Consider the following 57,540-nt stretch of genomic DNA (forward strand, 5'->3'; position numbering starts at 1 on the left):
GTCACCTCATCCGGTGGTAGCTGAAGTGTCAGCCAGGCCCACCGTCTCCCACCCGATACGGTAGGCGCGGAGGTGCTGAATCGTGGGATATCTGGTGTATGACGGGACATCACGCATCCAACTCGAAGACCGGGTGCTGGCGCATGTCGAGATGGTTATCATCCTAAAGTTTCGCCGTCGCGAAGGATTCGCGATGCGATGGCGGGATAGCTCCGCATCTGGAGACGGGCGAAGTGTGATCTGGCTGGATCCATCGATGCCGTTGCGCCTTCACTATGAGGGTTCGAGGCCGATCGCGATCAACAAGGAGTGGCTTGAAGCTCTAGCCTCCGCGGCCGCAACTACCAGTGGATTGGAACTTGTCGATGAGGAAGGTGAGGCTATCACCGGCACCCTCGTCTCGTAGGCTGCCAAGGATGAAGCCCCTAGGCTGGCTTTGGGTTGTGGCGCACGCCTTCACCCAATCGGGCCCCGGCTCCTCCCCTCCCCCTATGGCCCGGGAGCCGGGGCCCAATTCTTTCGTGGCAAACTAACGCCCACTGCACACCTTCGCCCCTCCGCCAACCCCTACCACTGCACGTGTTCCGGCGTGAGGGTGGTTCGACACGATGAGTTGGAGGGAAGCCGACCATGTTTTCAAAAGCAAAAGACCCGGTGCAGCACTCGGAAAGTTACATGTTCGGGCAGCGCAAGATCGAGGTGAAATGCACCTGTCCCATTGGGCACGATCATTCGCACGAAGAATGGCTGCAGAAATTTGCGGCCCTCGCCCTGTAGGTGTCCTAGGTACACGCGACAGAGCTGTTGAAATGGATTCGCAGAGCGTCCACGTCCTATGGAAGTACGAGGGCGACATGCAGATCAGTTTCGGTGTCTACTTGAGTGTCCCTCAGGCTATGGTCCGATGGGAAACGATACGGAGATCGGGCGCTTTCATCGCGGCAGACGGTGAGATTGCCACGTTCGTGGATGCAGACTTCGAAGCCGGGAACTGGTTTGTAGAGTCGTATCAACCAGGGTTGGAGCCCCGCGAGACGCCTCTCGGGTAGCCGGCTCGTCCGACCGCTCCTAACGATGACGCGGTGTCGGCGTCGTAATATCGCAGATGGCTGGCTCTGCGTGGTGGCAGCCCGGGACCCCGGCGTCCGCTACCAGCATTCATCCCTCCTTCACACCCCTGCTCCCAGGCCTCTCCCGGCGTAGGGTGCCTTCATGGCCAGGAATCGCCCGCTCCAGCGGTCGCCGCGCATCGTCGCCGTCGCCGTCGGATCGTGTGTAGCGGTGGCGGCGTTGTCGGGTTGTTCGAGCAGTGTCTCCGATCTGCGGCAGTCGGCGACCGACGCGCGGTCGGCCGTCAGTTCTGCCGCGCTGGCAATGTCCCAGCAGGCGCGCGACCGGACATTCCTTCCGACGACGCAGACCGCTCTCAGTGACGCCATGACGCAGCTTGGTTCTGCGGAGGAATCCGCCGGTGCGGTGCAGCCGAGCGGAGGGGAAGAAGTCGCCGAGCAGCAGCGGACGCTCGCGGCGATCCGCCGTGCGACCGACGCCGTTCTGGCCGCGCAGCGGACGGTGGCGACGGATGCGGCCTCCGGGGTTCCCGCGTTGCGCGTCTCGACGAAACAGCTCACCGCGCTCGCCGATCGTCTCCTGAAGGCGGAGGGGAGCGGATGAAGCGCCTTCTCGGGGTGATGCTCGGCGTCCTGACCGCCATCGGCGGGTTCCTCGATATCGGAGACCTCGTCACTAACGCCGTCGTCGGCTCGCGGTTCGGGATGTCGCTGGCCTGGGTGGTGGTCGTCGGCGTCGTCGGCATCTGCCTCTTCGCCCAGATGTCCGGCAGGGTCGCCGCCGTCAGCGGACGCGCGACCTTCGAGATCATCCGTGAACGACTCGGGCCCCGGACGGGGCTCGCGAACCTCACCGCGTCGTTCCTGATCAATCTGCTCACCCTGACCGCCGAGGTCGGAGGCATCGCGCTCGCGTTGCAGCTGGCGAGCAGCATCGAACCGACGCTCTGGATCCCGGTCGCGGCGTTCGCGGTCTGGCTGGTGGTGTGGCGGGCGAAGTTCTCTCTGCTCGAGAACGTGACCGGGCTCCTCGGGCTCACACTGATCGTCTTCGCCGTCGCGGTGTTCCTGCTGCATCCGAACTGGGCCGACCTCGTCGGGCAAGCCATCGCCCCGCAGGTCCCGTCGAGTGAGCACGGCGCCACCTACTGGTATTACGCGATCGCACTCTTCGGTGCGGCGATGACGCCGTATGAGGTGTTCTTCTTCTCATCGGGCGCGGTTGAGGAGAAATGGAAGAAGAAGGACATCGCACAGTCGCGCATCAACGTGATGGTCGGCTTCCCTCTCGGCGGGGTGCTCTCGCTCGCGATCGCGGCCTGTGCGACCATCGTCCTCCTCCCGCGCGGGATCGACGTGACCTCGCTCGCCCAGGTGGCGCTTCCCGTCGCTGAGGCGGGAGGCAAGCTCGCCCTGGCCTTCGTGATCGTGGGGATGGTCGCGGCGACGTTCGGGGCCGCGCTGGAGACCACCCTTTCCAGCGGGTACACCCTCGCTCAGTTCTTCGGCTGGTCGTGGGGCAAATTCCGTCGGCCCGCGCAAGCGGCCCGCTTCCACATCACGATGATCGTCGCGCTGCTGATCGGAGTCGGGGTGCTCGCTACGGGGGTCGATCCCGTAGCGGTCACCGAGTTCTCCGTGGTGTTCTCGGCCATCGCCCTGCCGCTGACCTACCTGCCGATCCTGATCGTGGCCAACGACAAGCAGTACATGGGTGAGGCGGTCAACGGGAGGGTGACGAACGCGTTCGCGATGGTCTACCTGGCGATCATCCTGATCGCGTCGATCGCCGCGATCCCGCTGATGATCGTGACGGGGATGGGAGCATGAACATGGCGGACGAGCCGCTCCAACGGCCGGACGGCTACGCCGGCCAGGTGATCGATGCCGAGCTGCACCTGCTCGACCGGCAGATCCTCGACCGCGACGACGTTCCCGTCGTGACGGTCGACGATCTCGAACTCAGCGACATCCCCCTCGACCAGCTCATCGAGCCGGGCACCCCGGCGCCGGTGATCGAGAACCTGCTCAGCGGATCCGCGCTGTGGACCCGGATGTTCGGAGGCCGTCCGCCGCGCTCCCGCCTGCACCGCATCCCGTGGTCGGATGTCGCCCGCGTGGACATCGTCGTCTCGCTGGGCGTCTCCGGCGAGCGCCTCGATGTCACCTGGGTGGAGCGGTGGGCACGCGACCACATCGTCGGGCGTATCCCCGGAGGCCGTCATGGTCCTGAGTGACCTGCTGCAGACACCCGTCTACGACCCGGACGGCACCCGCCTCGGAAAGGTGATCGACGCACGTTTCGTCGTCGACGGGGCGCCGGGACAACTGCTCGCGCAGGCGCGGCTGGACGGCTTCGTGGTGAGCGCCCATTCGGGCTCGTCGTTCCTCGGGTACGAGCGCACGGACGAGTCGTCGCCGTGGTTGATCGCCCGGTTCCTGCGCTGGCGGCACCGCGGCGCGTTCCTCGTCCGCTGGGGCGACATCGAGCGCGTCACGGGTGACGCGATCCGGCTGAGGTCCGGCTACCGCCGGTACGACGCACGACTCGACACCTCCTCCCGCGCTGACTGAGCAGGCGGCTCGTCAGACGACCAGCCGACCGACGAGGGGCTCGCCCTCCTCGTCGATCGCGATCAGCCCGGTGTTGCTGGCGGCGGACTCCATGAGCCTCTCGACCCAGTCGCGGTCGACCTGGGGCGCCTTCGATCCGTCGAAGTGGAAGCGCAGGGGGAGGGATGCGTCGAGCCAGATGCAGTTGCGTCCGCCTCCGGTGGAGGCATCCTCCTTCCACGACATCGTGAATGCTTCGCGGCGGCGGAGCTTGTCGACGATGACGACCTGCAGGTGGGCGAGGGCTCGATCCTCGAACTCGATCCGCGACGTTCCGTCGTACACCAGGTAACCCATTTCGGCGCGTCCTCCCGCGGCCCACCACTCTCGTCGAGAAGCGTGTGCCGATCCAATCCCATCCCGCTATACTTAGGCAAATGCCAAAGTATCGTGACGAGGTCGACGCCGTGCTCCGCGCGCTCGCGGATCCCACGCGCCGAGCCGTCGTGGAGCGTCTCGCCCTGTCGCCGGCGGTGGTGTCCGAACTCGCCGAGCCGTTCCCGATGACTCTGCCGTCGTTCGTGCAGCACCTCGGGATCCTCGAGGACGCGGGGGTGATCGTGTCGGAGAAGCAGGGCCGCGTCCGCACGGTGAGCCTGCGTCCCGGCGCTCTCGACGTGCTGCAGCTGTGGCTCGGTGAGCAGCGGACCCCCGCGGAGCACCAGGCCGACCGGCTCGGCATCCATCTCGCCCGCGCGACCCAGAAGGAGAACTGACATGTCCCGTGTCCGCATGGATCTCTTCACATCTCTCGACGGCTACACGCCGTCCGACCAGACGCCCGACAACCCGATGGGCGAGGACTGGAACCGCCTCACCGCCGCGTACACCGCGACTCGCACCTTCCGCGAGAAGACCTTCGGCGACACCAGCGGGCGGGGTACCACCGGTGTCGACGACCGTTACGGCGCCGCGTTCTTCGAGGGCGTGGGAGCCGAGATCATGGGCGCCGGGATGTTCGGCCTCCACGCCCATCCCACGGATGCGGAATGGACGGGCTGGTGGGGTCCGAACCCGCCGTTCCACACCCCCGTCTACGTGCTGACCCACTCCGCACCCCGCCCCTCGATCGCGATGGAGGGCGGCACGACATTCCACTTCCGCGACGCCGCCATCGACGACGTTCTCCGCGAGGCGCGCGAGGCGGCCGGAGGCCAGGATGTGCGGATCGGAGGCGGCTACGGCACCGCGCGCGCAGCACTGGACGCCGGCCTCGTCGACGACCTGCACCTCATGGTCGCCCCCATCTTCCTCGGTCGCGGTCATCGGCTCTGGGACGACCTCGGCGGCTTCGACGCCACACACTCGGTGACGTCGGAGGTCGCCGAGAGCGGCGTGATCCACGTCACCCTGACCCGATAGGACATCGAGATGACACACGAACGCAGGCTCGCACACTCCGGCTTCACCCTCACCCGCGACTATCCCGCACCGGTCGAGAAGGTGTGGGGAGCGTTCGCCGACGAACAGCAGAAGCGGAGCTGGTGGGGAGCGGGCGACGAGGCGGAGGCCCGTGCGTGGGCCTTCGATTTCCGCGTCGGCGGTCGCGACATCGATGAGGGCCAGTTCCACAACGGGCCGCTGTCGCGATACGAGGCGACCTACACCGACATCGTCGAGCACTCCCGCATCGTCACCACGTACGACATGTGGCTCGACGGGGAGCACATGTCCACGTCGCTCGCCTCCCTCGAGTTCGAGCCCATCGCCGATGGCACCCGCTTCACGCACACCGAGCACGGCATCTTCTTCGACCGCTTCTGGGCGGACGGCCAGGGGCGCGAGGACGGCACGCGCGGACTCCTCGACGCGTTGGAGAGGTACCTCGCGCGGTAGGGGAGCGACCGCGGTGACCCATGAGCCGTGGCGGACTTGCGCCGCCCGGCCTTCGAATATGGAGCGCGGGGTAACGGGGCCTCGAGCCAGATGCAGATGCGTCCGCCTCCGGTGCAGGCATCTTCCTTCCACGACACGCAAATGCTTTGCGGCGGTGGAGCTTGTCGACGCTGACGACCTGCAGATAGGCGAAGACTCGGCCGTCGGGGTCGATCAGCGACGTTCCGTCGTACACCGGGTAACCCGTTCCCACATTCTCCTTCGGCACGCCGTTGTGGCGGAGAAGGGCTAGGACGTCGAACCGCTCCCTGGCTGGCTCCGCTCCACAAGCGCGTCCTCTCTTTTGGCGAGCGCGTCAATCCGCTGGCGCATTCTGTTCATGCGTGTTGAGTTCCCCTCACATCCTCGTTTGAGGCATGCCGCGCAAAGGAGAGCAGAATGTCCGACACCACCACGCCGTACGGCGGCCCGGGAGATCAGCAAAGCAAGGCTGACCTTGCTCGCGACCAGGCCGCGCATGTCGCAGATACCGCGACTGACGAAGGCCAACACGTCGTTGAAGTCGCCAAACAGGAAGCCGGAGACGTCGTCGATGAGGCCAAATCTCAGGCGAGAGACCTATATCAGCAGGCGCAAAGCGAGCTGAGAGACCAGGCGGCCGTCCAGCAGGAGCGCGTCGCATCGGGGCTGCGTGCGATCAGCGACGAACTTTCGCAAATGGCGGAAGCCTCAGAGTCTCGTGGCGTCGCGAGTGAGTTGGTCCAGCAAGCCGCCGAACGTGCAGGCGGCGTCGCGTCGTGGATCGGTCAACGTGATCCAGGCTCCCTGCTAGGTGAGGTCAAGGCGTATGCCCGGCGCAACCCCGGCACGTTCATCGCTGCCGCCGCCGTAGCGGGCGTCCTCGCTGGGCGCCTGACGCGCTCGCTGACCAGCGGGCCACCGAAGGCAGGCGCGGGAACTTCCGATGACCGGACCGAACAACGCGATCAAGAGTCGACCACCCCGCGCACGCCGAAGCGTCCACCCACCGCCACCATCATCCCTGCCGACGCCGTCGAAGCCGGGTACGACCCGAACGCCGGTGAACAGTCGTGACAGACGAGCCGACACCCTCCGAAGAGAAAGCAGCCACCACTTCCCTCGGTGACCTGCTCGGAGAAGTGACACGGGATCTGTCGACACTGATGCGTCAAGAACTGGAGCTGGCTAAAGCAGAGTTGCGTCAATCCGCGACGCGCGCTGGAAAAGGTGCGGGCCTGCTCGGCGGCGCCGGTTACGCCGGCCTCGTGGTCCTGTTCTTTCTTTCGGTGGCGCTGTGGTGGGGGCTGGGATACCTGATCGGCAACGCCTGGTCGGCCGTCATCGTGGCGGCCGTGTGGGGTGTTGTCGGGCTCGTACTGTTCCTGGTCGGACGGCGCCAGCTGGCATCCATCAAAGGTGTTCCGCAAACCGTCGAGACCATCAAAGAAATGCCAGAGGCACTGAAACGAAATGGAGAAAACCGATGAGCGACGACCCGGACGCGATCCGCGCCAACATTGAAAGCACCCGCCGCGAACTGAGCGGCAACGTGGACGCACTAGCCGACAAAGTGACGCCGTCCAAGATCGCTCACCGCCAGGCCGAGAAGGTGAAGTCCGCTTTCCGATCTGTCACCGAACGCGTCATGGGCTCTGCGGACTCGCCCACGCACTCCGCCCAGACGCCCGGCACATCGGTCGGCGACGGCGTCGCCGACGCCGGTAAAGCAATCATCGACAAGGCAGAAGGAAACCCTCTCGCGGTCGGCCTGATCGCATTCGGAGTCGGCTGGCTCGCTGCGTCTCTCATCCCGGCGAGTAACAAGGAGCGGGCGATCGCGGCGGACGTGAAGGAAGCCGCCCAGCCGCTCCTGAAGGAGGCGGGCGAGGCGGCCAAGCAGGTCGCGAACGATCTCAAAGAACCGGCGCAAGACGCGGTGAGCGCGGTCGCCGACACCGCAAAGGATGCCGTTGGCACCGTCAAAGACGAGGCGACAGATTCGGCTCACACGGTCGCAGACGAAGCGAACGAAGCCCGCCACGTCCTCGGCGAGAACACCTGAGGACGAGGCACGCAGTTCGGAGGGGGCGTGGACGTGGGCTACATCCCGGCCACGCCCCCGAACCACACCAGGAGGCTAAAATGTCCGACATCGGTGCTAGCGAAGAGCGCAGCAACGCGCCCGCTCCGGACGACCCGCGCAAGCCGGCCCAGCCCGCCAAGCTGGAAAAGCAGACGTGGATGTTCGTCGTTCGCAAGGCTTTCCGCGAGTTCATCACCGACCAGTGCACGGATATCGCCGCTGCGTTGACCTACTACGCGGTCCTCAGCCTCTTCCCTGCCCTGATTGCTCTGGTCTCGCTCCTCGGAGTGTTCGGCCAGGGCAAAAAGGGGGTAGAGGCGCTGCTGGGGATCATCCAGGACGTCGCCCCGGGTTCGACGGTCGACGTGATCCGCGGTCCGGTGGAGAACTTCGCCAAGTCGCCCGCCGCGGGAGTCGCCCTCGTGCTCGGCATCGTCATAGCGATCTGGTCCGCATCGGGATACGTCGGCGCATTCGCACGCGGAATGAATCGAATCTACGAGATCGACGAGGGACGTCCGTTCTGGAAGCTTAAACCCCAACAGCTGCTCGTCACGATCATCGCAATCGTGCTGATGCTGGTGGTGGCCCTGATCCTTGTAGTATCCGGGCCAGTCACCAAGTCGCTCGGGAGCGCCCTCGGCATCGGCGAAGTGCCGCAGGTCGTCTGGTCGATCATCAAATGGCCGATTCTGCTCCTTGTGGTCATATTGATCCTCGCGATCCTGTACTACGCCGCTCCCAACGCGAAGCAGCCCAAATTCCGATGGATGAGTATGGGCGCGCTGATCGCCATCATCGTGCTCGCTATCGCAACCCTCCTTTTCGGCTTCTACGTCGCGAACTTCTCGAACTACGACAAAACCTACGGCTCGCTCGCCGGCGTCATCGTCTTCCTGCTGTGGCTGTGGATAGCCAACCTCGCCCTCCTATTCGGAGCGGAATTTGACGCCGAAGTAGAGCGCGGCCGCGAGCTCCAGGCCGGAATCGAGGCCGAAGAGCAGATCCAGCTTCCACCACGTGACACCCGTCAGAGCGAGAAGGCGGCGAAGAGGGAGCGGGACTCCATCGCTGACGCAAGCAAACTCCGGGAATAGCTGACGCAAGCAAACTCCGGGAATAAGGGAATCGAACCATTTCGTTGCAAAATGGCTGATCTACCGGGTCGTCCGCTCGAGCTCTTCTGCGTCCCTCAATGACAGCATCCGCGCCCAGCAGCACCTCGGCGTCCAGTTTCACCCAATTTGTCGAAGATCGCCGCCGGGCGTGGTCGCACGTGTAGGTGCGCGCTGTCAGTGGAAGGGGCAACCGGACCGCCCGGCGGTCCCTCGCACGCGTCCGCCGGAAGCCGGCTTGGTGGGAAGGCGGCGCCGGTTTACGCGGAGCCCGCCGTCGAGGATCGTCAGTCGGGGATCGCTGAGCGCGGTGACGGCGGCAGCGAGCCCCGTGATCGCGAGCTTTTCGCCCGGGCAGCGGTGGCCGGTGGTGACGTCGGCTCCGCCGTGGGGGATGAACGCGGGGAGTGCCTCGTAGTCGTCGACTCCGGCGAAACGCTCCGGGCGGAAGCACTCGGCCTCGTCCCATGAACGCTCGTCGGTGTTCGTTCCGAGGATGTCGAGCACCAGTCGGCCGCCAGCCCCGAGCCGCTTGCCGTCGAATTCGACGTCCGTGATCGCCCATCCGGGCAGCATCGGCACGAACGGCGCCGTGCGACGGATCTCCTGCGCGAACGCGGTCGCGAGGGGGCCGCCTGTCAGGGCGTCGCGCTCTGCCGACTCGGCGGCGATGCGCTCGCGCCACGCCGGCCGGTCGTGCAGTTCTTTCGTGGCGAAGGCCACGAATCGTGCGACGGCGATCATCGGCCGGACGCTGTTCTGGAGTTCGATCCCGGCCAGACGGGCGGGCAGAAGACCGCCGTCCGGGCCTCGATGTTCGGCCCATTCGCGCAGGGCGGTGTCGTCCGCTGCCGGGAGGGTCCCGGCTCTGACGGCCTCGATCAGGTGCTGGGCATGTGTATCCGACCAGCGCCTGTTGGCTACGGCGAGCAGGTACTCCGGCGAATAGGGGACGCCGAAGCCGTCGACGATCTGGGCGAGCCGGGTGGCCCACCTGGTCTGCGCTCGCCGGGTCCCGGGCAGTCCCGCCCAGCGCATGCTCGCACGACCGAATGCGCCCACCGCCGCGTCGTAGGCCGTGTGTCGTCCGCCGTCGATCCACACGTCCAGCTCGCGCTTCCACTCCTGTTCCAGCAGAGGCGTCATCCGCTCCACCTGTGCGTCTTCGTACGCCACTCGGACGAATGTCGCCTTGCGGTGACGGTGCTCGGGCCCGTCGAGGCTGTGAACCGACCCGCTCCCGAATAACGTCCTCTGCACGAGATCGGGCATCGCTCCGTGCCTCGCCACGACCCGCTCGTCATAGAACAAGCGGACGGCGTCGGTGCCGCGGATGAACAGGGCCTCGTCACCGAGCAGCCGCATCGGGGCCGATCGAGCGCCGTCACGCGCCCGTCTCCAGATGCGCCCACCGAAGCCGTAACCGCGGGTCAGCAACGAGACCGAGTCGTCGACGCGCCGGCGGACGATGCCTGCGGGAACGTCGGTCATCCCTCTGCACCGCCCTGGGCGTCGACGATCGTCTTGATCCAGCCGTCCTCGCGGCGGTCGAAGCTCCGGTACGCGGCGATGATGTCGGGGACGTCGACCTGCTGCGTGATGAAGGGGACGGGATCGAACAGCCCGGCGGCGACGAGATCCACGAGCTGCGGCGTGACGGCACGGTGGTTGCAGTTGCCCATGCGGATGGTGAGGTTCTTGTTCATCGCCTCGCCGATGGGGTAGCTGGTGAGCTGCGGCGGGTACACGCCGATGATGCCGATCCGTCCGGCTTTGGCCACGCTCTCGACTCCCCAGCGGGCGGCCTGGGTCGGGGCGTCGCCCGGCACCCATTGATCGCCCTGCGGGTCCGCGTCCGGTGCGACCTGCTGCACCTCGGCGGCGAACTCATCGGCGAGCTCGTCGGCTGCAGGCGCGGCGGGACCTCGCTGCGGTCGCTGGGCATCCACGCCGACCGCGTCGATGACGGCGTCCACCCCGGCGCCGCGGGTCAGGTCGAGGAGCGTGTTCACCGGGTCCTCGGCGTTGAAATCGATGACCTCGGCGTTCTGAGCGAGCGATTGCGCGAGACGCGTATCGATCCCGTCGACCGAGAACACCCTGCCGGCTCCCTGCCGGAACGCGGATGCGATCGCGAGCTGTCCGACGATCCCAGCGCCGAAGACCGGGACGGTGTCCCCGCGTCGCACCCCGGCGAGTTCTGCACCGAACCAGGCCGTCGGAAAGATGTCCGAGAGCAGGATCGCCTGCTCATCACTGACGGCGTCGGGGACCGGGATCAGAGTGTGCGACGCCCACGGGGATTCGCGCGTACTCGGCCTGCAGACCGTGGACCGGACCTGTGCTCTCCGGGCCGCCGAAGAACGCCGTGCCTGCCGTGGGCCCGTTGGCGTTGGCGACGTCGCACTGGGCGGGGTTTCCTCTGCGGCACTGCGCACACACGCCGCACGAGATGGTGGAGCAGACGATGACGCGGTCGCCCGGAGAGAACCCCCGCACCTCGTCGCCGACCTCCGTCACCACGCCGATTGCTTCGTGGCCGAGGACGGTCCCGGGAACCATGCCGGCCATCGTCCCGCGGACCATGTGCAGATCTGTGCCGCAGATCGCGCTGGTCGTGATACGCACGATCGCGTCCGTGGGCTCAGGGATTCCCGGGTCCGGGACCGTGTCCAGCCGGATATCACCGACACCATGCCATATGACTGCTTTCACGAGTGCGCTCCTCCATGTCCTGCTGTCGTCGTCGACTCCGTTTGTACGCCGAAGTCGAGACCTCGGCTACCGCGCATCCAAGCCGCGGCCGAGTCCACGGTGTCTTTCCGGCATCGTGCCGACGGATTGTACGGTTGTGCGGGCCGGAGTACGGTCCGCTGCATGAGCGATGAGAACGAGCGCCCGCCATCGGATTCCCTGACGACAATGCCTGGGGAAGAGGAGCACGAGAGCGTCGGCGGAGCAGCGCCGGGAGGGGCGCCGGTGGAGCGGACGGAGGATGCCGTGACGAACGATGGAGCCCAGGGTGGAGACTTTAGTGTCAGCGTCGCCGATGACGAGCTGACCCCGAGCAACCCGCCGTCAACAGGAGACGACACCTCCGCGTTGACAGACGATGAACTCACGCGCAAAGATCGCGCGTATAGTCCCGGGAGCGACCGTGAGACCGAGCAGAAGCAGCACGTTGACTCGGACGTCGAGGGGGTCAAGCAGCTGCCCGGAACGGGAGGCCCCGACGATGCCGGTGATGTCGACGTCCCCGGCGATCACCTCGATCCGGCCGTCATCGCTGCGCGTTCCTCTGTCAAACATCGACAGGAGGATGCGTAAGCTTGCGTGATCCGGGCCGATCAACGGATGGGATCATCTCCGTAGCCCCTGCCATCGGCGGCGGCAGCGGAGCAGGACGTCTCGGACGCTTGACGAGAACTCGACTTCGCTGTCGAGACCATCCTGCGCGGCGCGCAGTGACTGCGGACCCCAAACAGCGGTGTGGATTAAGAGGCGCATGCCTCATCGATGATTGTCATCTTGGTCACGTGGCTGATGCGTCACCGATCCACATGCGGATCTGTGACGGCGATCCATCCTGTTCGAGTGCCGTACCTGATCAGGCGCGCTTCGTCGGATCTGGCGAACAATCGTGCTGGTCTTTTGCGTCCAAACTGCACCCGGTCGAAACGGCTCTATCGAACACCGCACGTCGCCCCGCCTTCGGCGAAATCACCCTGAGCAGCGCGATCACGTCGCAACGAGACTTTGGCGCGAGGTCTGGATGGTCCTGATCGTTGAGTCCGCGCACCGTGTCACTGTCCGGTCGATGATGTCGATGACGTTCCGACCTCCCAACTCGGTAACGTCCCCCAGCACCGCCCCAACCGCTCTTCCGACGCCCCTTCGGCCGCAGTACGCTGCCTAAGTCAGGCAAACCCAACGTATTCGAACGCATACGACGTCATCTGGCGTGACCGTCGCTATCAACGCCTGTAGTGGCGCTCGCTCCGGCATGCATATCCCGGTTCGTCGTTGGAGCAGTTCAGACAGTTGAGCCGTCCCGTTCACCTGTCCCGGCTACGGTTCACGAACGTGCAGCAGACCGACGCGCCACTCTCCCGAGAGGCTCCCGAATCGAAACCGTCTCGACCCGTCGTGGTTGCGGACGCCTTCTCCTACGTCGTCGGTGTGGACACTCATGCGGAGTCTCATGTCTACGCAGTGCTGGTTGCGCGGACGGGCGAAGTGGGCGAGACCCAAGCCTTTAGGGCCGACCCAGAAGGTGTCGCGTCCGCGTTGCGTTGGATGATGGCAACTCTCACCGGTGATGTTCTCCTCTCGATCGAGGGAGCTAACTCCTACGGGTCCCTACTGGCGCAGAAGGCGATCGACATCGGTTTCACCGTCTGTAATGCCCGCCCGCCCCGACGTGTTCGAACCAGTCCGAAGAGCGATCAGTCGGATGCTGCGATGGCCGCTTGGTCCGTCCTCGGCACACCGGTGGCGAAGCTCTCCCAGCCACGCGCGAGAGGGGCGCGGCGGACACTGGCGATGCTGATCAGTGGCAGACGGGAGATGGAAGTCCGGTCTGTAGCAATCCGCAACCGACTGAACGGCCTAGTGCGGACGACGGACTTCGGCCTCGACACAACCATCAAGCTGGATATCGCGTCTATCCGCCTCTTCACGACCCCGGAGTGGGTTGTCGGGGACCGATATGAGGTGATGGCGCGACAGGAGGTCGCGCGTCTAGCTGAGGAGTATCTGCGGTTGCGCGACCAGCTCATTGACAACAAGTCCAAGCTTGAACAACTAGTCCAAGAGATCGCACCGGGGTTGCTCGACCTCTTCGCAGTGGGCCCCGTGACCGGTGCCATCATCCTCGCCGCCTACTCGCATCCGGGCCGAGTGCGATCCGAGTCTGCGTTCGCTTCGCTGGCTGGCATCGCACCGATCGACGTGTCGTCCGGGAAGACGGTTCGTCACCGGTTGAACGTGGGCGGTGACCGGCAGCTGAATCGCGCGGTCCACACCATCGCGTTGGTGCGCCTGATCAGGGATCCGCGGTCCCGCGCCTACCTCGAGCGTCGCCTTGCCGAAGGGGCCACACGACGGCAGGTGCTGCGGTCATTGAAGCGGTACGTCATCCGGGAAGTGTTCCGCAAGCTTGACCGGATCATGCGCGAACAACACGGTCTCGCGGTGAGCGGAGCCGAAGTTGGGGTGCTGGAGGGCAATGCCAGAGTCGGGCACAGCTGAGAGACGGCCAGGTAATGTTCAAGCCACTCCATCACGTTGGAATCGTAGCCCAACGCGACTTGGTGGAAGCGGGCACTGCAAGGACAGACGCTCGTTCAAGTGAGGTCCAAAGGTCAGCCCTGCGAGCTGGGACGGTCAGACCGGCGGCGAAGCGGGCAACGCAGAGTGTAGGCACATGTTGGCCGGCGGCGGCGAGAGCCACGCTCCTGATCCAAAGGCTAGCGCTCGGTCGACTCCGAAGTTGGCTCAGTTTCTCGGGCAAACACGTGGCGACGCCGATCAATCATGTTGAAGACTCAAGCAGTCTCTGTGCCGTGGAGGCGTCTGTCACTAACGAATTCACCATCCCCGTGTTTAGTGCAGCGCGGATAGCACGGGTCTTCGCTCGGCCTCCAGCGACGGCGATGACCTCCGGTATCTGCCGGAGCTGCTCACCGGTGATGGCGATGGACCGGTCGTCGATGGTGTCGATCGTGGTGCCGTCGGCAGTGAACAGCGTCGCGCCGACCTCGCCGACGACCCCCTGATCGAGCAGTTGCTCGGCGATACCGGCCTCGCTCGCTGCGTCGTAGAGCTGCGAGTCTGGGGGCGCCCAACTTCCGACCGCGACCATTCCGATGTCGACACGGGGGAATTTCGCGTACGCCTGGGCGATCCCGCGGTCGACTCGTAAGGCGTTGGCCACCGGGGCGCTGGCGACGAACAACGGCGCGAAGATCGGAAAGGTTGGACCGCCGGTGACTTCGCCGACTCGGCGGATCACCTCGACGCCATGCTCTTTCACCGGTCCGGCGACGCCCCCCAGTGCGACGACCTCGCAGTAGGGAAGGCGAGTGAGGTGAAGGGTCGTTGCGTTCAATGTGCGGCCGGCCGTGAACCCGAGGACGGCTCCTTCAAACGCGATCTCCTCCAGGAGCTGGGCGGCCACAGAACCGAGCTGGTCTTGGACAACCGCGGGATCCTCGTTCGGGGTGGGCACCGCCAGTGCGCGCGACAAGCCGAATGCATTCCGCAATCCGATGGAGAGGTCCAAGTCGATGCTCGGCGGGCTCTGGATCGTGATGGTCACAACCCCATCCTTGACCGCCTTCTCTAACAAACGAGCGACCTTGAAGCGGGAGATGCCCAGCTCGTCGGCTATCGCGACCTGGCTCGCATTCTCCAAATAGAAACGCCTGGCCACGTGGCTTATCTGGACAAGCTCGTCGGGTCCCATCATCACGTTCGCCACCCTCCACCCGTCAGTGTACAGCCATGACAATACCGCTCAATTGAGCGCGTGGCCCACTCGATAGTGCAATTGTGGCAGGGTCATATCCGCAGCTGCGCAAGGGCGCCCGCTGCAGAAGGTGAGACCATGACCGACCAACCGGCAGCGCTGGAGTGCCGCGACATCGAGATGGCTTTCGGCGGGATCCCCGTTCTCCGGGGCGTTTCCCTCAGCCTCCGTCCCGGCACGATCACGGCCCTCGCGGGCGAGAACGGCGCGGGCAAATCCACGCTGATGAAGATCGCCTCAGGCCAGTACAAGGCTGACGCAGGCCAGGTGTTCGTTCGCGGCGAGCAACTTTCCGCGGGTGACGCGCATGAGGCGGCGCGACTTGGCGTCGCGATCGTTCCTCAGGAACTCGCATCCCTTCCCGAAATGAGCATCTACGAGAACATCTTCATCGGACGGGAACTGCGCGGCCCATTCGGGCTCAAGCGTCAGGAGATGATCCGGGAGGCTCGGCGCAATCTGGCTGAGTTCGACATCGACATCGACCCGACTCGACGGATGGGGACGCTCCCTCTCGGACTCCGCCAGATCGTCGAGATCGTGAAGGCAACCAATACCGGAGCCCGGTCGATCCTGCTCGACGAGCCGTCGAGCGCTATCGCCGCACGCGAGGTCGAGCACCTCGTGTCCGTGATGCGGAAGTTGCGAGACACCGGTGTCGCCCTTCTCTTCACGACGCACAAGATGGAGGAGATCCGCCAGCTGGCCGATCAGGTGGTGGTGCTCCGCGACGGGAACCTCGTTCTGGAACAGCCGATGTCCGCCGTGAGCGACGACGACATCGTGACGGCGATGATCGGCCGCGAGCTCGAGGATCTCTTCCCCGACCGTCCGGGGGATCCAGGAGATATCGCGCTCGACGTGCGTGCGCTCGACGTCGAAGGAGCCGCCGAGCCGGTCGACCTGACCGTCCGTCGCGGCGAGATCGTCGGACTCGCCGGTCTCGTCGGCGCGGGGCGCACCGAACTCATCGAGGGCATCTTCGGGATGCGACGCACGGTCGGCGGCTCAATCTCGGTCGCGGGCCAGCCGATCAAGCGCAACGATCCTGCCGCGTCCATTGCTGCGAACGTTGCGCTCGTCCCGGAGGACCGCAAGGGCGCAGGCGGGGTGCTCTCGATGGACATCCTCGACAACGGCAGCCTGCCGCGGCTCGCCTCCCTCTCGGTTGCGGGATGGCTTCGCCAGCGCGCGCGTCGTGCGGCAGTCACAACGGCTACGCAGTCGGTGCGTCTGCGTAGCCGCGGCCTCAAGCAGAGCATGGAGACGCTGTCCGGCGGCAATCAGCAGAAAGTCGTGTTCGCGCGCTGGCTGGTCGGGAATGTCGACGTGCTCCTCCTCGACGAGCCGACCCGAGGGGTCGACGTCGGCGCCCGCAGCGAGATCTACCGCATCATCGTGGAACTCGCCAAGCAGGGTATGGCGGTCGTGATGGCCTCCAGCGATATGCCGGAGATACTCAGCCTCTCCCATCGAGCCCTCATCATGAACGGTGGCCGGGTGGTCGGCGAGCTCGACCGCGCGGCGCTCGACCAGCCGGACGTCCAGGACACCATCTTCCGGCTCGCAAGCGGTCTCTCTAGTCAAGACGCCCTCGCTGACAGCCCGGTCACCGTTCCGCAGACCCTGGCGGAGACCTCCGCCCCCACTATTAATAAGGAGATCAGCCGATGACGAGCGACACCGCTGTCACCACACGCAAGCGTCGGTTCGACGCCAAGGTCCTGCAGAACCTCGCCATCCGATATGCGATGGTCATCGTGCTGCTGCTGGTCATTGCGTTCTTCATGTACAGAAGCGCGCGCTTCGGCACCGTGGACAATGTCGTGACGATCCTGGTCGCCGCCGCACCGTTCGCACTCATCGCGCTGGGCCAAACCCTGGTGATCCTCACCGGCGGCATCGATCTGTCGGTCGGAAGCGTGATCGCCCTCAGCTCCATGACCGCCGCGCTGACCGCGAAGTCCGTTCCTGGCAACCTAATCCTGCCCGTCCTCGTCGCGATCGTCGTCGGACTGGCGGCCGGTAGCATCAACGGTTTCGTGGTCTCGGTCATCAAAGTGCCGCCATTTATCGCAACACTGGGAATGCTGACACTCGCCTCCGGACTCGCGTTCGTGGTCGGCAACGGCGCGCCGATCAACGGCCTCGCGGCCGATTTCGGTGCCATCGCCAACACCCAGATCTTCGGCCTCACCATCCCGGTGTTGCTGATGATCGTCGGGATCGTGGGCTTCGGCATCGCCATGCGCCGCACAGCCTGGGGCATGCGGGTCTACGCGGTCGGCGGCAACCCGATCGCTGCCCGGATCGCCGGCGTCAAGACCGGACGGGTCCTGTTCAGCGTGTATGCAATCTCCGGCGCCCTGGCCGGCCTTTCCGGCGTGATGCTCGCCTCCCGGGTCATCACCGGCTCTCCCACCCTCGGACAAGGCTACGAGCTCGATGCCATCGCCGCCGTCGTCATCGGCGGTGCCAGCCTGCTCGGCGGTCGCGGAACCGTCTGGGGGACCGCCCTAGGCCTGCTCCTGATCCAGACCCTCAACAACGGCCTCGACATCTTGACCGTTCCCGCCTATTGGCAGGACGTCATCAAGGGCATCCTGATCGTCGCGGCGGTGGCCGTCGACGTCTGGGCTGCGAAACGCCGGGTCTGACCCGGCACAACACTGCACCGCACTGCACATCACCCATCGGAGGAAATCAATGAAGATCAATCGGATCATGCGTCGTGCCGCCGTCGTCGGCGTCGCGACCGCCACGCTCGTCGGGCTCACCGCCTGCGGCGCGGGTGACCCATCGGCCAACACGTCCAATTCGTCGGGCCAGAAGCACATCACCGTCGGCATCTCGGTCTACGACATGTCTTCGTTCATCACCGAAGGCAAGGAGGGAATCGACACCTACGCCAAGGAGAACAACATCGAGGTCCTGTGGAACTCGGCGAACAACGATGTGAGTACTCAGGCCAGCCAGGTTGACCAGTACATCAACGCCAAGGTCGACGCGATCATCGTCGTCCCCGTCCAGGCAGACACCCTCCAGCCGCAGGTGAGTCAGGCCAAGGCGGCGAAGATCCCCCTGCTGGACGTCAACGCGACCCTCAACAACAAGGACATCAGCGCAAGCGTGCAGCCCGACGACGTCGCAGCCGGGGCGCAGGAGGCGCAGATGATGATGGACAAGCTCGACGGAAAGGGCAACGTCGTCATCCTGCAGGGGCCGCTCGGCGGCTCCGGAGAGATCAACCGCGGCAAGGGCATCGACCAGGTCCTCGCCAAGTACCCGAACGTCAAGGTGCTCGCGAAGGACACCGCCAACTGGAAGCGCGACGAAGCCGTCAACAAGGTCAAGAACTGGATCTCCGCGTTCGGTGACCAGATCGACGGTGTCATCTCGCAGAACGACGACATGGGACTTGGCGCCCTGCAGGCACTCAAGGAAGCCGGAAAGTCGGTTCCGATCGTCGGGATCGACGGCATCCAGGACGGCCTGAGCGCAGTCAAGGACGGCACCTTCATCGGCACGTCGCTGCAGAACGGCACGGTCGAACTCGCCACGGGACTGGCCGTCGCGGCCCAGGTCGCTCGTGGCGAGGCCAAGGACGCCAATCCCGTCTATGTGATGCCGGCCATCACCAAGGACAACGTCGACGCGGCTATCGAGCACGTCGTCACCGATCGCAAGAAGTTCCTGTCCGGTCTCACCGATCTCATCAACGGAAACCTCAAGACGGGGAACATCTCGTACGAGGGCTTGCCCGGGCAGAAGCAGTAGCAGCACCCTGCATCGACGGCGCGGTCAGCCCCTGGCCCCGCCGTCACCATCTCAGAGAAGGAACGTCACGTGACAGCAACGCCTCCCGAGTCGGCCCTCGACGAGCGCATCCTCGCCGCCGCCCGCGGCAGCGTAGAGCGCGAAGCCCAGGCAGTCGCCAGGCTCGCACCGCAGCTTGACGCCACGTTCACCGCGATCGTCCATGCCGTCCTCGCCGCGCCGGGCAAGATCATCACCACAGGCGCCGGCACATCAGGAATCATCGCCGAGCGGCTTTCCCACCTCCTCGCGGTGTCGGGCACGCCATCCTTCTACCTCCCCTGCTTGGATGCCCTCCACGGGGGTCTCGGTTCGATCACGGACGGCGACTATGTCATCGCCATCTCGAAAGGCGGACACTCGAGCGAGCTCGTCGAGCTGACCCGGAAGCTGGTGGAACGCGGGATCCCCGTGGTGGCACTCACCGAGAATCCCGACTCGCCCTTCGCCCGCTCTGCCACGATCGTCGCGCACGTGACGACCAACCCATCGGACGCGGACCCGGGCGGATTGATCGCAATGGGCTCAACGCTCGTCTCCGGCGCTTGGGGCGACGCCCTCGCCTCTACTCTGATGCGGCTGCGTGACCACAGCTGGAAGGATGTCGTAGACATCCACCCCGGCGGGATCGTCGGGCTGCAAACCGAGCTCCCCGACGACCTCACCTTGGAATCGGAGGATCAGCCATGACGGCACGACGCATCGTCGCCGGAGTCGATTCGTCCACGCAGTCTTGCAAGGTCGAGCTCTTCGATGCCGAGAGCGGTGTCCGCCAGGGTGGGGGGAGCGCTCCGCACCCCCCGGTGTTCCCACCGGTGAGCGAGCAGCGCCCAGAGGACTGGTGGACCGCCTTCGTCACCGCTTTCCACCTTGCGGTGGAGGACGCGGATGTCGACCCCGCGGATGTCATCGCGATCTCCGTCGCCGCTCAATGCCACGGTCTCGTCCCTCTGGACTCCGAGAATCGCGTCATCCGACCGGCCAAGCTGTGGAACGACACAACGTCGACGCTCGAGCTCGCTCGTCTGCGGGGCATCGTCGGGGACGACGAACTCGTGCATCGGGTCGGTACCGTGCCGACTGCCGCGTTCACCATCGGCAAGGTCGCCTGGCTCGCAGAGCATGAGCCGACTTCGTTCGAGCGGCTGGACCGCATCCTGCTGCCGCACGACTACCTGACCTTCCGTCTCACCGGCCGCGCCGTCACCGACCGCTCGGAAGCCTCAGGCACCGGTTACTACGACGCGGATGCCCGCGAGTATCTACCCGACCTGTTGCGCCTGATCGACCCCCACCGCGACTGGCTGCGCATGCTGCCGGAGGTGCTTGCGCCATCGGAGAGTGCCGGGGAAGTCATCGGTCAGGCGCGCGAAGAACTCGAACTCCCTCCGGGGGTGCTGGTCGGGGCGGGTGGCGGTGACCAGCACGCGGCAGCGCTCGGTCTGGGCATCGTCGACGGCGACGTCGTCTATTCCTTCGGCACCAGCGGTGTCGTGTCCGCACTCAGCCCCACCCCGATCCGAGATGTCTCGGGTCATGTCGATGGTGTCGCCGACATGACCGGCGGATACATGCCACTGGTCAGCACCTTGAACGCGGCCCGGACGACGGACACGTTCGCCCGCATCCTGAACGTCGACCACCATGAGCTCTCCCGGCTGGCTCTCGGCGCGCAGCCCGGGCCCGTTCTGGCTCCCTACCTCGACGGGGAACGCACGCCAGATCTGCCCGGTGCCGTCGGTATTCTCGGCGGCATCACCACCTCGACCTCACGCGAACAGGTCGCGCGAGCGGCATACGAGGGCGTCGTCCTTGGCCTGGTGTCGGGACAGAACCATCTCGAGCGGATGGGCGTTCGGACGCACGGACGCGTTCTCGCCGTCGGCGGCGGCGCGAAGTCGCCGGCGTACCAGCAGCTGCTCGCGGACGCTGTCGGACGGACGATTCACACCGCCGATGTCCAGGAGGCAACCGCTCGCGGAGCGGCCGTCCAAGCGGCGGCGATTGCACACACGACTGACGTGGCCACGATCCGCGACCGCTGGGCGCCCCGATTGACTTCTGTTGCACAACCCCGGGGCTTCGACGAAAGCAGGTGGGAGGCATATCGCGCCGTCACCTCGATCCGAGAGCTGGATCGGCCATGAGCCTCACCGTGCAGCGCGCCCCAGCGATCGCAGCGTGGCACGACACGATCGACGCGACGCTTGCGGGCAGCCTATACGCCGTCGAGTCGCAGCTGCGGCTGGATTGCGCCCGCGTCCTGGTCGACGCGGGATGCGCTGTTCACGTCGACGTGATCGTCGCTGCGGACGGCACTCATATTGGTGTACTTCCCACCGAGCTGACCCGCGTTCTCGCGACCGTGAACCCAGCGAGCGTCGATGTCCACATCATGCTGTCGCCCGGGGCGATCGCAGAACCGGCCGTCCGTGCAGAAGTCGAGCGGATACTCGATGATCTAGCTGGAACCGGGGTGCACCACGTCACGGTCGGTCGCGAACTGCTCGCCTGCGCGCACGACGCACTCACCGCCGTGCGCGCCTCCGGCGCCCACGTCTGGGTCGAGCTGCAACCGGACGACGACGGCCACGACATCCCGGATGTCGATGGTGTTCTCGTCATGTTCATCCCTTCCGGCACTGCAGGGCACGCCGACCCGGCCTGCCTCGACAAGATCCCTGCTCTCGCAGAGCGGTGGCCGGTCGGCGTCGACGGCGGCATCACCGCGGGTCTCGCGCGCGCCGCCGCCGATGCAGGAGCCACCCACATCGTCTCCGGTCGCGCGCTGTTGCGCCAGGAGAAGTCCCACCCGCAAGGAAAAGAGGTTGCAATGTCCGATGTCCTCCCCGACACGATGCGCACGAGCGTCCTGACGGGCCAGCGCGCGCTGGCCATCGAGGATCGCCGTGTCCCCTCGCCCGCGAAGGGTGAGGTTCTCGTGAAAGTCGCCGCTGTCGGTGTATGCGGATCCGATGTTCACTACTTCAGGCACGGTCGCATCGGCGACTTCGTCGTCGATGGTCCGCTCGTGCTCGGCCACGAACTTTCGGGTTCGATCGTCGCTGTAGGCGATGAGGTCGACCCGGCCCGTGTCGGCCAGCGGGTCGCGATCGAACCGCAGAAGCCCTGCCACGTGTGCGACCAGTGCCTTGCCGGCCGCTACAACCTGTGCCCGCACATGGAGTTCTACGCGACACCCCCGATCGACGGGGCCTTCACCGGCTATGTGACGATCGAATCGATCTTCGCCCACGCCGTTCCCGACAACGTCTCCGACGAGGCGGCGGCTCTGCTCGAGCCGCTGTCCGTCGCGATCACCACCATGCGGAAGGCGCACATCGTTCCCGGTTCGCGCGTTCTGATCGCCGGCGCCGGCCCGATCGGCATCATCTGCGCCCAAACCGCTCGCGCGTTCGGCGCAGCCGAGGTCATCGTCAGCGACCCCGTGTCCGAACGACGGGAACGGGCGTTGGCGTATGGTGCCACCCGAACCATCGATCCCGCGGCCGAGGACGTCGCGAACATCGGCCTGGATGTCGACGCGTTCATCGATGCCAGCGGAGCCCCCCGCGCCGTCTTCTCAGGCATCCAGGCGGTTCGCCCCGCCGGGTACGCAGTGCTCGTGGGTCTCGGCAACCCCGAGATGAACCTGCCCATCGAGCACATTCAGAACAAGGAGGTGTGGGTCACGGGCATCTTCCGGTACACGGACACGTGGCCCACTGGGATTCACCTCGTGAGCAGCGGCCAGGTCGACCTGGACTCTCTCGTGACCGGACGGTTCGATCTCGACCAGGTCGAGGCGGCACTCGAGAGCGACCTCGACCCCGCCAGCCTCAAGTCCATCGTCTACCCCAACAAGTGAGAAACGAAAGGCAGTTCGCATGACCTCCCCCTTCAGCCTGGACGGCAAGACCGTCCTCGTCACCGGCGGCAACCAGGGCCTCGGCAAAGCATTCGCGTTCGGCCTCGCGGAAGCCGGGGCGCGCGTGGCGATCGCCGGGCGCAGCGCCGAACGCAACGCAGCGACCGTCGAGGAGGCCCGCTCGGCAGGATTCGAGTTCCTCCCGATCACCGCCGACATCACCGACGACGAGCAGGTCGATGCGATGACCGCAGCAGCTATCGACGGCCTTGGACATCTGGACGTGCTGGTGAACAACGCCGGCACCTGCTTCCACAACCCTGCGTTCGACGTCACCGACCAGGAGTGGTCCGCGGTCTGGGATCTCAACGTCCGCGCACTGTGGAAGGCGAGCATCGCTGCGGGCGAGCACATGCGCGAGCTGGGTGGTGGATCAATCGTCAACATCGGAAGCATGTCCGGACTCATCGTCAACCGCCCGCAGTGGCAGCCCGCGTACAACGCGTCCAAGGCAGCAGTCCACCACCTCACGAAATCCCTCGCGGTGGAGTGGGCGCCCTACAACATCCGGGTCAACGCGGTGGCTCCGGGATACGTCAAGACCGAGATGGCCCCAGTGGACCGCGAGGACTTCAAGCGGTACTGGATCGATGACGCTCCGCAGCAGCGTTTCGCGCAGCCGGAGGAGATCGCGCCGAGCGTCGTGTTCCTGGCCAGCGGTGCCGCGTCGTTCGTGACCGGGTCGGTGCTCGTCGTCGACGGCGGCTACACCGCCGTCTGACACGGACAGAAGGAGAAGACCATGCAAAGCATCCGCCGAGTTGTCGTGAACTCGATTGACGACATCCATGTGGAGGCTGTCGAAGCCCCTCAACCCGCAGCGGGTGAAGTCCTCGTTCGAAGCACGATCGTGGGCATCTGCGGCTCGGATATGCACGCGGCCCACGGCCGCCATCCGTTCATGTCGCTTCCGTTCTGGCCCGGTCACGAGGTCATCGGCGTTGTCACAGGCACGGGCCAGGCCGCGGACGGCTCGCTTGTCGGCCGCCGGGTCGTCGTCGAGCCGAACTTGGCGTGCGGGCACTGCGACCAGTGTCTCGCCGGACGATACAACATCTGCGCAACGCTCGACGTGTTCGGTTGTCAGACGCCGGGTGGGATGACCGATGCGTTCGTCATCGCCGCTGACAGGATCGTGCCGCTTCCCGATGACCTCGAGGACGACTGGGCCGCCCTCATCGAGCCGCTTTCGACCCCCGTCCACGCGGTGCGTCGCGCCGGCGACCTGACCGGACGTCGTGTGGTCGTCATCGGAGCCGGCCCGATCGGCCTCTTCACCGCCATCGCCGCCCTCGACGCCGGTGCTGAGCGCGTCGTCGTGGCGGACCTGCTCGAAAGCAAGCGTGAGCGAGCCGTCCGCCTCGGCGCTCACGGGGCGTTCGACTCGTCCGCGCCGGATGCCGCCGAGCTCGCGCAGGCGGAACTCGGCGGAAAAGCCCACGTGGTATTCGATTGTGTCTCGCGTGAAAGCACGGTGGCGCTGGCCATCGAAGTACTCGACAAGGGTGGCTCGCTGATGACCGTTGGCGTGCCTGCCGGGAAGACGCTGGTCGATCTCGATCTCGTCCAGGACCGTGAGCTGACGATCATCGGCAACTTGATGTACGTCCGGGAGGATGTTCTGCACGCAATCGAGATTCTTCGAAAGCACCCGTTCCCGTTCGACGAGGTTGTCACCGCTACGTTCGGGCTCGACGAAGCCGACAAGGCGTTTCATGCCTCCGACGATCCCGAGCAGGTGAAGGTACTCGTTCGGGTGGCGGAGCCCGCCTGATAGTAAGACCGGCGCGTGCCCGGGGCTAATAGGACGTCAACTCGGCAGCCCAGGGCACACGCCTCCCCGTAACCGATCCCGTCGAAGGAGATGTATGGATCAGACATTCAGCAACGCAATCATCATCGTCACAGGCGCGGCGAGTGGGATCGGCAACACGGTAGCTCGGCATTTCGCCGAGCGTGGCGCCCTCGTCGCTGGCGTCGACCTTAGCGACAAAGTCAAATCGGCTATGGCTGAGTTGCCCGGCACCGGCCACCTCGCATTCGCCCATGACCTCACCGATCCCGAAGCTGCGACCGGGATCGTCGATGCGATCGTGCGCGCTGTTGGCGCGCCGACCATCCTGGTCAACTCGGCTGGAGTCGCACTGAACCAGCCGGCGCTTGAAGTCACTGCCGGCCGTTGGCGTGCCACGCTCGACGTCAACCTCAGCGCAAGCTTCTACATGGCGCAGGCTGCAGCGCGCGTCATGGTGCCCTCCGGTTACGGCAGGATCATCAATATCGCCTCGCAGGCGGCCATTGTCGCACTGCCGGACCACGCCGCATACGCGGCGAGCAAAGCCGGAATTCTCGGCCTCACGCGGGTGCTCGCGCTCGAGTGGGCACGCAGCGGTGTCACGGTGAATGCGATTTCGCCGACCATTGTTGAGACACCGATGGCTGTTATGGCGTGGTCGGGGGAGAAGGGCGAGCGAGCTCGCGCTGACATCCCTGTCGGCCGATTCGCCAAGCCGGAAGAGGTCGCCTCACTCGTGGCCTACCTGGCCTCGGCCGATGCTGGCATGGTGACCGGAGAGAACGTGGTGTTGGACGGCGGATACAGCATCGCGTGACTCGTTTCGACACGCGCCCGGGCACTCCTTCCGGTGAGCCTTTCAATCGTTGACCGAACAGGGAGCTGGAAAATTCAAAGCCTTCACCTGCTAGAGGGGTCCGCCCGGCGAACGACTATGCGCTCAACCCAGGATTAGAGGACCCGGAACTGAGGGGAGGAGTGGCCACCAACTCGATTGAAACGTGAAGCGCAGGCGGAGGCAATTTGATCCGTCCGGACGACTGTGTCTTCACGCCCTGTGGTCTCGCCCGCGTTGAAGCAGCAACGAACTTCAAGCGTTAGAGCGGACCAGGCGAATCTCCACCACATAGGTCGTACTTCTCCGGGTCCACACCGCATCCGGTCGCAGCGGCTCCACATCGAACACCGCCCGCTTTCCCACCTCGAGCGTGATCACTCTCAGCAACCGAAGAGGCTCTCCATCGCGTCGCAACGTCGATGCCGGTGCCACCTCCGGATCCTCCTGCTCCTGCAGTCCCCGAACTCGGGTCAACGTCCACCCGATCGTATCGATGACGTACCGTGATCCCGACTCGGTGACGACTTCCCACACCCCGCCCAGCCACTCTTCAGGCGCTACCCGCGTCGGCTGAGTCGCTCGCAGTACGTCGGCGACATGTGGCGCGACCGGCACCCCAACGAATGGGACCCCTTCGGATGTAGCAGTGACGCCGTCGCTGGCCCGTTGCTGCGCCTCCTCGGCGACAGACACGACTACAGCCTCACCGAGCTCGCCGGCGCCTGGGGCGACGACGTCGCGCACCCACCGTTCGAACTCTTCATCATGATTGTCGCTCATGCGTACCCTCGATTCTGATCCCGCCACACCCATGCGGCTCTGCCGGCAGCTTGGATGACTTCGTCGACCCGACCGTCGCGGAGGAGCTCCCACGGCGGCTTGCCGTCAGCCCAGTCCGCGGGCCTGGTCAGCCACTTCCAGTGCAGTGGTGGGAAGTCGATCCCGTCGGCGAGCTCACCTAGGACGTTCCGCAGCCCGGGGAGGAGCTTCCCGTCGACCACTTGGAACGCCGGGTACGCCGATTCGGTGACGATCCGTAACACCACCCGGTCTTCCTCGAACCGTCGAAGCGTTTCCGGGCCGATACCGAGACGGTCGAGCAGCTCCTCCTCGGTGAGCAGCGGGCCGAGATCCGGCCTTTCGGTCGGCGGTTCGCTTGCGGGAACGCCGACCTCGATCGTGTCTATCCGCTTCCTTCGGACCGTCCTATCGGTGAGGTCGTCATCCAGGATCATCACGGTCCCCGCCTGGAAGTCGAACACCAGGGCGACGTTGTCACCGACCGTGACTTGCCAGGCACCGTTGTCGGTGAGCGTCAGCTGCAGGCGAGGCTGCGGTTCAAATGGTGTCTGCATGGACGACCTCCCAACCGCGTGACTCCACCCACCGGCATCCCGGACAGATCGTCGAATGGTCCGGATCGGCAGGGTCTGTGGTCATCCGACGCGAACACCGCTGGCAGTGGACGCGGGCATTCGCCTCCAACCGGTCGTTCAAAACGAGCAGCTCCGGGGATGGCGGAAACGCCTCGTCATCGAACGCCAACGACACGGTCTCGTCCGTGACCGTGAAGGAGACGGTGTCGGCGAGCTCCGGTGTTGGCATGTCGCGCAGCGTTGAGCTGACGAGGCGTGCCCACCCGTCGGGGATGATCGCGAATCGTTCGGGGGCGTTTCGCACGCTCAAGCTTCGGACGGCTTCGATCGCTTCGTCGGGGAGTGGAAGCCGTGGGGTGAACGGGAGTTCCGCTGCTGCGGGTGCCGTGGCAAGGTATGCGCAGGCGTCGCATTGGACTCCGACCGGTTCGGTGCGACGTCGTCCTGGCCGGCCGCAGGCTCCACAGGTGAGGGCGATCGTTCTATCGGCGGTGAACCATGCGTTCATCTGCGGATCCACCCCGTCGTCAGCAACGACAATCATTCCCCCCTGGGTTGCGAGCTTGATTGACGTTCCGACGACAGTCAGGTCAATCCGAACCCCAGAGCGAACGGCATGGACAGTCGTCACCAGGGCGACGCACGCAGGCGCCCAGCCGATTGGGGTGTCGGTATGAACGCCGAGCTCGCGGAGCGTCATCGATGCGACCACGCACTCCGGAAGCGGATTCAACTGTGATCGCACACGATCCTCCTATCAAGCTCTTAGGCCGCATCTTGTACTCGACTCCCGCGGCTGATTTGGTTATTGTATGAGACAACTTAGTGACATTGACCAGCTATTTTCACTTTCGAACAAGGAGGGATTGTGGTCGTAGGTCAGCGACCCGAGTCGCGATCTCCGTGATCGATGACCTCGAGCGGTCTATTTGGAATCAATTCATCGACAACGCCCGAAACGCCATCGGCGACCGAAACCTGCAAGATGTCGCGGCGAAAGCGGGCATGAAGCCACGCCATCTCAAAGGCATCCTCAGAAGGAGAACAGTTCCGGACCTGGCTGACATCCGAGCGCTAGAAATCGCGTTGCGCACCGAGCTATGGCCCGCGCCTAAACCGGACGCGCCTGACGAATAGACGCGCTGGCGGCCGCTAGCCTCGAAGTATGAGCGGTGAGGAACCTCCTGCGAAGCGCAAAGGCGGCCGCAGACCGCGGCCGAAGCCGAACGCCGGCGCAGGACAAGACTGGCTTGCAGAGCCTTTCCTCGACCCCATCCAAGAGACAGCGCGCCAGTTCGCCTCCAACCTCGACCAAGCCATCAAGCAACGATGGGGAGACGTCAGCGGGCACACAGCCGCAAAAAACCTCGGCGTGGACCACAACGTTCTCCGGAGAGTGCTTGCCGGAATGAGTTACCCCGACCTTGTCTTTATCGCGCGAGTGGAACTGAAGCTCAAACGACGAGTCTGGCCGTCACGGGTGCGTTGAAAGAGTCGCCTCGAAACCAACTGAGGCTGCAATCACCTGAGAATGAAGCCCCTACGGTGACGAGACCGTGAAGACGATCGTCAGGTACGAATGAAGACGCCATACGACCTTTCACAGTTCTCCCTGACTCGTACAGCAGTTCGGCGGCGCGCTGTCGCCTACGGTAACTTCTGCATCGCGGTCCTACCCGCGGGCGCTTCTGTCCTGGTTCTGGCCTGGGCGGTCAACATACTCCCGCACGCAGCGTTTGCTTCTACTTCGCGCTGGTGCTGATCGCTCAATCCGTCACCGACAGGTTCTACGTCTTCCTTGTCCCGCCCGTCTAGCTCCTCGTGAGCCTTTCGCTGGGGCGGGCGTTCACCCTCGACGTCTTCGAGGTAGAACGCGACTGGACCGTTCCGGCGCTCTCGGTAGCTATCGCCACGGCGGCGTTCATCATCCGTAGGCTGCGAACGTGAGCCACTTCTGAGTGCTGCGGTCAAGAAGAATGAGCTGATCGCGGTACCGGTGCCTTCCTGGTCAGAGTCCAACTCGTACCCGCTAGCCTCGGTGACCGCCTGCCACCGACCGGTTCGTGGAACGGTCGCATCATCCCGCCGTCGGAACAACATCGGATGCCCGGCGTCGACAGCTGAAGCGGATAAAGGCAACGCGGCCCGTCTGTTCGAAGCGGGGCGAGGCGTTTACGAGCGATGGAGTACGTCGCCGTTCGGCGCCGATCACGGAAGGTACTCACTCACAAGGACTCGAGCTCTTGGGGGTGAGCTGAACTGCAGACGCCCTCCGAATCGTGGGTCGATCGCGTTTGCGTGTCGTCCCTGCGCTGCGTGGGCGCCGATAGAGTTGTCGGCCGTGCGTTCTAAGTGTGACGGGTGTGCTCGGTCGAGGACACATTTCAGTGGCTTTATGGTGTCGGTACTGCTGGCGTTAGTCGCTCTCGCGTCTGCGACGGTTTTAGTTGGACGTAGGGGAGGTGGCCGGCTGAGCAAGACGGCAGCCCTGGGCTCGGAGTCCACCGGCGCGGAGGGCGTTGGACTGGCTCAGGTCGTGGGAGATGACCTCGACGTGCCGGGCGTGGCTGTCGCGAGCGCTGAGGACAGCAACACCGATCGGGACCATGCCTCTAAGAGGCGGCGCCTCTCTTACCTGACGGTTTTCGGCGGCTCTCTCGGACTGATTCTGGTGACGTTTGTCGTGGTCGCTGCTGTTCTGTCGCCCACGTCGACCATCATGCCCGACTTGGCGTCGGCTCTGATGGTCGACGGTGAGACTGCGAAGTTTGTGCTGCCCGCCTTCGCCGCGATTGTGATTGCGCTCCAGTTGGCGGTGCGGTCCCACGGTGACACCTCCGAGACGGATGCGAGAAGCCGGGCTCGCTTGCTCGCGGTGATCGCTGGGGTTACGGCAGCCGTGTCCGTGGTGGTGGCCGCGATCGGTGCGGCGAACGTATGGATCGCATCTGACGCTCCTGCCGCAGTCGGGAACTCTGTGGCGCCCAAGTCGTTGGCGTTCGGGATCGGCTGCATCGGCATCCTCATCGCTGCCGTCGGTGCTGATGCAATGACCGCCGCAATTCGGCCCAATCCGTCACAGGGCTAGCGTCGATTTCGCGGGTGCCGAGCCACCCATTCGCTAATGACGGCCATTGCGATCAGACCCAATCCAGTAACGAGCATCATCCCAAGTACGATTCCGACGAACATTGCCCTCCCAGCTCACTAAATGCGGCGAGGACTTCCCGAGTTAAGGCGCACTCCTGTCTGCCGAGACCGTGGGCGACTTGCCCGTGCGGCCCAGCAAGCTCCACCGGGAGTTGCGGGGCGGCCGTGAAACTTCATAGGTGGCCGCGGTAGTCGAGGATGATCTGGAGCGCTTCCTCTGCAGCGTCACGGCAGGGCAGAACCGGCCCGGCGGCGGTGACCCTTCGTCCGCAGTCGTCCACGTCGAAGAACTGCAATGCCATCAACTCGAAATCGACTACGACCACTTGAACGTCTACCCCCTCGTAGTCGCCACCGGTGTCGATCGTGTTGGTGAGCCGGTCAGCGGCGTACGGCTGGCTGGCCTGACGCGAGCCGGATAGCGTCCGCCGAAGCCGCGGCCGGGAGAGGTTGCCGGCCTTGCTCCGTTTCCCTGCCCGTCGTGACGTGTATGTCGTCTTCACCTCGTATGCGATGAGGGTGCCGTCGAGCATCGCGACGATGTCGAGGTCTTGCCGTCCGTCTGTACGCTCCATACCGGCGTCACCCATCGTGATGATCTCGAAACCGAGTTCGCGTCGAAGGAACACTCCGACTGTCTCTTCGCCCAGCCCACCGATCTGCTGATCCGTCGCACCACGCAATTCGGCGGTGAGGCGATCGTCCCCGAGCAGCGCGGCCTCGTCGTACCTGTTTCGGAAGATCTGCGTCTCACGGATGGTCCGACTTATGAGGCCGAGTTGGATGAACCCGGGTGTCGTCGTGCCGTCGATGTACGTCGGGTAGGAGAACATCGACGACTCGGACCCAGCTGCGATTGCTCGCCGTTCGAAGGCGCGGTACTCGCGGCCTTCCTTCGACCAGCCGCGATTGAGAGCGGTGTCCTGGGGGAACAGGTTGGGTCCGAAACCTCCACCACCGGTGTACGGGAGGAAGTGGCCTCGATCGAACCGTCGAACGGCACCGTCAGCGAGCGGATGGAGGCGTTGATACTGCACGTCTCGGGGTGCGATCGGCGCGCGCGGACGACCGATGGCAAGGACGGTTCTGTCAAAAGCCGGGTTCGCGTCGAAGAGGAACTCCACGCCGTTGTCCTCGAACGTTGTCAGGCGCGCCTCCGGGCAGCCGGCAAGATACAGGGTCGAAGCGGTCTCAAACAGTTGCGCTTCGGGGTCCGCCCCAACCGGCATTGGGAGCGCGGCGACGGATGAGGTCGGCATCTGGTCTCCTATCAGCTGGTGCGCAGCACTCTAATGGCCACACCTCGGAGCGGGCGAGGGTGTCAACCCCCAGCCGTGCGCCCCGTCCGCGCATAGAGACCACATGACGGAGAATGGACGGTACGAACTGTGCCCCGATGGAAGCGACCAGATGAGCGACGAGCCCCGCACCCCCGGTGCCGCAGCGCCGCTGTCGCTCTCGATGCTGGACGCCGGAACCCTCCCGCTTCAGGAACTCGCGGAACTCGCCCGCCGCGAAGCGCATCGCCCTCGACCCGTCTACGCGGCACACAAGTGGTTCGCCCGCCGATACGGAACGGCGATGCGTGCACTGCTCGTCGCATCCCAGGTGGAGGACGGCGCTGACTTCTGGTCGGCGTTCCTCAGCTCCGACCTACTGGCCGGCAAGCACGTTGTCGATCTGTTCATCGGCGGCGGCACCAGTCTGTACGAAGCATCGCGGCTCGGCGCGAATGTGACCGGGGTGGACATTGACCCCGTCGCCACGGCCGTCACCGAATTTGAGCTGCGAGCACGAGACCTCCCCGACCCGTTCGACGTGTTCACTGACGTCTACGACGCGGCGGAGCCGCTTCGAGAGCTGTACCGGACCGTCGGCCCTGACGGCGACACCCGCGACGGACTGCATTTCTTCTACGTTCAGCAGCTCACCTGCGGGCACTGCGCGACGACCTTCGACGCTCACCCCAGCTACCGGGTCGCTCTGGCCGGATCCGAACAGTGGGTGGTCTGCTCCCGCGAAGCGTGCGGCCAAGTCCGATCGATCAGCGCCGACGCTGAGCAGTTCACCTGCGATTGCGGTTCCGTAACCGTGATCGGTGACGCGCCACTCGTCCGAGGAAAAGCCACCTGCCCTGAGTGCGGTCACGTCGAAGCACTCATCACTTACGCACGGCGAACCGGGCAACGGCCGAGTTTCCGAATGTTCGCGATCGAATCAATCCCGGTCACGACGAACACCCGACCGGCGTCGATGACCGCTCGGATCTTCCATCGGCCGTCACCTGCCGACCTCGCCGCGCTGACATCGGCTGAGGCGCTGCAGCGGCCGCTCGCCCACTTGATCCCATCCCGCGCGATCCCCAACGAGAACCGGTCCGATCCGCGCCTGCTCGGATACGGGTATACCGCCTATTCGCAGCTCCTGAATCCGCGGCAACTGCTTCACGCGTCGTGGCTGCTGGGCGCGATCGCGTCCCTGCCGGAACCGCACCGACTCTCGTACGCTTTGGCGCTGTCGAACCATCTCACCTCGAACTGTGTCCTCACCCGCTACACGGAACGATGGCGGCAGGTGACTCCGCTGTTTTCGCTACGCGCGTTCGCACACTCGGCGCGGCCGGTAGAACTGAACCCGTGGTTGCGGGGGACCGGCCGCGGAACGTTCCCGAATGCGTTGCGTCGCGTCGCCAACGCGATCAACTTCGCGAAAGAACCCAAAGAGCTCACTGTCGGCAATGGGTTCCAGACGGTGCCGCTGCCGGCAGAAGGCACGATCACTGTGCTGCAGGGCGACAGCCGCCACCAGCCAGATATCGCTGACGCGTCGGCGGATATCGTCCTCACTGACCCGCCCTACCTGGACAACATCGATTACAGCGAGCTCTCCGACTTCTTCGTTCCGTGGCTCGCGTCCGCCGGCGTACTCATCGACCCGGGCGGACCATCCGAGCGGTCTCTGGCGGCGAAAGGTCGCGGTCAAGCAGACGCGGACACGTTCATGGACGGCCTCGCCGCGTGTTTTCGTGAGGCAGCTCGCATCCTGAAGGCCGACGGCCGTCTGGTGTTCACGTTCCAGCACCAGTCTTCATCCGCCTGGAACGCGCTCGCCGACGCGCTCATTTCCACCGGCCTGCACGTCGTGTCGGTGTTCCCGCTACGCGGTGACAGCGAGATGAGTTTGCATCGGCATCCCGGCTCGATCACCTGGGATGCGGTATTCGTTCTCGCCAAGGAACCTCACCCGTTCCCGCGAACGGAAGACTCAGCCGCGGAAGCTGCGGACCTGCTAGCTGACGCGATACAGCTCGCTGAGCCCGACCGTGCGAACCTCCGACGTGCCTACGTCGCCGCGGCGCACGTCGTCGCGGTAGCGCACGACCAGTTGGCCCCAATTCGGGGCAGTTGAGACTTTTTCGACAGTTGGTTGCAACTGGCCCGAATAGGGTGAATTGGACTTCGCCGATAGGTGGAGTCGGGGGCCCTACCGGAGACTTGCTATGCCGCGCGTGGAAAAGACCAGCATCACCCAATTCGCTGCCACCGGATGTGAGAAGCAGCTGCGGTTGTCCATGCATCCACCTTCGGGCAAATACGACGCTGAGCGGAAGCTCCTTGATCTGCCACACCGACAGGTTCGCCCGGCCCTGAACGAGATCACCCGTGCAGGTGATGAGTGGGGTAATCAGAAGGTCCACGACCTCGACTCCGCATTCGGTTCCGCGAACCTGATCGGAGGCGCTCGCAAACTTACCGGCGGGCAAACCACGCCTGGACTTGATTTCGCCGCCTGCGAGCTCGAGGAGAAGCTCCGAGCCGGGGTGCAGCCGGGACAGTTCCTTATTGAAGCGGAATTCGACGCAGACACGCCCACTTTTCGCCGCACCCACAACCTGGATGCGATCACATTTGCTGACGTCAACGGCCCGCTGGACCTCGCCCGTGTCCGCCCCGACGTCATCGAAGTCGCAGGCCCAGCGCTACCGAACATCAGCGACCACATCATCGACACTGATGGCACCATCCGGGTCCCCGACGCCAGCGACACCCGGATCGTTCTGCGGGTGATTGACGTGAAGCTGACCAGCGAACCCGGCCCGAACTACTTCGCGGAGCTGTCGTACTATGTGCTCACGCTTGCGGCGTTCCTGCAAAACAAAGGACTGGACACCGACTTCGCAGTGTCGGCCTTTCCCGCGGTGTGGCCCGGGAGTGAGGACGAATCGAAACTCGTCGCCGCCACACGCGGCAACGCCGACACCGCCACACGACTTGACGCCTTCCATGACGACCTCGAGGTGGCGCCGCTGCGGGTGTTCGTCTCTGAGACGCTGCGGGTTCTTCGAACACTGATTCCGCGGGTGCTGTCTACCCCGTTCGATGAGCTGCCGTGGACGGTCACAACCGGCTGTCAAGGCTGCGACAACCTCGGGCAGGAATTCAACCCGGAACCAGGCAAGAGAGCCTCGGATTGGGATCCGAAGCACTGCCTGCCGACAGCGAAACGAGACCAGCACCTGTCCCGCTTACCGTTCCTCTCCCGAGGGGCGTTCCAGATCCTGAAAGAGCGGGGCTACGAAACCGTCCCCTCGGTGGCAGGGCTCCCGGCGACAGACGCGTCATTCGACGCGCACCATCGTCTGCGTGGGCAACGTCAGATCGTCGGCGCACGCGCCCGAGCGTTGTCCGGGCAGACCGTGCCGGCGCTTCGTGACACGGCCACTTCCGCGGCGATCCCAAGCTTCGCGAAACTGCGGGTGCATCTCACCGCAGACTTCGATCCCGGAAGCGCGATCACACTCGCGTTCGGTTTGAACTGGGCATGGCTGGTAAAAGGCGATCGGCTGACCACGGTCAGCTCCACTCGAACCCGCGTGCATTACACACAGACCAAGACGTTCGATGCGGAGTGGGACGCGCTCGCAGCGCTGCTGGACGACATCGATGCGCTGTTCGCCGAAGCCACGAAGAAAGACCCCGACGCGACGTTTCAGGTGTACGTGTGGGACTCCGTCACTCTGGACCACCTCAGCCGCGTGATCGGGCGTCACCTTCCCAAAATCATCGGAACTGACCGTTTAAAGCGGCTGGCATGGTTGTTCCCGCCCGAAGACGTCGTTGGCACCGCGTTCCTCGCCGCAACCCCAGCGGTGAGCGTTGTACGCGACGCCGCGAAAGCATTGCTGAGCCTGGACCTCGCGCACACCTACACCCTCCTCACCACCGCACGAAGGTTCCACCAGGCCGACTACGCGTACACCGACTTCAAGGTTCCGCTGTTCTGGGAAGACCCGTTCACCGATCAGATCCCGCCAGAGCGGGCCCACCAGGTGTGGCGGGCCAGGCGAACCCCCGGAGCTCCCACCCAGACGGAGCTGGTGGCCTCCCTTGAACGAACCGTGAAAACGAAACTGTGGGCACTCGGCCAGGTCACCGGACACCTCACCGACGAACTCCGCGGCAGGTTGACACGTCAGGCCCCGAAGATCAGTCAGCTGCGGCCACCGGAGGACCTCGGCAGCGCCAGCCTGCTCGGCGTTCTCTTGCACGCCCACGCCAAGCTGAACGGTGCTCTGAGCTCGTTGGAGGTCACCCAGATTCGTGCCCTGCCCGTGGAGGAACAGGAAGCGAAGTTCCGTGCCGCGCGCATCACCCGGCGGCTGACCGGCGCAGACGAAGCGGCCGTGTTGGCAGCCGCCGGTCTGACCGGAAGCCCGCACCGCTTCGTGTTCCAGTTGTCACCGGGGAGCGTGGACATCGTCGCAAAACCGGGCGACTTCGGCTGGAGCATCGTCCCCGAAGAGCTCATCGTGAAACTCGACTGGGGGTACACCAGCTTCGTCAAAACCGCCGGTCACGGACAGCTGGCAAACCAATGGGCCAGCGACTACATGGCGTCCCGTGCGAAGCTGCAGGACGTGTTCGGCGCGACCGTGGAGCACATCGACCGCACCGCAGGGACGATGATCGTCGACTTCGCGCACTACTGGCCCAACCACCCCATCCAACGAAAAGCTCTCATTGATGCGCGGCTAGTCCAGCTCGACCACGACCTGGTCATGGAACCAGTCGCGGTCGAATTCTTCGTCAAGAAGCTCGCAGACACACTCAAAGTGATCAAGAACCCGCCGCTGGCTACTCGAGACCCGCGAATCCAGCACGCCACCGGCGTGACACGCAAACCGAATCGCGGCACCCCGCATCCGATCCAGGACTTCCTCTGGGACGCCGCCAACACCGCTACGGCGCCCACCACAACCACCCGCGATCTCGCCCAGTTCCGAACAATCGTTGAAGCTCGAAACCATCATCTCAACGACAGTCAATGGCGTGCGTGGGAGAACGCTCTGACGAAGCGGCTGTCGCTGATCTGGGGGCCACCCGGCACGGGAAAGACCCAGACGCTACGAGCGATCCTCGCGGCGTTGACCGCTGAACCGTCACAGCCCGTGCTGATCGCAGTCACCGCGCAGACCTACACCGCGGTCGACAACGTGTTGAAGAACCTCCTCACGGAACTTGATACCCACGCACCGCATGTCCGCGTCCGGCGAGTCCGTTCCTCCACCCGGGAAACGCCCGACTGGCTGCCTGCCGGTCCCATTGATGTCGACTCGAACGAGCTGACATCCCTGGTCGCCGAGCTTAAAGCCGGAGGAACGTTCCTCATCGCCGGTCCATCCGAACAGCTGCACAAGCTGATCAAGGAGGCCACTGGCACGCACGCCGGTCCGCTATTCGACGTCGTCATCGTTGACGAGGCCGGCCAGCTCGACGTCGCCCATGCTGTTCTACCGTTGGCAGGCGTCCGCCCGGGTGCCCAGGTGATCGTCGCAGGTGACCCCAAGCAGCTCCCGCCGATCCACGCGGCGGAACCTCCGCGAGACCTCACCTTCGTCGTCGGTTCCATCTACGAGTTCTTCCACCTCGAACACGCCGTGGGCGACCTTCCCCTGCTACGCAACTACCGCTCCAACGCCGAGATCGTCGCTCTGGGCACCACCGCCGGATACCCGCCGGAACTGGTCGCTGACAAACCTGACCGTCGCATCCGGTACCGGACTGGGTGCGATGGGGTCTCCCGCCCGCCGACCTGGCCGGCGAACCTCTCGTTCAGCGAGGGCGTTCCCGCTGCCGCCGACCCGGATCGACCCGTTGTCTCCTTGACGTACCCCGAAGGGGTTTCCGGGCAGTGGAATCCGTTCGAGGTTGATGTCGTTGTCCAACTGGTCACGTGGTACGCGCTCTCGTTGGCGGAAGGTGTCGACGGTGGAGCCGGGACCCCGATCGACTGGGAGTACTTCTGGACCGAGGGGATCGGTATCGTCACCGTCCACCGGGCGCAGCGCGCTCGGATCATCCACACCCTGACGTCGATGTTCGCCACTGCCGCTGCCCACCCATCGACTGCCAACTGGATCGCCAACGCCGTCGACACGGTCGAACGTTTCCAAGGTCAGGAACGGGACATCATCGTCGCCACCTACGCCGTCGGCGACCCGGACACGGTTGCCGAGGAAGAGGAGTTCCTGCACAACCTGAACAGGTTCAACGTCCTCGCCACTCGACCGCGAGCAAAGCTGATCGTCATCGCCAGCCGGGAGCTCATCGCGCACCTCAGTTCCGACTTAAAGACCATTCGATCCAGCGAAATGCTGAAGGACTTTGTCGATGTCTTTTGCACGCACGAGCTGCCAGTCACCTTCGAACACATCCTCGATGGTCGCCCGAAGACGGTGACCGTCGACATGCGCTGGCGGTGAGCACACTGAGCAACGGGGGAAACGCATGATCAGCATCGGCGCACTGCGCGGATACGTGTTTGAGGAGGTGCTGGCCAAGCTGCTCCAAGGCAGCGGCTACGACCTACTGGTGGAGGCACGTCAGGACCCGGATATGCTCGTCACCGGCCCGAACGGTCTGCGGATTCATGGCCGCGGTTCAGATCACCAAGCAGATGTTCTTGGAGAGCTGCGCATCAAACCCACCTTCACCTACCCGCTGCGGCTCTTCGTCGAAGCGAAGTATCGTCGGCGCGCAGTCGGGTTGCCGGAGGTGCGCAACGCCGTGGGAGTGATCAACGACGTGAACGAGTTCTACACCGGTGAGCACGCCAGCAGGGGGTTGCGGCGCTGCGACTATCGGTACGTGCTGTTCTCCACATCCGGGTTTACCGACGACGCCGAACGATACGCCCTCGCCCAACGTGTTTCCTTGATCGACCTGCAGACGCCGGCGTACAAGCCCCTCAAGACGTTGGTGGCGCGCACTGCCGAGAAGCTGCACAGACTTGCGAAGAAAAGGAACATCGAGTCGTTCCCGGTGAATCAGATGAGGGAAGCGCTGCGGAAAGCTTTCGGCACATGGACCACCGACGCACGTGACGTCCCCAAGCTTTTCGACGACGCTGAGGCGCGGGCGTCCCATTTAGGGACTGCAACGTCCCCGCTGCCACCTGAACGATTGGCGAAGATCGCTTCGGAGGCGGCCGAGTTCGGGGAACGACTGTATTTCGTCTTCAACGACACCGCTTTCGTCTTCGTCGTCCGCTCCGACGACCTCCAAGCGGACGACGATGACACCCCCGGCGCTCGCAAGACCCCGCGCCTAGCGGCGGGTGCCCGCGCCGACGCGCGGCTCGCCTTCGCAGGAGAGGACGAACACAGCGGCGAGTGGACTCTGGAAACGACGGGATCGGGTCCCGACGCTGGGTCACAGATCCGGTTCGCGAACTCGCCAGCGATCGGCACCCTGATAGCCAGCGACGAAGACGAGGGTCTTTGGAGGAGGAAACGCTCGCGGAACAGAGTCGTCGTCGCGGTCGATGACGACATCCTCGAGGTTGACTTCAACCCGGCTGCGTCGAGTCCGGTCAGAAATGAGCGAATCCTTCGCAGTATGAACGTGGACAAGAGGTTGGCGTTCAAGGCGGAGAAGGAAGACCGGCCGGAGTATTCCGACCAGGTCACCGAAGAATGGGAACGGGAGGCGTTTCGAGAACTGCTACGACGCCTTCCTGTGGAGTACCGACGCGTCATTGAGTACGCCGCTAAACACGACGGCTACATTCCGCGGGAGCGGGTGTACGAGATCTTCAACTTCCCTGCGGCAAGGATGCTGCGCGGGTTCACACGCCCTCCCCGTCGTATCGCCAAAGACCTCATCGATGAAGGCATCCTTCATCCGGAAACCGAATGGCCGTTGTTCACCATGTATGACGCCGGCGTCCGCGCTACACGGTTTGGCGTCCCTCCCGAATTCACTCGCCTTCTGCAGGAATAGACCGGATGCAACTTCGTGCCCAGCTCCCGCCGTGCCCACTGAAGGCATGCGTCTCCGTGCATCGCATTACTGACCGAAGTCGGTCGCGTGGCACATAATTCAGGCATGTCCCTTTTGCAGGTTGTCGAGCGGCGGGACGAGGACGGTGCGCACCTGGAAGCCGTCCCCATCTCAGAAGGCGCCTCTTACACGGACGTCACCGCCGACGGCGGACACGTCCCGCATTGGGGAAGTCACGACCTCGTCGTCCTTGCCACCGCGCTAGTCGGTAGCGGATTCCACGCCACCGACGCCACCGTCGCTGACGCCTTTCGGCCATCCGCAGAGGAAGACGAAGAGACCGAGCAGTTCACCGCCGACCTGCTGCACGCCGTGAACGCCGGTGCGGACCAAGCGGAAGAGTTTCTCGCCGAGGATCCTTCCGACTATCTGATTCTCGCCGTCACTATTGTGAGCCGAGACATTGGCGCGTTCCGGCTCGCTCAGAACGGGCAGGTGCGTGTTCTCGGGGCAGAGGAAGCCGAGCGCGTGCGGGCATTCACCCAGATTCTCGGGAAGGCGATCCTTGCTGAGAACTAAGGAGGAGTGGGTCGCAAAAGCACTTGATGCTGCGAACCTGCTCGTGGAGATTCTTGTCTTCGCTGCAGGTCTCTGGCTCACCTCCCTCATCCCCGGTGCGGATCTCCTCGCGTGGGTCATCGGTGTGGTGCTGTCCTTCGTCGCAGCGGTGTTCCTTCCGTCGCTGCTGTTCGGCAGGCCATCCCTGGTCTTGAGCTGGCAGATTGAAGGCAATGATTTCTCCGAAGGTTGGGCGTTTGTCGACCTGACGAAGCCCAACCCGCTGTTCAACGGACCGGAGATTGCGTTCAAAGTCGACCTGGTCGCTGAATACCGTTCCCTCGCCGGCCTGATCAACATGCGGAGGATGGTCAAGCACGGCTGGGTGGCCTGTGTCGAGTTCGGGCCGCCCGGGATCGTCAACGTCAAGGAGCAGCGGCCGGGCGCAGCGAAAGTGATCAGCATCAACGGTGCCCCCGCCATCCAACTGCCGCTGACGAAGGCGCGGCATGGTTGGAAGCAGGCGAGGATGATCGGGTCGTTCCAGCCGGTCGGCATCGTCAACGGACGCGATACCGTCCAGTTCGCGTTGACGTTACGGGATCCGCCGAATCGCTTTCATCCTCGGCAAGCTGCTATGACTAGTGGCATTAATGGGTTAGACGTTAGGAGCTAATGTGGGGGTTGTGACCAGCGGCCAGATCGCGACGCGGCCGTTTCGTCTGGAGTACCGGGGTACGCTCGAGGACCTCGTCGCACAGGCGAACCGAGATAAGTACGTTTCGAGCTCCGCGAAGGACAAACCAGGTTGGGGTAGCAGCCTTGATGAGCCGGCGGCGGTCGGGCTTCCCCCGGTTGTCAAATTCACCGTTCATGACCCGCTCATCTTGGAAGCTGACGACGGACTGCCTCGACGGCTTCGTCTGCGCTACTACTGGGAGACGGCAGACTCGACGGCGCGGCGTCGATTTGGGACGAACGCCAGCTGGAACGACATCAGCATCCTCCAGGCCGCCGACCTGCTTCTCTACGAGGAGCGTCCGGGGATCTGCACAGGGTTGGCTACAGCCCGGGAGAAGACCCAATTCCGCATGGCGGTCGCCGCATTGAGAGCGCTAGCGAAATCGGTTGATGATCGGGTGCAGTTGCGCGTGGAAACCCACGGGCACGAACTCAGCGAGGACTTCTTCCTCTGGTTGTTCTACCGTTTCCAGACCTCAGCGACCCTGGGCAAAGCGCTCGTCATCAACGCGATCCATGAGCTCTCGTCACAGGATCGGCAGTTCCGCAACGCCAAATTCTCCAAAGAGGCGACAATCGACCGGATCGAACTCGCAGCCCTGATCGCGCTCGGCAAGGCTGCATTCGGACCGGCGAAGACAGGCATCACCTCTACAGCGCCCGACGCACTCTTCGAGGTCGAGCTGCACACCGACGGAGGGTTCCAGCCCTTCCGAACCACCCACTACGAGAACCTTGCCTTGGACTCCGCAGCGCTCGGGCCGAAGATGATCGACGATATCTGGATCAAGGTCTTGCCCGCGCTGCGCAAGCTTCACCGGGACGATGCAGCGTGGAACGCGAACGGCAGGGTCAGCCTGCACAACCTCGCCCTCGAACAGGTCAAGACCCTGCTCAACCTTCGGGCAAACTGACTCAACAGTCGCCGACATGTTCTGGCGTGGGACAAGTCAGCTCTCTTGGGTGAGAGAAGTGATCATGGTATTTCTTCGTACCGCTAAATTGAGCAACGCTTCCGAACGGTCGGACGTGCCGTGATATTGCTTCGAGAGCGCAACCGACGCGAATCCAAGCGTGTGTACTGTCAGCAGGAACCCGCTCGAACTGGTCGCGGATTCCGATCGTCACCTGCAACTCGGTCTCTCTAAATCGGCAGCCGTGACGGAAACCTCACAAACAACTTCGCTGTGGCGTAGGTCGGGCAACCAAAACGTCGTCCACGCCATCGGGGGAGAAGTTGGCGTAGATATCGAGCATCATCGTTGCGGATGAACGATATTGATGCGATCGCGAGGGCGATTGTTGCTGTGACCTCGCCGGTTGGCCTACACGCTGGGATTAGTTGTTTAGGTGAGTCGGCGGTTGGTTCGGCGAACTGCGGTAACGGATCCGACTCTTCGGCACTCGTCAGGTTGCCCAAATGCAAGGTCTCAACCCCGGCCCGTCGCAGAGCCAAGTAGGCTTGACGGGGCCGGCTTGCGTCGCAACGGGCACCTCCGCCCTTACTGCCCGAACGCCCTCAACGCGCCCTCTCCGCGCAACCATTCAGTAAGCCGTTGACGTCTCGAGACGAGCGCGCGTAGATCGTCTCCCGTGACCGCGAAGATGACGCCAACCGACTTGGACTGGACGGACTTGAGTCGATCTTTGAAGGGCTTGGTGAACCCCGACATCGACACGAAGATTCCTACCCGAGCCAACCCCGCACGGTCCTCAAGTTTCGACTCGAACACGCGGAGTGCGTCGATGCCCACCCGCTCGGCCCAGTTCTTACATTCGACTAAGACGATCGGGCTGTGCTGTGCTGCCCAGAATGGATGAAGGAGTCCGTTCGTGAGGATGAGGTCGATCTCCTCCTCGGTGGTCCGGAAGTTCCTTTCCAGGAGTACAAGTTCTGGTCCTTCAGCGCGCACGATAGCGTCGACCAGTGCCTCAAGTGCGTCCCCGCGAGCCTTGTTGGTGGACTTGGCGCGGTCAGCATTTAGCTCGTCGACCCTGGCGAGTGCGCTGATCGCTCGACCGATCCAGAACTGGCCCCCGAGTCCCTTCTGGAACTGGGCGAGAGCACCAAAGAGCAAGCCGAGATTCTCGGCATAGTCGGCCATGCTAGCCCCGGTCTTCGTCCAATAGGAATCGACGAACTCATTCGCCGACGCTCGGTCGCCGATTCCGAACTCGCGAATGCCTTCTGTGAGGACGTAAGTGATAGGCGTTTCGGGAGGCAGATGCTTGGCCAATATACAGATCAGGAGCGGCCACGCAACTAGTCGCGCTTCTCCGAACAGGAAGACAATTGATTCGACTGCACGCAAAGTTGGCAGTAGAGGCTTGTGCATGGCCTCCGCTGCGTCTTTGGCCTTGAACATCAACGTCGTCGAGACTTCCAATGGCTCGTCCATAAGAAGCTCCTCGAAAAGCAAGACCTCTTCCAGTTCGGGGTCCAACCATTGCGCCGCGAGCAATTGGCCCAGCTCCTCAAGGTCTTTCGATGGCCCTGCTGATCGCGCAGCAGCGACGATAGATTCGGTCTGCTTCGTGGATTCGATGTCGTCTAGGCCATCCGCCTCCAGCTTCGCCCAGTACAAACCGCGAAACATCGCCTCGGCAACGATGCCCGAGCGGATGTTGCCGTAGGCTGCAACGCACGCAGCCCAGCCGAAGCCGTTCGCGTCAAGAGTCTCGAGAACTGTTGCAGCGGTGCTTTGAAACTCAACGGTGGTCACTTGCTTTCGATTCGAACCGGGTTCCACCACCAGCTCATCGCGTGAGAATAGAAGGCGAGGAAGCTGCCCGGTCTGCTTCCGCCAGTCCGCGGCTATCCGGTCGCCGATTTGCACATACGTGTCGAACCCCATAGCTGTCAATCTACGGGTGAGCCGCACGGGAGGGCCTCATATGCGCCACCGCCAAACTGGTAGCTGCGCCCAGAACACGGTTCTCCCGCTCGAGCCGGCGGATCCGCTCGGACTCGGACGAGGTCACCCCGGCCCGGTGATCGGCATCCGCCTTCGCCCGACGCACCCACTGGTGCAGCGACTCCGTGCCGATTCCCAACCGCGACGAGACCGTCTCTCACGTTCGGATACTCATCCGACCGAGTCTCAAGGCAGTCGCACGACCTACATAGCCCGTCTGCCGTCATCTTTTTGATCGCAGCGCGGCCTCCACAAGCTCGACCGGCTCAGCGGAGAAGTCCATTTGGATGGTCCCTTCGGTGACAGCGTCCACATTCGAGGAGGTCGCGATCCAGCTCACATCCACTAAGCCAGATCGTGAAGCGGGAATGAGAAACACCGTTTCACATTCAACGACCAGGTCACGTTGATTTGGCCGCAGGTCGAACTCCTCGAGTTTGAGTGTGAAACTGCCGCCGTTGATGATCTCGCGGCGTCCGAACGCAGTCACCGGCGACAGGGTCGGCATCCATCCGGCGGCCGCGGCAGCCGACATCCCGAACTGCGAAACCACGCTATGCGACCCGAAGGATCGCGGCCGCGATGGTAAGAGGTCCGCGAGCGTCTCCTCCCGCTCACTGAACTCCACAGCGTGGGCTTCTCCGGAAACGGACAACGTCAGATGCACATCCTTGAGGTTTCGCGAGCTGAGATTGTCGACAACGAAAAACGGCGCAGGCAGCAGCCATGCTGTTGCCTGCAAGAGGGCATCAGGCAGCGCCGCGCGAACTTCCACTAGATAATCCTCGACCTCCGCCCGGTACGCCGTTTCCGTTCGCGTTTCCGGTTTCAAGTTAAGGATCGAGGCACCGAAACTCGAGAACCCCTGCGAATCCGGCATAGAGCCAGGGGATTTCAAGCCTTGCGCTTTCGGCAGGCTGCGCAAAAGGTCTTCGCGTTCGGACTCGATGAAGCGGTCTATCGCGACGGGATCCACATGGATCGTGGACATCGGGTCTTGATCTTCCACTCGGACCGCGATCTGCAGCGTCGGCTCCTTTTCCGCAACGTGGTACCTATCAGCGAGCCGGCGAAGGTCAGACAACGTGGCGGGGACTGACTTGGCCCCGTTTCGGACAAACACTTGACCGGCCTTGAAGTCGTTCACGCTTGTCGTCAGACAGTACGGAGGGTCACCGCGCCTCGCAGGCTGAACCTCGACAACGAGCACATCGTGATCGCGAAAATGCAACCACCGTTGCTCCCAGCGGGGACCTTCACGTCCGCCAAGGAACGCATCGAGCTTCTCTTCAAGGACAGCCGAATCGACAACCTCCACGCCGTGAAGTTTCCCCGCCTCGAGGCCCACGATGATCACCCCGTGGCCGCCGAAGTACTCCCCGCCCTCGCCCGGGTCGCGATTCGCCAACGCGATGATCGCCCGTGACAGCGCGCCCAGGTGCGCGCGGTTGTCCCAGGCGTAAGCGGACTTCCATTCCACCCACCCGGCCTCGTCGCTTGGAGATGCACCGAGGACCGCCTCCAGAAGGGCAAGCCAGTCGCGCACCCTCGTCGGGCGATGCGTCACATCGAAGTCGATCACTCCTTGATCGTATCGACGCGTCAGACACGTGATGCGGGCGAATGAGCTCCCCGCTGTGCTTACGGCGGGTCAAGAGTCGGCCGTCCAACGCCCCACCCCTTGGGGAGTGGAGTGTGGGCCCCGTCGTAAAAGGTTTTACCCAGAACACGCATTAACTCGGGGTGGGTATACGGTCTATGGCGTTTGGTTGGATCGTCATGGTGGTTGCGTTTGGGCACAGGGGTGCACATGTCCATTCCATAAGCGTCTGAGTAAGGGACGCCACCCCGGGCCGGACGCTGTAACTGGATGCCAGAATCGACGGCGTGAACGAATACACAGGTGCGGCGCGTCCGCGGGTTCTCGCGGTGGGGCTGACCCCGGAAGAAATTGATGCAATACGACCCCTTGCTGGAAGCGTCTGTCAGGCGGACGGCATTTACGATGTCCACCCTGAAGAGCACGATGTGCTCTTTCACACCGAGGCAGACTTCAATGACGCGAGCCACCTTTTCAGCCGCCGAGTCGTCTTCGCATCGCCTCCCCAACTAGAGCAAACCGGCTACGTGTCGGGTTTCGCGCCAACCTCCGGCGGGGTTCGTCTCTCAACCAGGTCCCGTACTCAGCACAAGCCAGCGCGAGACTTCGACATCTCGCCTTACGCGCGCGAGCACAACTTGGAATCACTGGTGCGCCGAAGTTGCGTGCCCGATGAGGGCAAGGATTACACGGGCTTCACGCTGCCTGTTTACCCCGACCGCACTGAGCGCGCACTACTAACTGAGCGGCTGAACAGCCCGCTGGTCCTGGCAGCTCTACTTGAAACGGCCGTCGGGGAGGAAAAGACGGACTCTGCCTTTTGGCTACCAGCTATTGCCCGAAATGCCCTGGGGGAGTGGGCCCGAGTTGCCTTCGCTCATTGGCGTAAGACAACACCGGAGCTCTTCCCAGAAACCGCCGAGTGGCTGACGTCCGATGAATGGGGCGCTCCGACCGAACTTGAGGCTCGGCGTGAGCTGGCTGCGTTCGAGGAGGAAGAGTTGCGCCGTCGACAGTCTGCGGAAGCTCGGCGAGGTCAACTCACGCACGAGATCGCTCGCGAAGTGCCCGCGGGCGAGGCGTGGCGTGCCCTCCTCACTGCCACTGGAAATGAACTGGTCTCTGCGGTGAAAGAGGCGCTTGAGGCGATCGGTTTCGCCGTCATAGATGCGGATTCCCTTCCCCAGCACAGCGGGAAGAAACGCGAAGACCTGCGAGTCAACGATGGGGAGTGGACAGCACTCGTCGAGGTGAAGGGTTATTTCGGCGCGGCTAAGTCGAACGACCTTCAGCAGCTGACTGCCGCTTCCGCCACCTACGCAGTTCTAGAGCATGCGCTTCCCGATTCGCTCTGGTACATCGTCAACCAGTACCGCGAGATGGATCCGGCCCAGCGTCCACTAGCTCTCGCGGGGCGAGAGGAAGATCTCACGGCCTTCGCCGAGAATCACCACTTATCTCTGATCGACACCACGACACTTTTCCGCCTCAGGCAGAAAGTCGTTTCGGGCGCTATTTCGGCAAGTGAGGCTCGCGCGCAAATGAAGGAGGCCGTCGGGCGGATGCTTCCCTGATAGTCCGCGCCAATATGCGCCACGTTTGAAGTTCAGCAGGCGCCTGCTCTGCGTGGAGCCCGCGTCGCAGCCCTCGATACCGCTCGGCCTCCGGTAGTCAGCCTTGAATGCGCAATGCTCGGTGGCACTCAGCGGCAGCCTCCCACATTTGAAGACGGTGGTCGCCGTGGCTGGCGGACCTGCCGAAGACGCTCGCAGGGGATTGTTTTCCGGCGTTCAGGGGATTCTCGAAATTGGCTCCCGCGCCAGTACTGGGCCGTGGGGCACCTTAGATAGGCCCGCCAGAGGGCCTATCTAAGGTCATCACGAAATTGATCTAAGGTTCGGCTCCAAAAGAGAACGGCTCCGCATTTTGCGGAGCCGTTTCGTTGTTCTAGCCGCGTTTGCGGCGGTTTATCGGTTCTCAGAGCGCCTGATTCCGCTCGATGAGACCTCTACCGTGCTCGGTGCGGATCGTAGGAGCACGTTTCCGACCAGGAATCCGATGGCGGTGACGTCGGGACGCTTTGCCTGTTGCGCGGTACTGAACGGATAGCGGCACGCTTAGAAGGCATCGACGCGAAGGTTCATGTGTCCCAAATCGACCCACTTCCCCATCTCGCCAGACGCGTCACGTCCATCCACGTCGCGAAGGCAGCGGGCTGCTCCCAGGCCGCTGTTTCGTTGTGGGTTGCCGGCAAACATGAAGGCCGACTCAGCGAAGAGCTGCAGCGCGGTCTTGCTGACGGTGCGTCCGCTCGGAATGCGCTGGAGCGTTCCAGCCGTGCCCTCATTGGTTTTCGCCGACGTCAGAACCTTCCTCTCCCACTGCGTCGACGCCGACTTTGCGCCCCACGTCAGATACACCGTCATCACCCAGTTGGCGACAACCGGATACGCCGGCGCCGGAAGGCACTGGTTCTGGACCGACACCGTCGACGAATTCGACAGCGACGGACGGAACCCATACGGCGACAACGAGTACGACGCCATCGCCCCCTGGATGAGGAGCGAACGAGAGGACGGGTTCGCAAGATGGATGGAACGTGTCGCAGAACGGACCGCAGCGCACCGCAGCACACTTCTGGCGCTGGCGCCGCAACTTGCGTGAAAGGGACGGCGGCCGGCGGTAACGGGCGTCGGTTAGCGGCGCCGGCACCGGACCAAAGGGTCGCCAGACCTCGACACGGGATCACCGGGTCCCCCGCAACAAACGGCGCAAGCAGATCATCAGCAGTCGCCGAGGCCGACACCACCTAATGATGGAACCGTTCAGCCATTGCCGGACATCTCTCTAATAAGCGCACATCGGCATGGCCATGCTCGCGCTCACGTCGCAAGCAGGAGAAGGCTTCATCCGGCCGCGACGTCCCCGAGGGGGAACCAAGCGTCTGCCTGGGGGGGAGGCAGACGCGTGGCCCCGCCCAGTCTATTAACACGCCGACAAGCCAGGCGCTAGCCGCGACGGTGGACAGAGACGTCTGCCGTGCGTGTTAGTCTCACCTCGATCGCGAGGGGGACAGGAATTGCACGACACGGGGGAGATCTCTGACTCCGCGCTGTGGCTGGAAGCCTCCTCCGGTACTGAGCGTTCCTTTGCCATCCTCTTCGACAGGTACCGTAAGCGGATCTTCCGGAAGGCTTATGCCCAGGTCCGTAACGTCGCAGACGCCGAAGACGTTGTCGCGTTGGTCTTCCTGGAGGCGTGGCGGAACCGCGCCAAAGTACGGATCGTCGACGGTTCGCTGCTGCCGTGGCTGCTGACCGTCACCAACTTCGTCCTCATGAACCAGGCGCGCACCACCCGCCGATACAGCCGGCTTATCGCTGCGCTTCCAACACCGGAACGAGAACCCGACCACGCCGATGAGGTTCTCGAACGCCTGGACCGGGACACCCAGCTGACCGCGATCCGTGCCGCGATGTCCCACCTCAGCACACAAGAGCAGTCCATCCTCGACCTCTGCCTTATCGAAGAGCTCCCGATTGCAACCGTTGCTGCCGCGCTGGACATTCCAGTAGGTACCGTGAAATCAAAACTGCATCGCGCTAGAGAGAAAGTCCGCAAACGGCTGACCGTTCACGGCGCGACACCCGACTTCACCGCCCAACTGGACGGAGTGCACTCGTGAGCCCCACATACGACCGCGACGACATGCCCGAAATGACAACGGCACGCACCGACGCGATCCGAGACACTTTGATGACGCAGCTCCGGACCGAAGGGGAGCAGAAACGCCACCGGCTCCGGCGACGCTTCGCCATCTGGGGAGGCATCGGCATCCTCGTCATCGGCGGGGCCGCCACCGCAGCCACCGCGGTCGTCTCCTCCCAGCACGTCACCAACAAAGACGGCGTCTACTGCTTCGCATCCGCAGAACGCGGCGCCAACGGCGAATTCGACATGTCCGGCGCGACCATGTACGACCCGGACGCGGGCGGCGGCCGGGTCGAAAACGCACTCGAGCTCTGCAAGACGATGTGGCGCCAAGGAGTGTTCAACAAAGATCACGACCCTCTCGCAGCTTCAACCGCGCCTGGGCAGGTGCCGTCGCAGCTCCAAGTCTGCGTGATGAGCGACGGTACCGCCGCTGTCGTGCCGGGGCGGCCCGGCGTGTGCCAGGCGGTCGGGCTCGCCCCGGAGAAAACCGACTGAACTCAGCCGATCGTTCCTGCCGGCCGGAACACGATCGACTTCGTCCGGTCATTGAACAACGGCAGGCTGGCGCAACTCGGTGTGCAGTTGTAGCGCGAACCGCCATACGAGGCCCCGTCGTAGAGAGTCACCCAACACGATGCGAAGGCTTTGGCGCTACTAATCGTGTTCTGCCAATCAGCGGACAGACTCGGGAAGCCGTAAGTGACGCCCGAACACGACCCAGAACCGTAGAAGGTGTAGCTTCCGCCGCCGTAATTGTCATCCTTGTACATCGTGCCGATGACCACAGAAGCGGCTGCCGCGCGGGCGCCCTTGTTGGGAGAGGTGACAGCGGCGAGATACGAATCGACCTCGTCCTGGGTGTTGAAGCATGCCGGCGAAGCTGGACTCTCTGGGGAGCCAAGCGGTTCGACGCGAACCGCGCAATAATCGCCGCCGTCCGCCGCGCCGGGGGTGTAGGTGGGAGCGGGAGTGGCTGCCAGAACAGTCGCAACGACCAAAGAAAGGACAAGACGCATTCTCTACCTCGCGTGATACGTGGCCGGATATACCGGCCGAAGTTAGATGCCGGCGGATGCCGATACTCACACGCGATATGTCCGGCAGCGGTGCGTCGGTTCCCCGCCAACACAATGCGACGAAATCTGCTTCGATGCGGAACCCGTAGTCACGAACCGGACATCTCCATTTCGCGGGGACCACCTCGGTCCTTCATCACAACTGCGAAAGAAGGGGAATCAATGAAACTCATAAGTCGGGGGAAAGCAAGAGAGAAGCGGCGTCTCTCGCTCGCTATGGCAGCGGGAGCGCTCGTCGCAGGTGCGGTGATCGGGTTGACACCGCTCGCTGCGAATGCCGCATCCGTGGGGATCAGCGGAACGAACGACACCCGCGAGGGGCTCTATCAAGCGCCGACCTACCGCTATCACGATCGGGGCGGGGCGAACTTCACGATGCAGTCGATGTCTCCCGGGACATGCGGTGGCTCGATCAACCTAGGACTGCGCAACACCAGTGGAACGCAGATCACCAACACGTTGGCGTTCTCGACTACGAACAATCAGATCTTTACGGTTCCGAGTTCGTCGTCTCCGGGTGTGTTGCCCGCCGGATCGTACGCATTCAACACGCGAGCCACAGGCGCGTGGTGCGGCTACTACGTCATCAACTGGAGCGGAGTTCTCAATTGGTAAACATCTCGATCACCAACGTGCGGAAGTATGCCATCGCATTCGCAGCGGGCGCGCTCGTCGTCGGCGCAGTGGCCGGCGCCTCCGGATTTGCGCTGGCCCAGAGCTCACGCGCGACCGACGGTGTCGGCTCGCAGTCCTACCTGACCGCGGATGCGGTGCAGCAGGCTACAGACAAGAGCGAGTCAACCTTCCCGGAGCCCTTGCCGGAGGGCGTCGCATGGCCGGTTGCCGCGCCGACGGCCATGACCGCGAAGAACGTCAAGGTCGACCCGGGGGTGCCTCGTGCGACGACAAGCTTCTACTGGCTGTGTGCGTGGGAGGACGCGTACAGCAAGGCGCTGCATAACGGCGATCAGGCCGCCGCCGCCGCTGCACTGACAACAGCGGAGCGGTTCCGGAACCTTCCGTTCTTCAAGGAGGACTACGACGACCCGAACAACCTCTGGTACACGAACGTGATCGAGGCTGCCCGCAACGGGGACTCGTCTGGGATCCAGGCCGACCTCGCCCAGTGCACATACTTCTACGAATCTCAGCCAACGAAGTAGACCAGCTGACCTGAGTCGGCCCGGGCACGCCCGGGCCGACTCTTGGTCATCCCAACAGCTGGCGGAGTCTCGCTTTCGCGCGCGCGAATCGGGTCCGTGCCGTAGCAGGTTTCAAACCGAGCACGGCGCCGGCCTCCGCGACTCCGAAGCCATCCCAGAGGATCAACGTGACCAGTTCGCGGTCGTTCTCATTGAGCTGCGCGAGAGCGTCGGTGATGGTCTCGTCGGTGCCAGTCGCGACGGCAGAGGTGCTGAGACTCTCGCGTAGCCGGTCGGTCAAGGCGATACGTCGGATCGCCCCTCGGCGGAAGTTGGCGAGGACTCGCCTGGCGACCCCGAATGCCCACGCGCGATGGTCTTGCTCGTTGGCTGGGAGGTCTTCACGCCTCCGCCAAAGGACCAGAAGCGTCTCGGAAAGACAATCAGCGGCGTCCTCGGTCGGCCAGACGCGTCGAGTGAAGTAAGCGAGCAGGTCCGGCGCGATCTCGCGGAGGAACGGTTCAAGGGCGTTGTCGTTCGTTCGCTCGGCGCCGATGCTGACGGTCATCCGTCGAGGTTTCCGGTGAACGGAGCGCAACCGTCGATTCCGTATGCTGAGTCGACGGCATTCCGGTCGCCCTCCGCTGCGGAGCGGGCGATCTCGCGCAGGTGCTCCACGACGCCACCGCCGTCTGTGCTCACGGTCGCTGGCCAACTGGTCGCCTCGTCAATGGTCTTCGTTGCGAGCGCGAGCGCGGCCTCATCGTGGGTCTGGTCCGCGTCGATCCATGCCCGGTACCAGGCGCATCGGCCGTAACTCTCAAACATGCGTTTGATGTCCGTTTCCTGCGTCAGAACGTGACCTGGCGTCTCATCCCGCGCTTCGTCGACACCTCGGTTGTAGAGGGATGTGACTTTGCCCTCGGCATCGGCACGAGTCGTTCCGGGTGGCAACGGCATCCAGGCAGGGTAGAGGCCGCTAATGGCTGTAGGTGCGTCGGAAGCGTCGACCCCGATCCATTGCGACTTGTCGACTTCTGTGCCTTGGCCGCCGAAGATGCCCGTGTGCGCCAGCCACTCCACCGCTGCGGCCGCCGGGACGCCGACAACCCCGACAGTGAAAATGATTCCGAGGGTAGCTCCGAGCAACGGTCGGCGGCGCCACCACACCGGCTTAGGCGTCAGTCCCGAGCGAACCTCGGGGTCGCTGAGCTGATCGAGTACGCGTGTCAGTGAAGCGGCCACGCCAGCATTCTGCGCAGGCGACAGACCGGCAACAGCTCGTATTCGCGCCTCGAGCTCGTCATCAGTGATCTTCGTCATACAACCAACATGTCCGGAACCGTACCGATCGTTTCACGTGCGAACAAGATTTCTCCAGCATCGCGAAACGCCGCGGAACCCGAGCCACGTCGCCGGACATCCCTATAAGTGGCGGCCGCGTGCCGTTTTGGCGCAGATCTGAACAAGGGGGAGCAATGGGCGAACGTGCTCGGACAAAGAAATGGCACTTCAGACCCCAACATTGGGTTGCCATGCTCTGCGCAATCTCGTTGCTCGCAATCGCACCATCACTACCAGCCGCCGCACAGCCGAAGGTACCCGACAGCGCGGCGCAGGACACCCCTGCACCCGCACCAGAGAAGCACGACACCGCAGTGCCCGAGGATGCTCGCCGATCCAAGCTCGGTGAGGGCTGGGAGTCGACTTCGGACCGAGCGGTAACCGGTGTGGCTACGACCGCCGGGTACGCGATACTGGCTGCCGAATCTAAGAGCGGCTATCAGTGGAATACTGTCGCCGCACTGCATCGTGACGGTATTGATGCAGACTCATGGATCGGAAACGTGTGCACGACAGCCGACGGAGCATACGCGGTCGCGGTGTACGGCCCCAGGACCGTGATCAACAGCGAAGCGGGCATGTATCAGGGTGGGTTCGCCGCTGCCGTAAACATCGCCACCGGTGAGGTGCGCGATCTTGGCGTGGGGTACACGCTCGCCTACTTCAACCCAGGTTGCGGCGTGGACCACAAGGTCGCCCTGACCTCCTATTCGGCTGATGGCCGGACCAAAGTTGTTTAGTTCGATGCGGCAAGCGGCGCTCTTGAGTCCACCAGCACCGTAGCCACGCAGGTTACCTCGGCAGTGCCGACGTCGATGGGAATCATCGGCGCGACTGCAGGTGCCATCCTCAAGGTCACCGATGGGGCAACGGCGGCAATCGCCAAGACCTCCGGCACACCGCGAGAGCTCACGGTCGTCAGTTCGGGGGTGGCCTACGTCGACTCAAACGGCAAGTCCGCGAGCGCTCGCGTGCTCGACCCGTCGACAGGAGCAACGACTTTGCTTGCCAGCGGAGCGCCTGATGCTGTCAGCGTCACGCGAGACGCGCACGGCTCAATCTACGTCAGCGGCAATGCGAATCCGAAAGCGCGATCGTCGCTGAAAGCTAAAACGGTCAAACCGCATTCGTCCGTCTCCTCGGAAGGGCGGCTGGCCGTCGACACGCCTCGCCCCTATTTAACGACCGACAACGGAACGCAACAAACGATGCTCGAGATCACCGGCCAGAGCTTGAGCAGCGGTCAAGAGCTCGCACTCACCGCGCCAGTAACGCCCGATCAATCCCAGGGCACAGATCCGGGGCAGAATCCGTCGGCGCGTCTGTCGCTAACTACCCCCGGATCTGGGACGAGCCCCATCGAAACCGAACGTGCTTGCGCTGTGCCTCGCAACGACCCACATAACCAAGCCCTTCAGCCCAAGCCCCGCCAGGTCGAGTGGGCGGTCGATCAGCTCGTCACCGGTTCGCTGACGCTACAGCGGCCAGCCAACTGGAAAAACCTTGGGATGGCCGCGTACACGCCGTCATCGATGTTCCCGTTGCCGGCGCTTTCAGGTGGAGGGACCATCCCCGCCCAGATTCTCCTTGGCATCGCTGCTCAGGAGTCGAACCTGTGGCAAGCCTCGCGATACGTCACGCCCGGAGTGACCGGAAACCCTCTAGTCGGCAACTACTACGGCAACGACGTTACGACGAACAATCAAGACCAGTTCTGGAAAGTGGATTGGAGCTCGGCCGACTGCGGGTACGGAGTTATGCAGCTTACCGACGGGATGCGTCGAGCTGGAATGGAGCGCCCCGGAGAGGTCGCGCTGCCTGAGAACAAGCAGCGAGCCATTGCCCTCGACTATGTTGCGAATATCGCGGCAGGCGCCCAGCTTCTCGCGCAGAAGTGGAACCAGACCAGGGCTGCCGGCGTCACGATCAACAACGGCGACCCCTCGTACCTCGAGAACTGGTTCGCGGCAGTGTGGGCCTACAACACCGGGTTCCACCCAAACGATGGATCAGGCGCTTGGGGCCTGGGCTGGCTAAACAACCCCCGCAACCCGATGTATCCCGACTATCGTGGGTCCTTCCTCGACGGTCATCCCGAGGACGCCGCTTCGCCGCAAGCGTGGCCCTACCCGGAAAAGGTCCTCGGATTCGCTGCCCACGCGCTCGAACTGCCGGAAAGCGACACGAGCCTGGTGGCAGCGTTCCGGACTGCCTGGTGGCCGGCGAGCGACGGCCAGGACGGCACGGTCAACCGACGAAACGTCAAGCCACCGACCACGTTGTTCTGCGTAGTCAACCTCAACAATTGCGATCTCACCCAGGTGGTGAACCCAGGCGACGGCGACCCGGCCGGCAACTGCGTCCACAAGGACGCGGCAGGCAACTACGACTTGAAGTGTTGGTGGCACAGCCCCGCCACCTGGAAGACCGACTGCGACGACACTTGTGGTCAGGACTTCATCCGATTCGATCCCGGATGGGACTACCAAGCGGACGCGGGGAGCTTCCCACCGAACTGTGGTCGAGCCGGCCTCCCCGCCAACGCACTAGTCGTCGATGATGTCCCCAACGGGACAGCTCCCATCCTCGATGCGGCGAATACCCGCTCCTGCTCGCCGACGGCTACGACCGGCTCTTTCAGCTTCTCGTTTCCGGTCCTACCAGATGGCACGGTCCCCGCGAAGATGGACCTTCATCAACTTGGCGCCGGTTTCAACGACCACTTCCACTTCAGCCACGTCAATTCGAACGGATTCCTGAACGACCGGCTAAAGGTCACCGGCACATGGTCGCTTGGTCAGAACCTCAACCAATGGACCCGCGTGCTTGTACACATGCCAGACCACGCCGGCTGGACAAACCAGGCGCTGTACACCATCAACAACGGCGGTGGCCAAACCGAGCAGCGCTCGCTGCTTCAGCGCAACTTCGCCAACAAATGGGTCTCGCTCGGCGTCTTCCAGATGAACGGGGTTCCCTCCGTGTCTCTGTCGAACACGACGTACGACCAGGCAGCATCAGGCACCATCGACATCGCGTGGGATGCCGTCGCCTTCGAACCTCTGGCGGCCAAACCGAGGGACTTCTATGTCGCGCTCGGCGACTCCTACTCCTCCGGTGAAGGCGCATCCAGTCTCGACGGTTCGGATTTCTATCGAGCGACCGACCACGGTGGCTTCCTCGACCCTGCCACTAGCGACCACATCAACAACTGTCACCGCTCAACCGAGGCTTGGCCGAGAAAGGCGGATATCGACGGCACTTTCCGGAGCGTCGGGCAGCGGCAGGACAGCTTCGACCCCACCTTGGACTTCCAATTTCTGGCATGCGCCGGAGCTGAGACCCAGCACATGCTGCCCTTCCGCGGGCTGGCCAATCCACCTACCGATGGTTCAGGACATGTGGGCGACCACCCACAGAACGGAATGCTGACTCAGTTGGACAGCGGGTTCCTCGACGCCAACACCACCCTTGTCAGCCTTTCCATCGGGGGCAACGACATCAAGTTCGGACCCATCTTCCTGACGTGCATCGTCGCTGCTACGACGCCTGTGCCGTGCAATGCTGCACCGATCTTGCTATCGGGAGACACCGTCGGGGCGGAGGAAGCCACGAAGAATCGAGTGCAGAACGAGGTCCCGACCTCAGTTGCGACCATCCTGACCGAAATCCACAAGAAGGCTCCGAACGCGAAGATCGTCCTCATGGGATACCCGGAGCTGTTCCAATCCGGATCTAGTTGTGTCTTCATCGACGATCTGCAACGCGGATGGCTCAATGAAGTCGCCTACATGCTTGCCACAGCGATGCAGAACGGAGTAGCGGCATATCAAGCTGCAAACCCCGGCGCTCCCGCTTCGACATTCGCCAACCCGATGCCGGCTTTCGACGGGCATAATCTCTGCACGTCGAACAACTACGTCAACGGAATGATTACTCAACTGACGCCGGGGGATACCTACGCTATGAAGGTTCCAATCAGCGGGACACAGGTTGGACTATCCATGCAGTCATTCCACCCGAACAAGGCAGGCACCACCGCATACGCTGGCGTGCTCAACCAGGCTGTTCAAGCAATCGGATACCGATGACCACCAATGGATCGAAGCGAAGCGCGCAGGGGAGTTCACAGGACCGTGACGGGGGCCGCAAGACGTCGCGCGTCAGAGTCAATCCTTGGGGTGTCGCGGGCATCCTGGCCGCAGTCCTCGCCTGCGCCATCTCCTTCGTGCCGTACGTCAGTTCGGGAGAACCTCGAGGGAGCTTCCTCGGGATCATCGTCTCGATAGCAGGTGTCGTGGTCGGGTCGATTGGACTTTCCGCTCGTTCCAGCGAGCGCATAACACCGAGCATTGCCCTCGTATTCGATGCCATCGCGTTCGTCGTCGTCGCGTACTTCGTGTTCGCCTACGCCATCCCCACGTTGATTCTGTGGTCCTTTCAATGAGGCGCCCCTCGCGGGCCGTGCGCATCGCAGCACTGTTGGCCGCGGTGAGTGTCGCCCTGTCCCTCTGCGGCTGTGCCGAGTCATTGCGAGGGAAAGCCCAGAAGCAACTCGAGTCAAGCGTTGCTGACGCGTCCAGAAGCCTCGGACAGGCTGCCGTGACTGCCGAAGATGCCATCGATCTTGTCCATCGAAGCCCGCTGATCGACTACAGCCGTTACAAAGCCAAGCCAGACTCCGTCAGTGTCTTTGCGACAGGCTGGTACGACGTCTACCAGGATGGCGACCACGTCGCGATATTCGTGCTCGCCCGCGGAAGCGCGAGCTCCGGCGGCGGATTGATGTACTCCGACCAGCTCGTCTTCCGCTGCGTCAAACTCGAGGTAGAACTCGGAACGAAATCGACGTCGGCACAGATGACGAGAATCGACTGTCCTGCGGACATCAGGAAACTCGCGCACATCACGAAAGAGACTCCGGAAATCTGAGGGCTCTGGGAACAGGTCAGGAGATGCAGAAACGCGCGGATGAAGAATGTGACTCGTGAGAATAGCC

General features: G+C 63.8%; 56 protein-coding genes and 1 pseudogene. 42 read left to right on the plus strand and 15 right to left on the minus strand.

All coding sequences use genetic code 11. The features are described 5' to 3' along the window. The first annotated feature begins 82 nt into the window (after positions 1-82). The 5 genes from FHX33_RS13555 (at position 83) to FHX33_RS13575 (ending at position 3,644) form a co-directional block, all read left to right on the plus strand. Positions 83-406 carry a DUF7882 family protein gene (locus FHX33_RS13555; RefSeq protein ID WP_081704120.1) on the plus strand — a complete coding sequence of 108 codons (324 nt, stop codon included), beginning with the start codon at positions 83-85 and terminating at the stop codon, positions 404-406. An 806-nt stretch (positions 407-1,212) separates the two neighbouring features. Further along, positions 1,213-1,674, plus strand: a complete 462-nt coding sequence (locus tag FHX33_RS13560) for a hypothetical protein (protein WP_155829144.1) — start codon at positions 1,213-1,215, stop codon at positions 1,672-1,674. Next, complete coding sequence (locus tag FHX33_RS13565) at positions 1,671-2,900, plus strand: Nramp family divalent metal transporter (protein ID WP_021765407.1); 1,230 nt, start codon at positions 1,671-1,673, stop codon at positions 2,898-2,900. The genes FHX33_RS13560 and FHX33_RS13565 overlap by 4 nt, the downstream gene beginning before the upstream one ends. Further along, on the plus strand, positions 2,897-3,307 hold the full coding sequence (locus FHX33_RS13570; protein ID WP_021765408.1) for a hypothetical protein: 411 nt from the start codon (positions 2,897-2,899) through the stop codon (positions 3,305-3,307). Before FHX33_RS13565 ends, FHX33_RS13570 begins: the two co-directional genes overlap by 4 nt. After that, positions 3,294-3,644, plus strand: a complete 351-nt coding sequence (locus tag FHX33_RS13575) for a PRC-barrel domain-containing protein (protein ID WP_039924156.1) — start codon at positions 3,294-3,296, stop codon at positions 3,642-3,644. The genes FHX33_RS13570 and FHX33_RS13575 overlap by 14 nt, the downstream gene beginning before the upstream one ends. A gap of 12 nt (positions 3,645-3,656) precedes the next feature. Here FHX33_RS13575 and FHX33_RS13580 read toward each other — a convergent pair whose 3' ends face one another. Then, complete coding sequence (locus FHX33_RS13580; RefSeq protein WP_021765410.1) at positions 3,657-3,980, minus strand: DUF7882 family protein; 324 nt, start codon at positions 3,978-3,980, stop codon at positions 3,657-3,659. 80 nt (positions 3,981-4,060) lie between these two features. Here FHX33_RS13580 and FHX33_RS13585 point away from each other — a divergent pair, with 80 nt between their 5' ends. The 7 genes from FHX33_RS13585 (at position 4,061) to FHX33_RS13615 (ending at position 8,720) form a co-directional block, all read left to right on the plus strand. Beyond that, the gene (locus FHX33_RS13585; protein WP_021765411.1) at positions 4,061-4,399 is read left to right on the plus strand and encodes an ArsR/SmtB family transcription factor; all 339 of its coding nucleotides are present in this window, start codon (positions 4,061-4,063) and stop codon (positions 4,397-4,399) included. A 1-nt stretch (position 4,400) separates the two neighbouring features. Further along, the gene (locus FHX33_RS13590) at positions 4,401-5,045 is read left to right on the plus strand and encodes a dihydrofolate reductase family protein (protein ID WP_039924114.1); all 645 of its coding nucleotides are present in this window, start codon (positions 4,401-4,403) and stop codon (positions 5,043-5,045) included. 9 nt (positions 5,046-5,054) lie between these two features. Continuing rightward, positions 5,055-5,519, plus strand: a complete 465-nt coding sequence (locus FHX33_RS13595) for an SRPBCC domain-containing protein (protein WP_021765413.1) — start codon at positions 5,055-5,057, stop codon at positions 5,517-5,519. Between the two features lie 438 nt (positions 5,520-5,957). Beyond that, the gene (locus tag FHX33_RS13600) at positions 5,958-6,614 is read left to right on the plus strand and encodes a hypothetical protein (RefSeq protein ID WP_021765414.1); all 657 of its coding nucleotides are present in this window, start codon (positions 5,958-5,960) and stop codon (positions 6,612-6,614) included. Continuing rightward, positions 6,611-7,027 carry a phage holin family protein gene (locus FHX33_RS13605; protein WP_081704121.1) on the plus strand — a complete coding sequence of 139 codons (417 nt, stop codon included), beginning with the start codon at positions 6,611-6,613 and terminating at the stop codon, positions 7,025-7,027. Before FHX33_RS13600 ends, FHX33_RS13605 begins: the two co-directional genes overlap by 4 nt. Further along, on the plus strand, positions 7,024-7,602 hold the full coding sequence (locus FHX33_RS13610; protein WP_021765416.1) for a DUF3618 domain-containing protein: 579 nt from the start codon (positions 7,024-7,026) through the stop codon (positions 7,600-7,602). The genes FHX33_RS13605 and FHX33_RS13610 overlap by 4 nt, the downstream gene beginning before the upstream one ends. Before the next feature lie 80 nt (positions 7,603-7,682). Further along, the gene (locus FHX33_RS13615; RefSeq protein WP_021765417.1) at positions 7,683-8,720 is read left to right on the plus strand and encodes a YihY/virulence factor BrkB family protein; all 1,038 of its coding nucleotides are present in this window, start codon (positions 7,683-7,685) and stop codon (positions 8,718-8,720) included. A 195-nt stretch (positions 8,721-8,915) separates the two neighbouring features. On the opposite strand, the gene FHX33_RS13620 is transcribed toward FHX33_RS13615, so the two are convergent. The 3 genes from FHX33_RS13620 to FHX33_RS21375 form a co-directional block, all read right to left on the minus strand. Continuing rightward, entirely contained in the window at positions 8,916-10,229 is a 1,314-nt protein-coding gene (locus tag FHX33_RS13620) for a cytochrome P450 (protein ID WP_021765418.1), read from the minus strand. Then, complete coding sequence (locus FHX33_RS21370) at positions 10,226-10,927, minus strand: zinc-binding dehydrogenase (RefSeq protein WP_021765419.1); 702 nt, start codon at positions 10,925-10,927, stop codon at positions 10,226-10,228. The genes FHX33_RS13620 and FHX33_RS21370 overlap by 4 nt, the downstream gene beginning before the upstream one ends. A gap of 64 nt (positions 10,928-10,991) precedes the next feature. Continuing rightward, on the minus strand, positions 10,992-11,453 hold the full coding sequence (locus FHX33_RS21375; protein WP_021765420.1) for an alcohol dehydrogenase catalytic domain-containing protein: 462 nt from the start codon (positions 11,451-11,453) through the stop codon (positions 10,992-10,994). A 162-nt stretch (positions 11,454-11,615) separates the two neighbouring features. On the opposite strand from FHX33_RS21375, the gene FHX33_RS21685 reads away from it, so the two are divergent. Further along, positions 11,616-12,065, plus strand: coding sequence for a hypothetical protein (locus FHX33_RS21685; RefSeq protein WP_246397381.1), 450 nt, complete (start codon positions 11,616-11,618; stop codon positions 12,063-12,065). A gap of 756 nt (positions 12,066-12,821) precedes the next feature. Continuing rightward, the gene (locus FHX33_RS13635; protein WP_169730358.1) at positions 12,822-13,988 is read left to right on the plus strand and encodes a transposase; all 1,167 of its coding nucleotides are present in this window, start codon (positions 12,822-12,824) and stop codon (positions 13,986-13,988) included. Between the two features lie 283 nt (positions 13,989-14,271). Here the strand turns inward: FHX33_RS13635 and FHX33_RS13640 are convergent, their stop codons facing one another. Continuing rightward, the gene (locus FHX33_RS13640) at positions 14,272-15,219 is read right to left on the minus strand and encodes a sugar-binding transcriptional regulator (RefSeq protein ID WP_155829150.1); all 948 of its coding nucleotides are present in this window, start codon (positions 15,217-15,219) and stop codon (positions 14,272-14,274) included. Between the two features lie 126 nt (positions 15,220-15,345). On the opposite strand from FHX33_RS13640, the gene FHX33_RS13645 reads away from it, so the two are divergent. From FHX33_RS13645 to FHX33_RS13685, 10 genes and pseudogenes are all read left to right on the plus strand, one after another. Further along, complete coding sequence (locus FHX33_RS13645) at positions 15,346-16,941, plus strand: sugar ABC transporter ATP-binding protein (protein WP_021765425.1); 1,596 nt, start codon at positions 15,346-15,348, stop codon at positions 16,939-16,941. Beyond that, positions 16,938-17,924, plus strand: coding sequence for an ABC transporter permease (locus tag FHX33_RS13650; RefSeq protein ID WP_021765426.1), 987 nt, complete (start codon positions 16,938-16,940; stop codon positions 17,922-17,924). The genes FHX33_RS13645 and FHX33_RS13650 overlap by 4 nt, the downstream gene beginning before the upstream one ends. A gap of 67 nt (positions 17,925-17,991) precedes the next feature. Beyond that, entirely contained in the window at positions 17,992-19,044 is a 1,053-nt protein-coding gene (locus tag FHX33_RS13655; RefSeq protein ID WP_039924165.1) for a substrate-binding domain-containing protein, read from the plus strand. A gap of 69 nt (positions 19,045-19,113) precedes the next feature. After that, entirely contained in the window at positions 19,114-19,773 is a 660-nt protein-coding gene (locus tag FHX33_RS13660; protein ID WP_021765428.1) for a KpsF/GutQ family sugar-phosphate isomerase, read from the plus strand. Beyond that, positions 19,770-21,230: a xylulokinase gene (gene xylB, locus FHX33_RS13665; protein ID WP_021765429.1), complete on the plus strand. Its 1,461-nt coding sequence runs from the start codon at positions 19,770-19,772 to the stop codon at positions 21,228-21,230. The genes FHX33_RS13660 and xylB overlap by 4 nt, the downstream gene beginning before the upstream one ends. Continuing rightward, positions 21,227-21,862 (plus strand): annotated as a pseudogene (locus tag FHX33_RS21690) (hypothetical protein); the annotation flags it as partial. The gene xylB and the pseudogene FHX33_RS21690, both read left to right, overlap by 4 nt. Positions 21,863-21,916: 54 nt before the next feature. Beyond that, complete coding sequence (locus FHX33_RS21695) at positions 21,917-22,951, plus strand: NAD(P)-dependent alcohol dehydrogenase (protein ID WP_039924169.1); 1,035 nt, start codon at positions 21,917-21,919, stop codon at positions 22,949-22,951. 19 nt (positions 22,952-22,970) lie between these two features. Continuing rightward, entirely contained in the window at positions 22,971-23,732 is a 762-nt protein-coding gene (locus tag FHX33_RS13675) for an SDR family NAD(P)-dependent oxidoreductase (protein ID WP_021765431.1), read from the plus strand. Positions 23,733-23,753: 21 nt separating this feature from the next. Continuing rightward, positions 23,754-24,785, plus strand: a complete 1,032-nt coding sequence (locus FHX33_RS13680) for a zinc-dependent alcohol dehydrogenase (protein ID WP_021765432.1) — start codon at positions 23,754-23,756, stop codon at positions 24,783-24,785. Between the two features lie 94 nt (positions 24,786-24,879). After that, positions 24,880-25,623, plus strand: coding sequence for a GolD/DthD family dehydrogenase (locus FHX33_RS13685; protein WP_021765433.1), 744 nt, complete (start codon positions 24,880-24,882; stop codon positions 25,621-25,623). A 273-nt stretch (positions 25,624-25,896) separates the two neighbouring features. On the opposite strand, the gene FHX33_RS13690 is transcribed toward FHX33_RS13685, so the two are convergent. The 3 genes from FHX33_RS13690 to FHX33_RS13700 all read right to left on the minus strand — a co-directional run bounded on the left by FHX33_RS13690 (position 25,897) and on the right by FHX33_RS13700 (position 27,765). After that, complete coding sequence (locus FHX33_RS13690) at positions 25,897-26,424, minus strand: hypothetical protein (RefSeq protein ID WP_021765434.1); 528 nt, start codon at positions 26,422-26,424, stop codon at positions 25,897-25,899. Further along, positions 26,421-26,906 carry a hypothetical protein gene (locus FHX33_RS13695; protein WP_155829153.1) on the minus strand — a complete coding sequence of 162 codons (486 nt, stop codon included), beginning with the start codon at positions 26,904-26,906 and terminating at the stop codon, positions 26,421-26,423. Before FHX33_RS13695 ends, FHX33_RS13690 begins: the two co-directional genes overlap by 4 nt. Positions 26,907-26,982: 76 nt before the next feature. Next, positions 26,983-27,765, minus strand: coding sequence for a hypothetical protein (locus FHX33_RS13700; protein WP_021765436.1), 783 nt, complete (start codon positions 27,763-27,765; stop codon positions 26,983-26,985). 158 nt (positions 27,766-27,923) lie between these two features. On the opposite strand from FHX33_RS13700, the gene FHX33_RS13705 reads away from it, so the two are divergent. The 3 genes from FHX33_RS13705 (at position 27,924) to FHX33_RS13715 (ending at position 30,108) form a co-directional block, all read left to right on the plus strand. Further along, positions 27,924-28,157 carry a helix-turn-helix domain-containing protein gene (locus FHX33_RS13705; protein ID WP_155829157.1) on the plus strand — a complete coding sequence of 78 codons (234 nt, stop codon included), beginning with the start codon at positions 27,924-27,926 and terminating at the stop codon, positions 28,155-28,157. Positions 28,158-28,185: 28 nt separating this feature from the next. Beyond that, complete coding sequence (locus FHX33_RS13710; protein ID WP_155829160.1) at positions 28,186-28,509, plus strand: hypothetical protein; 324 nt, start codon at positions 28,186-28,188, stop codon at positions 28,507-28,509. A gap of 1,047 nt (positions 28,510-29,556) precedes the next feature. Continuing rightward, positions 29,557-30,108: a hypothetical protein gene (locus FHX33_RS13715; protein ID WP_039924120.1), complete on the plus strand. Its 552-nt coding sequence runs from the start codon at positions 29,557-29,559 to the stop codon at positions 30,106-30,108. Between the two features lie 235 nt (positions 30,109-30,343). On the opposite strand, the gene FHX33_RS13720 is transcribed toward FHX33_RS13715, so the two are convergent. Beyond that, positions 30,344-31,429, minus strand: a complete 1,086-nt coding sequence (locus FHX33_RS13720; RefSeq protein WP_051337073.1) for a hypothetical protein — start codon at positions 31,427-31,429, stop codon at positions 30,344-30,346. A gap of 151 nt (positions 31,430-31,580) precedes the next feature. On the opposite strand from FHX33_RS13720, the gene FHX33_RS13725 reads away from it, so the two are divergent. The 6 genes from FHX33_RS13725 to FHX33_RS13750 all read left to right on the plus strand — a co-directional run bounded on the left by FHX33_RS13725 (position 31,581) and on the right by FHX33_RS13750 (position 41,664). After that, entirely contained in the window at positions 31,581-33,578 is a 1,998-nt protein-coding gene (locus tag FHX33_RS13725) for an SAM-dependent methyltransferase (RefSeq protein ID WP_021765441.1), read from the plus strand. Between the two features lie 100 nt (positions 33,579-33,678). Then, positions 33,679-37,932 (plus strand): bifunctional RecB family nuclease/DEAD/DEAH box helicase, encoded by a 4,254-nt coding sequence (locus tag FHX33_RS22170; RefSeq protein WP_169730360.1) that lies wholly within the window; start codon positions 33,679-33,681, stop codon positions 37,930-37,932. Positions 37,933-37,957: 25 nt separating this feature from the next. After that, positions 37,958-39,451, plus strand: coding sequence for a restriction endonuclease (locus tag FHX33_RS13735; protein WP_021765443.1), 1,494 nt, complete (start codon positions 37,958-37,960; stop codon positions 39,449-39,451). 105 nt (positions 39,452-39,556) lie between these two features. Further along, the gene (locus FHX33_RS13740) at positions 39,557-40,030 is read left to right on the plus strand and encodes a hypothetical protein (protein WP_021765444.1); all 474 of its coding nucleotides are present in this window, start codon (positions 39,557-39,559) and stop codon (positions 40,028-40,030) included. A gap of 43 nt (positions 40,031-40,073) precedes the next feature. Beyond that, complete coding sequence (locus FHX33_RS13745) at positions 40,074-40,685, plus strand: hypothetical protein (RefSeq protein WP_021765445.1); 612 nt, start codon at positions 40,074-40,076, stop codon at positions 40,683-40,685. 10 nt (positions 40,686-40,695) lie between these two features. After that, positions 40,696-41,664: a hypothetical protein gene (locus FHX33_RS13750; protein WP_021765446.1), complete on the plus strand. Its 969-nt coding sequence runs from the start codon at positions 40,696-40,698 to the stop codon at positions 41,662-41,664. A 588-nt stretch (positions 41,665-42,252) separates the two neighbouring features. Here the strand turns inward: FHX33_RS13750 and FHX33_RS13755 are convergent. Together FHX33_RS13755 and FHX33_RS13760 are read right to left on the minus strand one after the other, a co-directional pair. Beyond that, positions 42,253-43,605: a restriction endonuclease gene (locus tag FHX33_RS13755; protein WP_021765447.1), complete on the minus strand. Its 1,353-nt coding sequence runs from the start codon at positions 43,603-43,605 to the stop codon at positions 42,253-42,255. A 283-nt stretch (positions 43,606-43,888) separates the two neighbouring features. After that, a complete protein-coding gene (locus FHX33_RS13760) occupies positions 43,889-45,247 on the minus strand; it encodes an AlbA family DNA-binding domain-containing protein (protein WP_021765449.1) in 1,359 nt (452 codons plus the stop codon). A 305-nt stretch (positions 45,248-45,552) separates the two neighbouring features. On the opposite strand from FHX33_RS13760, the gene FHX33_RS13765 reads away from it, so the two are divergent. Beyond that, positions 45,553-46,839, plus strand: coding sequence for a hypothetical protein (locus FHX33_RS13765; protein ID WP_155829166.1), 1,287 nt, complete (start codon positions 45,553-45,555; stop codon positions 46,837-46,839). A gap of 543 nt (positions 46,840-47,382) precedes the next feature. On the opposite strand, the gene FHX33_RS13770 is transcribed toward FHX33_RS13765, so the two are convergent. Beyond that, a complete protein-coding gene (locus tag FHX33_RS13770) occupies positions 47,383-47,811 on the minus strand; it encodes a hypothetical protein (protein ID WP_021765451.1) in 429 nt (142 codons plus the stop codon). Between the two features lie 533 nt (positions 47,812-48,344). On the opposite strand from FHX33_RS13770, the gene FHX33_RS13775 reads away from it, so the two are divergent. Together FHX33_RS13775 and FHX33_RS13780 are read left to right on the plus strand one after the other, a co-directional pair. Beyond that, positions 48,345-48,950 (plus strand): RNA polymerase sigma factor, encoded by a 606-nt coding sequence (locus FHX33_RS13775; protein ID WP_021765452.1) that lies wholly within the window; start codon positions 48,345-48,347, stop codon positions 48,948-48,950. Next, entirely contained in the window at positions 48,947-49,474 is a 528-nt protein-coding gene (locus FHX33_RS13780; protein WP_039924129.1) for a hypothetical protein, read from the plus strand. The genes FHX33_RS13775 and FHX33_RS13780 overlap by 4 nt, the downstream gene beginning before the upstream one ends. A gap of 2 nt (positions 49,475-49,476) precedes the next feature. Here the strand turns inward: FHX33_RS13780 and FHX33_RS13785 are convergent, their stop codons facing one another. Next, on the minus strand, positions 49,477-49,995 hold the full coding sequence (locus FHX33_RS13785; RefSeq protein ID WP_155829171.1) for a peptidase inhibitor family I36 protein: 519 nt from the start codon (positions 49,993-49,995) through the stop codon (positions 49,477-49,479). Between the two features lie 276 nt (positions 49,996-50,271). Between FHX33_RS13785 and FHX33_RS13790 the strand changes: the two genes are divergently transcribed. Beyond that, the gene (locus tag FHX33_RS13790) at positions 50,272-50,670 is read left to right on the plus strand and encodes a hypothetical protein (protein WP_155829173.1); all 399 of its coding nucleotides are present in this window, start codon (positions 50,272-50,274) and stop codon (positions 50,668-50,670) included. Next, positions 50,664-51,218 (plus strand): hypothetical protein, encoded by a 555-nt coding sequence (locus FHX33_RS13795; protein ID WP_021765454.1) that lies wholly within the window; start codon positions 50,664-50,666, stop codon positions 51,216-51,218. Before FHX33_RS13790 ends, FHX33_RS13795 begins: the two co-directional genes overlap by 7 nt. A 46-nt stretch (positions 51,219-51,264) precedes the next feature. Here the strand turns inward: FHX33_RS13795 and FHX33_RS13800 are convergent, their stop codons facing one another. Together FHX33_RS13800 and FHX33_RS13805 are read right to left on the minus strand one after the other, a co-directional pair. Continuing rightward, a complete protein-coding gene (locus FHX33_RS13800; RefSeq protein ID WP_021765455.1) occupies positions 51,265-51,765 on the minus strand; it encodes an RNA polymerase sigma factor in 501 nt (166 codons plus the stop codon). Next, positions 51,762-52,520 (minus strand): hypothetical protein, encoded by a 759-nt coding sequence (locus tag FHX33_RS13805; RefSeq protein ID WP_155829175.1) that lies wholly within the window; start codon positions 52,518-52,520, stop codon positions 51,762-51,764. The genes FHX33_RS13800 and FHX33_RS13805 overlap by 4 nt, the downstream gene beginning before the upstream one ends. Before the next feature lie 155 nt (positions 52,521-52,675). Between FHX33_RS13805 and FHX33_RS13810 the strand changes: the two genes are divergently transcribed. The 4 genes from FHX33_RS13810 (at position 52,676) to FHX33_RS13825 (ending at position 57,473) form a co-directional block, all read left to right on the plus strand. Beyond that, positions 52,676-53,281 (plus strand): hypothetical protein, encoded by a 606-nt coding sequence (locus FHX33_RS13810; protein ID WP_155829178.1) that lies wholly within the window; start codon positions 52,676-52,678, stop codon positions 53,279-53,281. Between the two features lie 63 nt (positions 53,282-53,344). Next, the gene (locus FHX33_RS22175) at positions 53,345-56,632 is read left to right on the plus strand and encodes an SGNH/GDSL hydrolase family protein (RefSeq protein WP_081704123.1); all 3,288 of its coding nucleotides are present in this window, start codon (positions 53,345-53,347) and stop codon (positions 56,630-56,632) included. Further along, complete coding sequence (locus FHX33_RS13820; protein WP_021765460.1) at positions 56,629-56,988, plus strand: hypothetical protein; 360 nt, start codon at positions 56,629-56,631, stop codon at positions 56,986-56,988. Before FHX33_RS22175 ends, FHX33_RS13820 begins: the two co-directional genes overlap by 4 nt. Positions 56,989-57,005: 17 nt before the next feature. After that, positions 57,006-57,473 (plus strand): hypothetical protein, encoded by a 468-nt coding sequence (locus tag FHX33_RS13825; protein WP_039924131.1) that lies wholly within the window; start codon positions 57,006-57,008, stop codon positions 57,471-57,473. Positions 57,474-57,540 lie beyond the last annotated feature (67 nt).

Origin of the sequence: Leifsonia aquatica (assembly GCF_014190775.1) — a bacterium.
GTDB lineage: Bacteria > Actinomycetota > Actinomycetes > Actinomycetales > Microbacteriaceae > Leifsonia > Leifsonia aquatica.

Excerpts from the sequence above, each read along its gene's own strand:
- FHX33_RS13560 (WP_155829144.1), top strand. The coding sequence starts at position 1,213 with ATGGCCAGGAATCGCCCGCTCCAGCGGTCGCCGCGCATCGTCGCCGTC.
- FHX33_RS13565 (WP_021765407.1), top strand. The coding sequence starts at position 1,671 with ATGAAGCGCCTTCTCGGGGTGATGCTCGGCGTCCTGACCGCCATCGGC.
- FHX33_RS13570 (WP_021765408.1), top strand. The coding sequence starts at position 2,897 with ATGAACATGGCGGACGAGCCGCTCCAACGGCCGGACGGCTACGCCGGC.
- FHX33_RS13575 (WP_039924156.1), top strand. The coding sequence starts at position 3,294 with ATGGTCCTGAGTGACCTGCTGCAGACACCCGTCTACGACCCGGACGGC.
- FHX33_RS13580 (WP_021765410.1), bottom strand. The coding sequence starts at position 3,980 with ATGGGTTACCTGGTGTACGACGGAACGTCGCGGATCGAGTTCGAGGAT.
- FHX33_RS13585 (WP_021765411.1), top strand. The coding sequence starts at position 4,061 with ATGCCAAAGTATCGTGACGAGGTCGACGCCGTGCTCCGCGCGCTCGCG.
- FHX33_RS13590 (WP_039924114.1), top strand. The coding sequence starts at position 4,401 with ATGTCCCGTGTCCGCATGGATCTCTTCACATCTCTCGACGGCTACACG.
- FHX33_RS13595 (WP_021765413.1), top strand. The coding sequence starts at position 5,055 with ATGACACACGAACGCAGGCTCGCACACTCCGGCTTCACCCTCACCCGC.
- FHX33_RS13600 (WP_021765414.1), top strand. The coding sequence starts at position 5,958 with ATGTCCGACACCACCACGCCGTACGGCGGCCCGGGAGATCAGCAAAGC.
- FHX33_RS13610 (WP_021765416.1), top strand. The coding sequence starts at position 7,024 with ATGAGCGACGACCCGGACGCGATCCGCGCCAACATTGAAAGCACCCGC.
- FHX33_RS13615 (WP_021765417.1), top strand. The coding sequence starts at position 7,683 with ATGTCCGACATCGGTGCTAGCGAAGAGCGCAGCAACGCGCCCGCTCCG.
- FHX33_RS13620 (WP_021765418.1), bottom strand. The coding sequence starts at position 10,229 with ATGACCGACGTTCCCGCAGGCATCGTCCGCCGGCGCGTCGACGACTCG.
- FHX33_RS21685 (WP_246397381.1), top strand. The coding sequence starts at position 11,616 with ATGAGCGATGAGAACGAGCGCCCGCCATCGGATTCCCTGACGACAATG.
- FHX33_RS13645 (WP_021765425.1), top strand. The coding sequence starts at position 15,346 with ATGACCGACCAACCGGCAGCGCTGGAGTGCCGCGACATCGAGATGGCT.
- FHX33_RS13650 (WP_021765426.1), top strand. The coding sequence starts at position 16,938 with ATGACGAGCGACACCGCTGTCACCACACGCAAGCGTCGGTTCGACGCC.
- FHX33_RS13655 (WP_039924165.1), top strand. The coding sequence starts at position 17,992 with ATGCGTCGTGCCGCCGTCGTCGGCGTCGCGACCGCCACGCTCGTCGGG.
- xylB (WP_021765429.1), top strand. The coding sequence starts at position 19,770 with ATGACGGCACGACGCATCGTCGCCGGAGTCGATTCGTCCACGCAGTCT.
- FHX33_RS21695 (WP_039924169.1), top strand. The coding sequence starts at position 21,917 with ATGTCCGATGTCCTCCCCGACACGATGCGCACGAGCGTCCTGACGGGC.
- FHX33_RS13675 (WP_021765431.1), top strand. The coding sequence starts at position 22,971 with ATGACCTCCCCCTTCAGCCTGGACGGCAAGACCGTCCTCGTCACCGGC.
- FHX33_RS13680 (WP_021765432.1), top strand. The coding sequence starts at position 23,754 with ATGCAAAGCATCCGCCGAGTTGTCGTGAACTCGATTGACGACATCCAT.
- FHX33_RS13685 (WP_021765433.1), top strand. The coding sequence starts at position 24,880 with ATGGATCAGACATTCAGCAACGCAATCATCATCGTCACAGGCGCGGCG.
- FHX33_RS13690 (WP_021765434.1), bottom strand. The coding sequence starts at position 26,424 with ATGAGCGACAATCATGATGAAGAGTTCGAACGGTGGGTGCGCGACGTC.
- FHX33_RS13710 (WP_155829160.1), top strand. The coding sequence starts at position 28,186 with ATGAGCGGTGAGGAACCTCCTGCGAAGCGCAAAGGCGGCCGCAGACCG.
- FHX33_RS13720 (WP_051337073.1), bottom strand. The coding sequence starts at position 31,429 with ATGCCGACCTCATCCGTCGCCGCGCTCCCAATGCCGGTTGGGGCGGAC.
- FHX33_RS13725 (WP_021765441.1), top strand. The coding sequence starts at position 31,581 with ATGAGCGACGAGCCCCGCACCCCCGGTGCCGCAGCGCCGCTGTCGCTC.
- FHX33_RS13735 (WP_021765443.1), top strand. The coding sequence starts at position 37,958 with ATGATCAGCATCGGCGCACTGCGCGGATACGTGTTTGAGGAGGTGCTG.
- FHX33_RS13740 (WP_021765444.1), top strand. The coding sequence starts at position 39,557 with ATGTCCCTTTTGCAGGTTGTCGAGCGGCGGGACGAGGACGGTGCGCAC.
- FHX33_RS13755 (WP_021765447.1), bottom strand. The coding sequence starts at position 43,605 with ATGGGGTTCGACACGTATGTGCAAATCGGCGACCGGATAGCCGCGGAC.
- FHX33_RS13770 (WP_021765451.1), bottom strand. The coding sequence starts at position 47,811 with ATGGCGTCGTACTCGTTGTCGCCGTATGGGTTCCGTCCGTCGCTGTCG.
- FHX33_RS13785 (WP_155829171.1), bottom strand. The coding sequence starts at position 49,995 with ATGCGTCTTGTCCTTTCTTTGGTCGTTGCGACTGTTCTGGCAGCCACT.
- FHX33_RS13790 (WP_155829173.1), top strand. The coding sequence starts at position 50,272 with ATGGCAGCGGGAGCGCTCGTCGCAGGTGCGGTGATCGGGTTGACACCG.
- FHX33_RS13800 (WP_021765455.1), bottom strand. The coding sequence starts at position 51,765 with ATGACCGTCAGCATCGGCGCCGAGCGAACGAACGACAACGCCCTTGAA.
- FHX33_RS13805 (WP_155829175.1), bottom strand. The coding sequence starts at position 52,520 with ATGACGAAGATCACTGATGACGAGCTCGAGGCGCGAATACGAGCTGTT.
- FHX33_RS13810 (WP_155829178.1), top strand. The coding sequence starts at position 52,676 with ATGGGCGAACGTGCTCGGACAAAGAAATGGCACTTCAGACCCCAACAT.
- FHX33_RS13820 (WP_021765460.1), top strand. The coding sequence starts at position 56,629 with ATGACCACCAATGGATCGAAGCGAAGCGCGCAGGGGAGTTCACAGGAC.